General features: G+C 65.8%; 49 protein-coding genes (1 of these 49 running past the window's edge). 17 read left to right on the top strand and 32 right to left on the bottom strand.

Annotated features, from left to right (window positions below; translation table 11 throughout):
* The 4 genes from VFG40_RS01115 to VFG40_RS01100 all read left to right on the top strand — a co-directional run.
* Positions 1 to 455, top strand: partial view of a glycosyltransferase gene (locus VFG40_RS01115; RefSeq protein ID WP_324893988.1) — the end only. It extends 2,422 nt beyond the left edge of the window; the window shows 455 of its 2,877 coding nt (coding positions 2,423–2,877); its start codon lies beyond the left edge, outside the window; it ends in the stop codon at positions 453 to 455.
* 44 nt (positions 456 to 499) lie between these two features.
* Positions 500 to 1,780 carry a nucleotide sugar dehydrogenase gene (locus tag VFG40_RS01110; protein WP_324893987.1) on the top strand — a complete coding sequence of 427 codons (1,281 nt, stop codon included), beginning with the start codon at positions 500 to 502 and terminating at the stop codon, positions 1,778 to 1,780.
* A gap of 129 nt (positions 1,781 to 1,909) precedes the next feature.
* Positions 1,910 to 2,395 carry a hypothetical protein gene (locus VFG40_RS01105; protein WP_324893986.1) on the top strand — a complete coding sequence of 162 codons (486 nt, stop codon included), beginning with the start codon at positions 1,910 to 1,912 and terminating at the stop codon, positions 2,393 to 2,395.
* 95 nt (positions 2,396 to 2,490) lie between these two features.
* Positions 2,491 to 4,902, top strand: coding sequence for an acyltransferase family protein (locus VFG40_RS01100; RefSeq protein WP_324893984.1), 2,412 nt, complete (start codon positions 2,491 to 2,493; stop codon positions 4,900 to 4,902).
* Positions 4,903 to 5,023: 121 nt separating this feature from the next.
* Here VFG40_RS01100 and VFG40_RS01095 read toward each other — a convergent pair whose 3' ends face one another.
* The 14 genes from VFG40_RS01095 to VFG40_RS01030 form a co-directional block, all read right to left on the bottom strand.
* Positions 5,024 to 7,216, bottom strand: coding sequence for an ArnT family glycosyltransferase (locus VFG40_RS01095; RefSeq protein WP_324893982.1), 2,193 nt, complete (start codon positions 7,214 to 7,216; stop codon positions 5,024 to 5,026).
* 113 nt (positions 7,217 to 7,329) lie between these two features.
* Complete coding sequence (locus VFG40_RS01090) at positions 7,330 to 7,860, bottom strand: hypothetical protein (protein ID WP_324893980.1); 531 nt, start codon at positions 7,858 to 7,860, stop codon at positions 7,330 to 7,332.
* A 38-nt stretch (positions 7,861 to 7,898) separates the two neighbouring features.
* Positions 7,899 to 8,813: a lysylphosphatidylglycerol synthase transmembrane domain-containing protein gene (locus VFG40_RS01085; protein WP_324893978.1), complete on the bottom strand. Its 915-nt coding sequence runs from the start codon at positions 8,811 to 8,813 to the stop codon at positions 7,899 to 7,901.
* Between the two features lie 19 nt (positions 8,814 to 8,832).
* On the bottom strand, positions 8,833 to 9,969 hold the full coding sequence (gene rffA, locus VFG40_RS01080; RefSeq protein WP_324893976.1) for a dTDP-4-amino-4,6-dideoxygalactose transaminase: 1,137 nt from the start codon (positions 9,967 to 9,969) through the stop codon (positions 8,833 to 8,835).
* 45 nt (positions 9,970 to 10,014) lie between these two features.
* A complete protein-coding gene (locus VFG40_RS01075; RefSeq protein WP_324893974.1) occupies positions 10,015 to 10,989 on the bottom strand; it encodes a glycosyltransferase family 2 protein in 975 nt (324 codons plus the stop codon).
* Positions 10,986 to 11,627, bottom strand: a complete 642-nt coding sequence (locus VFG40_RS01070) for a NeuD/PglB/VioB family sugar acetyltransferase (protein WP_324893972.1) — start codon at positions 11,625 to 11,627, stop codon at positions 10,986 to 10,988. The genes VFG40_RS01075 and VFG40_RS01070 overlap by 4 nt, the downstream gene beginning before the upstream one ends.
* A complete protein-coding gene (locus tag VFG40_RS01065; protein ID WP_324893970.1) occupies positions 11,624 to 12,265 on the bottom strand; it encodes an HAD family hydrolase in 642 nt (213 codons plus the stop codon). Before VFG40_RS01065 ends, VFG40_RS01070 begins: the two co-directional genes overlap by 4 nt.
* On the bottom strand, positions 12,265 to 13,230 hold the full coding sequence (locus tag VFG40_RS01060; RefSeq protein WP_324893968.1) for an ATP-grasp domain-containing protein: 966 nt from the start codon (positions 13,228 to 13,230) through the stop codon (positions 12,265 to 12,267). Before VFG40_RS01060 ends, VFG40_RS01065 begins: the two co-directional genes overlap by 1 nt.
* A complete protein-coding gene (locus VFG40_RS01055; RefSeq protein WP_324893966.1) occupies positions 13,227 to 14,048 on the bottom strand; it encodes an NAD-dependent epimerase/dehydratase family protein in 822 nt (273 codons plus the stop codon). The genes VFG40_RS01060 and VFG40_RS01055 overlap by 4 nt, the downstream gene beginning before the upstream one ends.
* 198 nt (positions 14,049 to 14,246) lie before the next feature.
* Complete coding sequence (locus tag VFG40_RS01050) at positions 14,247 to 15,191, bottom strand: electron transfer flavoprotein subunit alpha/FixB family protein (protein ID WP_324893964.1); 945 nt, start codon at positions 15,189 to 15,191, stop codon at positions 14,247 to 14,249.
* An 86-nt stretch (positions 15,192 to 15,277) separates the two neighbouring features.
* Positions 15,278 to 16,024: an electron transfer flavoprotein subunit beta/FixA family protein gene (locus VFG40_RS01045; RefSeq protein ID WP_324893962.1), complete on the bottom strand. Its 747-nt coding sequence runs from the start codon at positions 16,022 to 16,024 to the stop codon at positions 15,278 to 15,280.
* A gap of 100 nt (positions 16,025 to 16,124) precedes the next feature.
* Positions 16,125 to 18,209 (bottom strand): glycosyltransferase, encoded by a 2,085-nt coding sequence (locus tag VFG40_RS01040; RefSeq protein ID WP_324893960.1) that lies wholly within the window; start codon positions 18,207 to 18,209, stop codon positions 16,125 to 16,127.
* Positions 18,209 to 19,057, bottom strand: coding sequence for a class I SAM-dependent methyltransferase (locus VFG40_RS01035; RefSeq protein ID WP_324893957.1), 849 nt, complete (start codon positions 19,055 to 19,057; stop codon positions 18,209 to 18,211). The genes VFG40_RS01040 and VFG40_RS01035 overlap by 1 nt, the downstream gene beginning before the upstream one ends.
* 28 nt (positions 19,058 to 19,085) lie before the next feature.
* Positions 19,086 to 20,717: an electron transfer flavoprotein-ubiquinone oxidoreductase gene (locus tag VFG40_RS01030; RefSeq protein WP_324894071.1), complete on the bottom strand. Its 1,632-nt coding sequence runs from the start codon at positions 20,715 to 20,717 to the stop codon at positions 19,086 to 19,088.
* 144 nt (positions 20,718 to 20,861) lie between these two features.
* Between VFG40_RS01030 and VFG40_RS01025 the strand changes: the two genes are divergently transcribed.
* From VFG40_RS01025 to VFG40_RS01000, 6 genes are all read left to right on the top strand, one after another.
* On the top strand, positions 20,862 to 22,259 hold the full coding sequence (locus VFG40_RS01025; protein ID WP_324893955.1) for an amidase: 1,398 nt from the start codon (positions 20,862 to 20,864) through the stop codon (positions 22,257 to 22,259).
* A 100-nt stretch (positions 22,260 to 22,359) separates the two neighbouring features.
* A complete protein-coding gene (locus VFG40_RS01020; protein ID WP_324894069.1) occupies positions 22,360 to 22,965 on the top strand; it encodes an alpha-ketoglutarate-dependent dioxygenase AlkB family protein in 606 nt (201 codons plus the stop codon).
* A 237-nt stretch (positions 22,966 to 23,202) separates the two neighbouring features.
* Positions 23,203 to 24,303 carry a glycine cleavage system aminomethyltransferase GcvT gene (gene gcvT, locus VFG40_RS01015; protein WP_324893953.1) on the top strand — a complete coding sequence of 367 codons (1,101 nt, stop codon included), beginning with the start codon at positions 23,203 to 23,205 and terminating at the stop codon, positions 24,301 to 24,303.
* A 96-nt stretch (positions 24,304 to 24,399) separates the two neighbouring features.
* A complete protein-coding gene (gene gcvH, locus VFG40_RS01010) occupies positions 24,400 to 24,795 on the top strand; it encodes a glycine cleavage system protein GcvH (RefSeq protein ID WP_324893951.1) in 396 nt (131 codons plus the stop codon).
* A 520-nt stretch (positions 24,796 to 25,315) separates the two neighbouring features.
* The gene (metJ, locus tag VFG40_RS01005; protein WP_324893949.1) at positions 25,316 to 25,879 is read left to right on the top strand and encodes a met regulon transcriptional regulator MetJ; all 564 of its coding nucleotides are present in this window, start codon (positions 25,316 to 25,318) and stop codon (positions 25,877 to 25,879) included.
* A 320-nt stretch (positions 25,880 to 26,199) separates the two neighbouring features.
* Complete coding sequence (locus tag VFG40_RS01000) at positions 26,200 to 27,216, top strand: energy transducer TonB (protein ID WP_324893947.1); 1,017 nt, start codon at positions 26,200 to 26,202, stop codon at positions 27,214 to 27,216.
* A 74-nt stretch (positions 27,217 to 27,290) separates the two neighbouring features.
* Here the strand turns inward: VFG40_RS01000 and VFG40_RS00995 are convergent, their stop codons facing one another.
* Together VFG40_RS00995 and VFG40_RS00990 are read right to left on the bottom strand one after the other, a co-directional pair.
* Positions 27,291 to 28,592, bottom strand: coding sequence for a serine hydrolase domain-containing protein (locus VFG40_RS00995; RefSeq protein WP_324893945.1), 1,302 nt, complete (start codon positions 28,590 to 28,592; stop codon positions 27,291 to 27,293).
* A 210-nt stretch (positions 28,593 to 28,802) separates the two neighbouring features.
* The gene (locus tag VFG40_RS00990) at positions 28,803 to 30,398 is read right to left on the bottom strand and encodes a GMC family oxidoreductase (protein WP_324893943.1); all 1,596 of its coding nucleotides are present in this window, start codon (positions 30,396 to 30,398) and stop codon (positions 28,803 to 28,805) included.
* A 72-nt stretch (positions 30,399 to 30,470) separates the two neighbouring features.
* Here VFG40_RS00990 and VFG40_RS00985 point away from each other — a divergent pair, with 72 nt between their 5' ends.
* Positions 30,471 to 31,787, top strand: coding sequence for an NTP/NDP exchange transporter (locus tag VFG40_RS00985; RefSeq protein WP_324893941.1), 1,317 nt, complete (start codon positions 30,471 to 30,473; stop codon positions 31,785 to 31,787).
* A gap of 4 nt (positions 31,788 to 31,791) precedes the next feature.
* Here the strand turns inward: VFG40_RS00985 and VFG40_RS00980 are convergent, their stop codons facing one another.
* The 3 genes from VFG40_RS00980 to mtgA all read right to left on the bottom strand — a co-directional run bounded on the left by VFG40_RS00980 (position 31,792) and on the right by mtgA (position 34,043).
* Positions 31,792 to 32,220: a CBS domain-containing protein gene (locus tag VFG40_RS00980; protein WP_324893939.1), complete on the bottom strand. Its 429-nt coding sequence runs from the start codon at positions 32,218 to 32,220 to the stop codon at positions 31,792 to 31,794.
* A 79-nt stretch (positions 32,221 to 32,299) separates the two neighbouring features.
* Positions 32,300 to 33,232, bottom strand: coding sequence for a glycosyltransferase family 2 protein (locus tag VFG40_RS00975; protein ID WP_324893938.1), 933 nt, complete (start codon positions 33,230 to 33,232; stop codon positions 32,300 to 32,302).
* Between the two features lie 73 nt (positions 33,233 to 33,305).
* Complete coding sequence (mtgA, locus tag VFG40_RS00970) at positions 33,306 to 34,043, bottom strand: monofunctional biosynthetic peptidoglycan transglycosylase (RefSeq protein WP_324893937.1); 738 nt, start codon at positions 34,041 to 34,043, stop codon at positions 33,306 to 33,308.
* Between the two features lie 116 nt (positions 34,044 to 34,159).
* On the opposite strand from mtgA, the gene hslO reads away from it, so the two are divergent.
* Positions 34,160 to 35,059 (top strand): Hsp33 family molecular chaperone HslO, encoded by a 900-nt coding sequence (hslO, locus tag VFG40_RS00965; protein WP_324893936.1) that lies wholly within the window; start codon positions 34,160 to 34,162, stop codon positions 35,057 to 35,059.
* A 37-nt stretch (positions 35,060 to 35,096) separates the two neighbouring features.
* Here the strand turns inward: hslO and VFG40_RS00960 are convergent, their stop codons facing one another.
* Positions 35,097 to 38,024, bottom strand: a complete 2,928-nt coding sequence (locus VFG40_RS00960) for a bifunctional diguanylate cyclase/phosphodiesterase (RefSeq protein ID WP_324893935.1) — start codon at positions 38,022 to 38,024, stop codon at positions 35,097 to 35,099.
* Positions 38,025 to 38,264: 240 nt separating this feature from the next.
* Between VFG40_RS00960 and VFG40_RS00955 the strand changes: the two genes are divergently transcribed.
* On the top strand, positions 38,265 to 39,170 hold the full coding sequence (locus VFG40_RS00955) for a hypothetical protein (protein WP_324893934.1): 906 nt from the start codon (positions 38,265 to 38,267) through the stop codon (positions 39,168 to 39,170).
* Positions 39,171 to 39,285: 115 nt separating this feature from the next.
* Here the strand turns inward: VFG40_RS00955 and VFG40_RS00950 are convergent, their stop codons facing one another.
* The 5 genes from VFG40_RS00950 to VFG40_RS00930 form a co-directional block, all read right to left on the bottom strand.
* On the bottom strand, positions 39,286 to 40,191 hold the full coding sequence (locus VFG40_RS00950) for a DUF4097 family beta strand repeat-containing protein (protein ID WP_324893933.1): 906 nt from the start codon (positions 40,189 to 40,191) through the stop codon (positions 39,286 to 39,288).
* A 16-nt stretch (positions 40,192 to 40,207) separates the two neighbouring features.
* Positions 40,208 to 40,642, bottom strand: a complete 435-nt coding sequence (locus VFG40_RS00945; RefSeq protein ID WP_324893932.1) for a hypothetical protein — start codon at positions 40,640 to 40,642, stop codon at positions 40,208 to 40,210.
* Positions 40,639 to 41,187 (bottom strand): RNA polymerase sigma factor, encoded by a 549-nt coding sequence (locus VFG40_RS00940; RefSeq protein ID WP_324893931.1) that lies wholly within the window; start codon positions 41,185 to 41,187, stop codon positions 40,639 to 40,641. Before VFG40_RS00940 ends, VFG40_RS00945 begins: the two co-directional genes overlap by 4 nt.
* 107 nt (positions 41,188 to 41,294) lie before the next feature.
* Positions 41,295 to 43,118: a phosphoenolpyruvate carboxykinase (GTP) gene (locus VFG40_RS00935; protein WP_324893930.1), complete on the bottom strand. Its 1,824-nt coding sequence runs from the start codon at positions 43,116 to 43,118 to the stop codon at positions 41,295 to 41,297.
* Between the two features lie 85 nt (positions 43,119 to 43,203).
* Complete coding sequence (locus VFG40_RS00930; RefSeq protein ID WP_324893929.1) at positions 43,204 to 43,782, bottom strand: TetR/AcrR family transcriptional regulator; 579 nt, start codon at positions 43,780 to 43,782, stop codon at positions 43,204 to 43,206.
* A 153-nt stretch (positions 43,783 to 43,935) separates the two neighbouring features.
* On the opposite strand from VFG40_RS00930, the gene VFG40_RS00925 reads away from it, so the two are divergent.
* The 4 genes from VFG40_RS00925 (at position 43,936) to VFG40_RS00910 (ending at position 47,872) form a co-directional block, all read left to right on the top strand.
* A complete protein-coding gene (locus VFG40_RS00925; protein WP_324893928.1) occupies positions 43,936 to 44,853 on the top strand; it encodes an alpha/beta fold hydrolase in 918 nt (305 codons plus the stop codon).
* Positions 44,844 to 47,318 (top strand): acyl-CoA dehydrogenase, encoded by a 2,475-nt coding sequence (locus tag VFG40_RS00920; protein WP_324893927.1) that lies wholly within the window; start codon positions 44,844 to 44,846, stop codon positions 47,316 to 47,318. The genes VFG40_RS00925 and VFG40_RS00920 overlap by 10 nt, the downstream gene beginning before the upstream one ends.
* Before the next feature lie 156 nt (positions 47,319 to 47,474).
* Positions 47,475 to 47,639, top strand: coding sequence for a hotdog family protein (locus VFG40_RS00915; protein WP_324893925.1), 165 nt, complete (start codon positions 47,475 to 47,477; stop codon positions 47,637 to 47,639).
* Positions 47,639 to 47,872, top strand: a complete 234-nt coding sequence (locus VFG40_RS00910; RefSeq protein WP_324893923.1) for a DUF4442 domain-containing protein — start codon at positions 47,639 to 47,641, stop codon at positions 47,870 to 47,872. The genes VFG40_RS00915 and VFG40_RS00910 overlap by 1 nt, the downstream gene beginning before the upstream one ends.
* Before the next feature lie 11 nt (positions 47,873 to 47,883).
* Here VFG40_RS00910 and VFG40_RS00905 read toward each other — a convergent pair whose 3' ends face one another.
* The 7 genes from VFG40_RS00905 to VFG40_RS00875 all read right to left on the bottom strand — a co-directional run.
* Complete coding sequence (locus VFG40_RS00905; RefSeq protein ID WP_324893921.1) at positions 47,884 to 48,879, bottom strand: diguanylate cyclase domain-containing protein; 996 nt, start codon at positions 48,877 to 48,879, stop codon at positions 47,884 to 47,886.
* A 5-nt stretch (positions 48,880 to 48,884) separates the two neighbouring features.
* Positions 48,885 to 49,442, bottom strand: a complete 558-nt coding sequence (locus VFG40_RS00900) for a chemotaxis protein CheB (RefSeq protein WP_324893919.1) — start codon at positions 49,440 to 49,442, stop codon at positions 48,885 to 48,887.
* Positions 49,443 to 49,450: 8 nt separating this feature from the next.
* Complete coding sequence (locus tag VFG40_RS00895) at positions 49,451 to 50,302, bottom strand: CheR family methyltransferase (RefSeq protein ID WP_324893917.1); 852 nt, start codon at positions 50,300 to 50,302, stop codon at positions 49,451 to 49,453.
* Between the two features lie 5 nt (positions 50,303 to 50,307).
* Positions 50,308 to 53,952 (bottom strand): response regulator, encoded by a 3,645-nt coding sequence (locus VFG40_RS00890; protein ID WP_324893915.1) that lies wholly within the window; start codon positions 53,950 to 53,952, stop codon positions 50,308 to 50,310.
* An 88-nt stretch (positions 53,953 to 54,040) separates the two neighbouring features.
* A complete protein-coding gene (locus tag VFG40_RS00885; RefSeq protein ID WP_324894068.1) occupies positions 54,041 to 54,976 on the bottom strand; it encodes a CPBP family intramembrane glutamic endopeptidase in 936 nt (311 codons plus the stop codon).
* 32 nt (positions 54,977 to 55,008) lie between these two features.
* Entirely contained in the window at positions 55,009 to 56,610 is a 1,602-nt protein-coding gene (locus tag VFG40_RS00880; RefSeq protein ID WP_324893913.1) for a peptide chain release factor 3, read from the bottom strand.
* Between the two features lie 68 nt (positions 56,611 to 56,678).
* The coding region (locus VFG40_RS00875; protein ID WP_324893911.1) for a M20/M25/M40 family metallo-hydrolase at positions 56,679 to 57,671 on the bottom strand (993 nt) is incomplete at its 5' end.

Here is a 57,671-nt window from a genome sequence, read left to right as displayed (position 1 = left end):
TCGATCAACTCATGGCGGCTTATCCGGACGAGCCGGGCTTTCAGGTCCGCCTGATGGGCGGCCGGGCCGCCTGCGAGTCCGCGCTGGGTTCCACCGTGTTGCCGCAGAACTGGAGCTTCCATAGCGAGAGCGAGTTGTCGCACGAGGCGTTCCTGGCCTCGTGCGACTTTTTCGTGCTGTTTGATGACCCCTCGTCCCCACCGATGCCTTCGCGTGCGGTGTTGGAGGCGTTCGCGGCTGGCTGCGTTGTGCTGCTTCCCAGCCGTTACGCGGCGCTTTACGGGGACGCAGCGGTGTACTGCGAGCCTGCCCAGGTCAAGGCGACTGCACAAAAACTTGCAGCCGACACAGCTGCTCTGGAACGCCAGCGCGAACGCGCTGTGGAGTTCGTCCGCAGCCATGCCGACCCCGGCCAATACCTCAAGGCCCTGCGCGCAGCGCTGGCCCGCCGTTGATCGCTGGAGCGATCCCGGCTCCTACCCGCTTCAAGGAGACAACAATGAAAGAGCTTTCCAGTGCACGCGTTGCCATCATCGGCCTGGGCTACGTGGGCCTGCCGTTGGCGGTCGAGTTTGGTCACGGCCTCGACGTCGTGGGATTCGACATCAACCCGGACCGGATTCGCGAGCTCCGCGACGGGATCGATCGCACCCTGGAGGTGGAACCGGAGAAACTGCGGGCGACGAAGCGGCTCACCTACACCAGCAACCTCGACGACCTGCGTGACTGCAACGTCTTCATCATCACCGTGCCGACGCCGGTGGATACGGCCCGGCGGCCGGACTTCGATCCGTTGCTCAAATCCAGCGCGGCCATCGGCAGCGTGCTGAAGAAAGACGACATCGTGATCTACGAGTCCACCGTCTACCCGGGAGTGACCGAAGAGGTGTGCGTGCCGGTGCTCGAGAAGGCTTCCGGGCTTACGTTCAACCAGGACTTCTATTGCGGCTACAGCCCCGAGCGGATCAACCCGGGCGACAAGAAGCACCAGCTCACCACGATCATGAAAGTCGTCTCCGGCTCCACGCCCGAGGTGGCGGAGTTCGTCAAGAAGCTCTACGACAGCATCATCACCGCAGGTACCCACAAAGCCAGTTCGATCCGCGTGGCCGAAGCGGCGAAGGTCATCGAGAACACCCAGCGTGACGTGAACATCGCTCTCATGAACGAACTGGCGCGGATCTTCCACAAGGTCGGCATTGATACTCAGGAAGTGCTGGCCGCGGCTGGCACCAAGTGGAACTTCATGCCGTTCACGCCGGGCCTGGTGGGCGGTCACTGCATTGGCGTAGACCCTTACTATCTCGCCCACAAGGCGGCAATGCTTGGCTACAACCCGGAGCTGATCCTCGCCGCGCGCCGCATCAACGACGAGATGGGCCCGTACGTTGCCAGCCGCCTGATGCGCCTGATGGCGCAGAACCGCGTCAATATCGTCGACTCCCGGATTCTGGTGCTGGGCCTTGCGTTCAAGGAAAATTGCCCGGACCTGCGCAACACCAAAGTGGTCGATGTCGTCGCCGAGCTGAAGCTGACGCACGCCAGCGTGGAAATCTACGATCCCTGGGTCGATCCTGCCGAGGCCCGCCACGAGTACGACGTCGATCTGATCGAGGCGCCGGCGCCCGGGAGCTACGACGCCGTGGTCCTGGCCGTGTCCCACCGTGAGTTCGTGGGTGCTGACGCGAAGATCGACATCAACGCGATGCTCAAGCCCAACGGCGTCATCTTCGACGTCAAGGGTTGCCTGCCCCAGGCGGAAAACGTGGAGCGGCTGTAAGTGAGGCCGACTAATAGAGCGCACCGGGTAACCAATGCTGCCAAGTCGTCTGGCCATTGCTAGTGCAGTCGCATCAGAAAGTGCTAGTGCGTCCCTAATGATCCACTGACCAGGTCTCTTGTTATGAATATGAAATCGATTACCTTCATTGCTGCTTTTGCAGTTGCCGGCTGTAGTAACGATCATTCCTCGTCCCCTGCGGCACAGCGCGCTTCCCCGGTCGATCATGCTGCAACAACGAGCGGGGGAGCAGCGAAAAGACCGAACTCAACTCCTGGTATTGATTCACTTCTGAAGGTGCTTGGAAAAGAAGAAAAAATAAGCATCCGGTACGATCGCGTAGTCGAGGCCAAGACTGGCGACATGCAGCGGCAGGTATTCATAGAAATGCTAGGTGCTAGCGATCGCGAGGCCGACTCCGCGGTTACCAAGGCCTTTGCTGCTCAAGGATTGACACTGCATCGCGGGAAGGACGATGAGCACGGTGTTCGGCTGCGGTTCGTCAAGGCTCAAATGGAGCCGATCGAAGTGCTGATCCGCAGCAGGCAGGAAGGGCCAAAGCTCAAGGATCCCGCCGCGACATCGTCCGTTTACCTGCGGCAGACTGCCAAGTAAGCACGTCTATATCGTTCGGAGGCGTCACTTGACGTTCTTCGTCGCGCGTCTGTGACCGATGGAGCGGACGCCTGGTTACCTGGATCTCGGTACGTATGAAAGATAGCCAAGCATTTCGGCCCGAAATTCAGGGGTTGAGAGCGATCGCGGTGCTCGCAGTGCTCGCATTTCATCTTTGGCCGGCGGCGCTGCCGGGCGGGTATGTGGGTGTTGACGTTTTCTTCGTCATATCCGGCTATCTCATCACGGGACTGCTCCTGAAAGAGTACGAAGCAGCGGGAACGATCTCCGTAGCACGCTTCTATAGGCGGCGCATCCGCCGCCTTTTGCCGGCTGCTACGCTCGTGCTGATTGCTGTGACGGCTGGGGTGGCACTGCTCCCGGCGTCGCGATGGGAGGATGTTGCAAGGGACATCGCTGCCAGTGCGCTGTACGGGCAAAACTGGTGGCTGGCGCATCAGGCGGTGGATTATCTCGCATCCGAAAACGCACCGAGTCCCTTACAGCATTTCTGGTCACTGTCGGTAGAAGAGCAGTATTACATCGTCTGGCCGCTGCTGATCTTGGCGGCCACGCATCTCACCGGATGGACAGCGCGGCACCCGCGCAAAGCATTCGGCGTATTTGTCGCAATAATAGCCGCCAGCTCTCTGACCTACTCGGTTTACCTGACGCCGCGCAGCTCGGGAGTAGCTTATTTTGCAACTACGACGCGTGCATGGGAGCTGGCACTTGGTGGTGCCCTGACCGTCTGGCAAGGCTGGCAATCGTGGCCTCGGCGCGTATGCGTCGCCGCGGGCTACGTCGGCATTGCGATGATTGGGTGGTCCATCTGCGCTTACACGATTTCCACGCCTTTCCCCGGTTATGCGGCGGCGTTGCCGACCCTTGGCGCGGGTTTGGTGATCATTTCGGGGCAGGCGCCTGGCACCCTTGGCATCACGACAATCTTGGCCAGTCGTCCCGCGCAACTAATAGGCGACCTGTCTTATTCGCTCTACCTTTGGCATTGGCCAATTATCGTCTTCTATAAAGCACGATATGGCGACCAGATACCGCTGATGGGCGCGCTGTTGATTCTGGGGGCATCTTTTGGTCTCGCCTACGTCAGCAAGCGATGGGTGGAGGACCGTTTCAGGGCCGAGCCGAGGAAGCCTGGGCGTGTTTTCGGTCGCGCGTGGGCTTTGGCCACACTGTGCATTTCCCTATCCGTGCTCTTGGCGCTGAGCGTGTACGCGCTTGCACAGCAGCCGTCAGGCTCGGGTGACCTTGCGGCCACGCGCGACGAGGCGAATTACCCCGGCGCGAGAATGCTCACCGACCATGTCACACCGGCAGACCCCACCGCGCCATACCTTCCGAGGCCTACGGATGCGAAAAAGGATGAGCCTCTGGCCTATAAGGACCGGTGCATTACTTCTGTCACGAAGGACGATGTCATGGAGTGCCGGTACGGCAATCCTGATAAAAAAGCTTTCAGGATGCTGGTGGTCGGCGACTCGCATGCAGTGCATTGGTTGCCTCCGTTACGCGAGATAGCGAACCAGCAGCACTGGAATATGCGGGTGATCGTCAAATCCGCCTGCGCCTTCGCAGATGTTCACCCGGAGGACTTCGAAGACGATCAAACTCGTTTTTGTGCTTCGTGGAACCAGAAAGTGCTTAAAAGGATAGCCATCTACAAGCCGGACCTGATAGTCGTCTCTCAGTCAATCGGCTCTCTTTCACATCTGGTGAAAGGCTCTTCGGCGAAATCCAAGGAAGCACTTGTCTCCGCAATGCTCAGTGCGTGGGCCAAGGCCGCCGGCACTCATGGTTTTATAGCGGCTATCAAAGATACGCCCCGGCCTGGCCGCAATGTTCCAGATTGCTTATCCACTCCTGGCGCGACAATCAATGGTTGCGCGCAATCCAGAAAAAAAGCCCTGGACCATTGGGATCCGCTCGAGGTGGCTGCAGCTCGCATGGATAACGCCCAACTCATTAACCTGGACGACGCTATCTGCGGCGAGTTCACGTGTGAGCCGGTGGTCGGGAACATCCTGGTTTGGCGCGACTCACACCACATGACGGCTAGCTTTGCAAAGACCTTGGCGCCAGCGCTGGCAAAACGCTTGGTGCCCATGGTCGAGGCAAGAACTGGCGCCAAGGGTGAAGCATTCGCGGCACCAGCACAGGCCCCTGCATTCAATATCGAGGGAGTCGAAAAGCCTATCTACGACCGGGTCGTCAGATCAAAGTCCGGCCTCTACTTCAGGCGCCAAGTCTATGCGCTTAGAAGCACTTCAATCGAGCGAGCGGAGACGGCCGCCGAAGCCGGTCTCGGAAAAGGCGGCTACCAAAACGGTGAGTTCAGGTCAGTTCCCAGTGGCGCTGTAGCGCGCTTCTCGGGCGAAGGTCTCCCATTTGCCAACGTCAAGATCACCGCCTTGACGGCTCCCAGGAAGTCCATTCCCGCAGGAACACGGTTTCTTGTCTACGTGTCTTGGCGAGTGTCGCCGCGATAGGAAATGCGGGCGTTGTACCTCAGACCCCATCTGACGCACCGCGGCATCGCCTGCCGCGTCTTCCAGCGTGCGCTCTTTGATCAAAAAGGGGGCAATGCGAGGCCGCTGCGTCCGCGATGTGTCAACGAGCCGCATCCCCTTCGACTAGTCGAGGAATCCAGATTTCGACAAATGGGCTGTCCTTGGCGCTGGCGAAAGTTTTCTCCGCACGAAGTCTGAAACTAAGTTCCTGACATTTTCCCGGGACAAAAGCTTCGGGCATAAAGAACCTCCTGAAGTTCCTGCGAGAAAAGGGTATGCCGGTCTCGCCAAGCGTCTTTTCATTGACTGAAACGGTCAGCGTCATGGCATCAGAACCCGCGTTGCGCAAGGGTGCAAATGCGAAGAATTCCAAGTTGTTACGCTCCGGGTTCTTCAGGCAAACGCTTGTTTTCAGTGTGAGATGATCTCCTTTAGCCACCGGCGCTGGAAACTGCATTCTGGTTACTGTGCTTCCGGCGTGCCTTTGGATCCGGTCGCCATCTCCTCCGGCGTGTCTGATGTAGCTTTGAGAAAGTGTCTCCGGATCGTAAGAAGAGGGGTCAAAGGCCTCCGGTCTCGCATCTAGCAACTCCAACTCCCAGCGATCGTTGCTTTTTGGCAAGCGCTGGCTGGTTTCAAGCGACCAGTCCGACAAGATCTGACCAGAAGACGGGCTGTACGCCATGCTTGTCCCAAAAAGCAGGAGTGTCATGGCACCTGCCGCCAGCACGATGCCAGCTGCGGCGGTACCAATTCTCTGGCGAAAGGCCACATGCCAAGGAGTTCTCGCAGCGCGCGAGGCGGTTCCGTCAAACGTGCTGCCAATAACGAGGCAAATGGCCAGCCACACTGGGAAGATATTGAATGGCTTGTTTTCGAAAAGCAGCAGCAAGGTTGCCGCGAGCAACAGTATCGAAAGCGAGGCTGTCAGCACGGGAAGCGGCACCAGTCGTCGCGACGTCGCCAGCAAGCAGAGCGACCAGACAAACCAGATGCCAAGACCCATGGCGTATTCGCCAGCATAAACAAGCAGCAGGTGGCGCGATGTCTTCGGCAGACCGTCCGGATGGCGCAGCATCCAGTTCCAGTCAGCCGGATAGTGAAGCTCGAATAGGCGTTGCGCCTGACCAGCGAGGTGTGCTCCACGTTCGAGTGGTTCCAGCGTCCAGGCCGATAACGCCATGGTTTTGGCGAAATCGGTCGCCGTCTCGTCAGTCGCTTGCTCAACGCCAAACCGATCCCGGAACCGTGCATACCAGTCGCTCTTTCCATTCCCCATGCCACCGCTGTTGGCAGCAATCTTCATCATGAAAAGGGACGTCCGGGGGTTCGGATTCAGGCCGAGTCTGTCACCTACCTGCCCGGCCGCGACCATGCTGCCAAGGCACAGCGCCGCCACGAAAAGGCCTGTGCGTGCGCGGGATCGTTCGGGCGCGCTGCGCGGATCATCGTAAGAGCCAAGCCAGATGAGCACAGCTGCCCCGACCAATGCGACCGTAAAGATACTCCCGGTGCCACGCTGCAGCTCGGTCAGATAGGCGAGGAGCCCCGTCACTACAGCTAAGGTCGCGCATCGGGCGATAGAGGGAACGCTTTGGTCGCGGCGGAACACAGCCAGCGTGAGTGTCCATGCCGCCGCCGAAAAAAAGAACAGGCCCCAGAGGTCGTGGCTCGGTATTAGCGTTGCGAACGCTGGCATTGGCGCGGCGAGAAACAGCAAAGATGCAGCTTGTGCGGCCTGGTGGCTTTTCACGCGGCGCAGGATGTCGTATCCAAAAAGTTGGATTCCTGTCAAAAGCACGACATTTGCCAGCTTGAGCATCAAGATCGAATCGGGACCGAACAATCTGATGATTGCGTAAGGAATCAGCAGTGCGCGGGAGTAGTAGGGCCCGGAGAAGCCGCCGTACTTGTGCTCCCGCACCATCTCTTGAGCGTGTTGCCAATAGCGCAGATAGTCAGTGCCCCAAGACGGTCTCACGAAGGCGACGAGCAGCAGGTGCACGACGACCCCGGTGCCGATCAGTGCCGGGAGGAACAGGGCTGGTCGAAATGGTTGTGGTCTCCGGCTCGTGCGGTGCGAAGTGACTAGCACCGCAGCAACGACCAACGCCATCAGCACTGCAGCGAGCCAAAGTAGCGGGCTTGAGGCGAGTCCTTTTGCCAAGGGAGCCGTTGCAGCTGCCGTGGCGACAAGTCCCAATGCTTCACCGGCAGCCAGCAACAGCAGGGCCGCTGTGATGGACGAATTGGCAAGCCAACGAATGGTTCGTGCTGCGATCTTCTTGATCATGAGCGGTACCGGTTAATGCATCGAACGAGTGGCCTCGACAGATCGTTAGCGAGACCGTCGGAATTATGTTTGTGCCCCGCGTCGAGGGGGGGGCTGCGTTGATCGAACAGCCTTCAACTCTTGTTATAGGAAGTTGCCCATTCCGCCAGGGCCTTTGTTAGCTCTCCCTCGGCGTTGCTGAGCGCCCAGAATCTGGAGAAGTCCTGGTGGATGGCTTCCATCCGCACGTGGCAAGCTTTCGGCTTTCCCTTGAGGAATGCGCGGATGTTGCTGTTGACCGTCGACACATAGTCGCGGCACATCGCCAGCGGATCCTTTGGCGACGTCATGCAGATCTGCTCTGCGTACGCCCGCATGATCGAGCTTCGCAAATGCCAGCGCCGGTTGAAGCTCTGCGCGGTGGCTTCCGGGTCCCGCGTGAGATGCACATAGAAGGCGCTGTCGCCGTACTTCTCATCCAGCCTGCCGAGGAACCAGCTGAGGCGATTGTCCACTTCGATGTGCGCGTCGGGATAGGCAAGCCTTTCGTCACCCAGCCGGTTGACCCGACTTTCGTGCGCACTGGTGAAATTGGTGATGTGTGCGCACGCCTTGGCGAAGGTGACGGAGCCACAGCGTCCGGTGCAGAGCACGAATATGTTCACTACAGGTCTCCGGCGGGCAGCAGCCCGCGGTGATGCGGCTAATGCGGGGGCTTACGCAGCTGCCTTATCAGGGGCAACAGGCAGGCGACGCCTACCAGCACGATGATCGGAGTCAGCAGGCGCAGGGCAATGGCACCCGCTTCCGCCTGCGCCGGGGTCTGGCCAAGCCAGAGCAGCAACCCGCGGCTACTGAGCTCCGAAACGCCGAGCCCGCCCGGGGTCATGCTCACCACCACCGCGAGCATCACCGCACCCAGCAGGATAGCCACCTGGTGCCAGAGGATCGGTACGTTCATCGCCTGCAGCGCGATCCACCAGAGCACGCAGTAGAGCCCCCATATCGGGAGCGACAGCGCCGCCGCGGCTACCGTGCGAGGCAGGTGGAGCAGCACTTCGACGTATGGACGCAGCCTTGCGGGCAAGGGCAGCCGCCGCGCGACGTGGCTGCCTATGAACGCCCCGAGCAGGGGGATGCACAGCGCGGGCAGGGCAGCCCACGCAATGCCGAATCGTACCGACAGCCCCGCCAGGCACACGCAGCACATGGTGCCGAGATCGAGCATGCGCTCGACGAAAAATGCCGACACGCCCAGCCGCCAGGCCGAGCCGTGATGGTCGGGAATGAGCCGGATCTTCACGATCTCACCCACCTGGAACGGCGTGAGCGACGCGAGCCCGGCGGCCGCTCCATTGGCGCAGAACGATTGCCACAGCAGACGCGGCGTCGGCCTCATGCCGAGCACCACCAGCCAGCGCCAACCGCGCAACAGTGCGATGAGGAGCAGGAGCGGAGCGCCGGCCCCCACCAGCAGACCCGCGCGCAGATGCGCCAGCGCCGCCGCCACGCTGGACCAGTCGAACAGGCGCGTCGTCGCGGCGATGCACGCGACCACGATGAGCGTGACCACGCCGTTGCGAAGGGATCTGCGCAGTTTCGCCTGCCGCACGGTCATCCGGCGTATGCCGCCGAACTCATTGCTTCTGCGCCGCGAGCGCGGCGTGGGCGCGATCCATCACGCGGCTCTGATGTTCTTCCAGTCCCACCCACAGGGGCAGCCGGACAAGCCGCTCGCTCAGAGCGTCGGTGTAAGGCAGCGTGCCCGAGCACCTCCCGAAGGTCCTGCCGGCGGGCGAGCTGTGCAGCGGGATGTAGTGGAATACCGTCCCAATGCCCTCGGACTTCATGCTCTCGATGAAGGCAGTGCGTTCGTCCAGGCTGTTCAACACCAGGTAGTACATGTGTGCGTTGTGAGTGCAGTCCTTCGGAACCACCGGTCGCCTGAGCAGACCTTCTTCCTCCAGCGGCGCGGCCCACTCGTGATAGCGATCCCAGATCTGCAGGCGGCGGTCTGTAATGGCCTTGCCCTGTTCCAGCTGTGCCGCCAGAAACGCCGCGATCAGTTCGCTCGGAAGATAGGACGAGCCCACATCCACCCAGGTGTACTTGTCTACCTGACCACGGAAGAACTTGCTGCGGTTGGTGCCCTTCTCCCGAATGATTTCCGCCCGCTCTACGAGGGCGGCGTCGTTGACGAGCAGCGCGCCGCCTTCACCCGAAATAACGTTCTTCGTTTCGTGGAAGCTGAGCGCGGCCAGGTCTCCGATACTCCCGAGGGGTCGCCCTTTGTAGGTGGAAAAGATGGCCTGCGCAGCATCTTCCACGACCTTCAGCCCATGACGTCGGGCGATGGACATGATCGTGTCCATTTCGCACGCCACTCCCGCGTAGTGCACGACACAGATTGCCTTCGTGCGAGAGGTGATCGCCTGCTCGACGAGGGTCTCGTCGATGTTGAACGTATCGGGACGGATATCCACGAAAACCGGCACTGCGCCGCGGAGCACAAACGCGTTCGCTGTGGAGACGAAGGTATAGGAGGGCATGATCACCTCGTCTCCTTCCTTCAGGTCCAGCAGGATCGCCGCCATCTCCAGCGCGGCAGTGCACGAGTGAGTCAGCAGCGCCTTGCGTGACCCGATTTCCCGCTCGAGCCAGGCACTGCAGCGCCTGGTAAAGGGGCCATCACCCGAAAGATGGCCGTTCGCGTGCGCCTGCACGATGTAGTCGAGTTCCTGGCCGGTCATGAACGGCTTGTTGAAGGGGATCATCGAAGTGCTCGCATGGAGAGGGGATTCCGCAGCCGTCGCCGCAGGTCAGGGGAGCGGCGCTGGACCGGTCTTCGTCGCACTTGGCTGAAGGTTGGTGGTACGGCGGATCGAGTAGAGCGGGCGTTGCTTGGTCTCGCGATAAATCCGGCCGATGTAGAGGGCGGCAATGCCGATGAAGAACAACTGCGCGCCAAACCCGAGCATGAGCAGGCTCAACAGCGAGGGCCAACCTGCCTGGAAATCAACCATCGTCAGCTTGAGTGCGATCACCACCAGCACCGCGAGAACGCCGAGGCACGACGTCATGGCGCCCAGCTTTACTGCCACTTTCAGCGGCAGCTCTGAAAAGTCGAGTATTGCGTCGAGTGCGAGGCGCATCTTGCGCCTGAAGTTGAACTTCGACGTGCCCGCAAAGCGTTCACGCTGGTCGATGACCAGGGTCGAGGCGTGCATGCCGATGTGCAGGAAAATGCCCTCGATGAAGCGGTTCTGCTCGCGGTAGAGCAGGAACTGGTCGGCAAACCGCCGATTGAAAATGCGCATCACCGCCAGCCCTCGCGGTATCGCCAGGCCGGTGAACCGCTCCAGCACCCACCAGAACAGTCGGGAGAACAGGCGGTTGGCGAAACTGTCCATCTTGGCCCGCCGCACGCCCATGACCAGGTCGTAGCCTTTGGATATCTCCGCGATGAAACGCGGTATTTCCTCGGGCGGATCCTGCAGGTCGGGGTCCATGTAGAGGAGATAGTCGCCGGTCGCATGCTCGATCCCCGCAGTGACCGCCGCCTGCTTGCCGTGGTTGTAGGAAAACTCGATCAGCTTGATCCGATGATCGTCGTGGGCAAGCGAGCGGATCAGCTCGATCGTGCGGTCCTTGCTGCCGTCATCGACAAACACGTACTCGTAGTCCATGTCGATCGTCTGCAGCACCTCGCCCGTCTCCTTGAGGAACTGGACAATGCAGTCCTCCTCGAAGAAAACCGGCACAACGAGCGACAGCGTGGCGCGCGACCCGCTCATGCGGAGGCCCTCTTGTGTATGGCCGGAACACCGACGTAGAGCCCCGGATCGGCGATGGACGCAATGACAACGGCCCCTGCACCAGTGCGGATCCCACTGCCTACGGTCACGTTGTCGATCACGACTGTCCCGATGCCCAGCGTCGAGGCCGGCGCGATGCGCACGAACCCGGCGAGCCTGACGCCCGGTGAGAGAAAGCAGCCGCGACCCACGTGGCTGTCGTGCGCGATGACGCACCCCACATTCACCACCACGTTCGCGTCAATGGTGACGCCCATGTCCAGGACACAACCAGGGTAGATCACTGAGCCGGGACCAATACGGCAGGTCGGATCGACGATGGCAGAGGGGTGAATAACGGTCGCAAAGGGAATCCGGCCCTCGAACTGCTCGAAGATCCGGCTCCTTGCTGCAAGGTGCCGGTAACCGATCGCCACAATCAGTGCATCAAATGCACCGCCGGCATGGGCAGCGGCGACATCTTTGACGCCACCGAGCACCTGCGCGTCGGCGACCTGACTGCCTGGCTGCCTCGTGTCGTCGAAAAAGCCTGCCAGCTTCCATTGTCCAGTAGCGCAGGCATGGTGGGCGATCTGGATGCCCAGGTCGCCAGCACCGACGATGGCAAGTCGTTTCATAGCAGCGTCACGACCTGGCTGAGGGAAGTGATGCGGGGGACATTTGCATGAGGATAGAGATTGTCCCTGTCGATGAGCGCTGCACGGATGCCCATGCTCAGGGCCGGTTCGACGTCCAGCCGCATCGAATCGCCGATGTAGGCGATTTCGCTTGCTTCAAGCGCAGCGGCGTCCAGCATGCGCTCGAAGAACGCAGGCGCCGGCTTGCGCAGCCCGATCTGCTCCGAGCCAAGGACCCAGCTGAATTGGAGATCAGGAATCAAGGCCAGTGTGTCCGACAGCTGCGTGTTCCAGTTGGAAAGCACGCCCAGCGGGACATCGAGCACCGTGAGGTCCGCAACATCGTCGAACGGGCGCCACGGCAGGTAACTGCAGGCGCCGAAGAGTTCGTCCAGCAGCTCGCGCTTCGGCAGTACACCGAGTGACCGCAGCAGCTCGCTGTTGAACTCGTCGTAGAACTCGCGCGACGTCCGGTCGGGGAACGACTTCGCCTCGGACAGGAACCGGTGCTGCCGCAGCAGGACATCGAGGTCTACCTGCACACCGTGACGCTTGAGCACCTCGGCCATGCTTGGATAAAGCGCAGGCTTGTGCACGAGTGTGTTCGCCGCGTCCAGGAATAGCGCCTTGATGGCCATCAGCTGATCCTGAAGCTGTCGGAGCGGTCGCGGATGTCGGCCAGCGACAGGCCTGGGTAGATCACGTCCATCATGACGCGCAGGGCGCTGCCACGGGTAATCCGCGGCTCCGGCAATGGTTCACCCAAAAGGAGCTCCCTGACCGCGTAGGCGACATCCGGGAAACCGAACTGCGACCGGACGGAGTTTGTGCCCGAAATGCGGCAATTGATCTCGAAAGGCACGATCCCGCGCGGCGTCACGCGGCTCTGTATGTTGCACGATCCGCGGAACGGGAATGCGCGGAGCATCTTGTCCAGCAACAGCGCCAGCTCCTGATCGTGCTCGACGACGACTTCGCAGCGGCTTGTGTTCCCTTGTTCGAGATGGCGCTCCAGCGTGATGAAGCCGTGCAGCGAGCCATCCTGCTTCACATAAAAGGTCGTGGTGAGTTCGGGTCCGTCGAGGTACTCCTGCACGACGTAGGTGTCGTCGAATCCGGACGGTGCGGGAGGATCCACATAGATGTTCCGCGACCCTCGACCTTCGCGCGGCTTGACCACGGTCTTGGCGAACTGGCCCCGGTATTCCGACGGAAGGCAGGAGGCGGCAAAGGCGACGCCGGCCTCCTCGAAACGCTGAAAGTTGACGAACTTGTCCAGGCAGAAACCCACGGTCTGCGCTGGTGATACAGCCACTCTGCTCTGAAGCTCGTCGCGGTGCAGGGACAGGTAGTAAGCCTCGTAGTCGGTGCTCGGCAAGATCAGTCCGGCGTCATGATCGCGTTCCACCTGCTGGATTGCCTGGACGTAACCCGGGTCATAGGCGAACGGAACCTCATGGACGTGATCGCAAAGATGGTTCCCTGCGCTGATCCGCTCCACGTTCACGCCGATGATCTGGAGATCCAGCGCCATGTTGCGGATGTTGCGCAGGATGCCCTGGCCTACCACTCCGCCGATTCCGGTCACGATGATGGACTTCATGCGGCGATCATCCGGGCGAGGGTTTCCTTCAGGCTGACGCGCGTGGTCACGCTCCGGCTGAACGTGTCCTGCGCGTATTCAAAGGACGGGCTGTGATCGACACCTTCTTTCACCACCGATGCTCCGGTCAGATCGGCGAGCAGCTTCGCCACTTCCAGGTTGCTGTGCGAACGTTCACCAATACCGTGCCCGACAAACGATCCAGGCATCGACGCGGCAAGCAGGCACATGTGTGCAGCATCGCCGACGTCCACATAGTTCTGCAGCCGGGTTCCATCTCCCCGAAGCATGATCCGACCCGCCTTGGCGCCCGCGACGGCGGCAGGAATAAAGCTGCCGGGACGCATGCCGGTGCCGATGATCGACGCGAACCGGATCGCCGCATGGCTCGCCGCCTGCCGTGCCACGCATTCACCGGCCAGCTTCGCCAGCCCGTACCGACTCGCGCCGATGGGCGCCGCATCAAGCGCGACCGGCAGGCTCGCGGGAGTGCCATAGACAGCCACGGAGGAGGCATACACGTGCCTGGCCTCAGGATAGGCCTGGACCAGACGAGACACGAGGTCGACGTTGCTTCTCAACAACTCCGCGTTTGGCTTGTCATGGTCCGGCGGGATACAGGCGGCAAGGTGGAAAACCACGTCGACGGCGGGGGTCTCCCGGATCAACACGTCCAGCGAGTCGAACGTCCGTATTGCTCGCGTATGGGCCGCGGGTTGTGCTCGTACGAGGGCGAAGGCCTGGTAGTCCGCGGGTAGAGCCGCCAGGAGCGTTTGTGCAAGAAACCCGTTCGCACCGGTGATGAGCGCCCTCTGCATTGCTTGTCCTCCGGTGGCATGTCGCGTGGTTCCCTCATGCCCGGAAGTACCCGCGCGCTCTGATCGGGCACCCGTCAGCCCATTAGTTTAAGACAACCCGCCCCACCTGCCGTACGACGGACTCCCACCGGCTACCTTCGATCGGACCTGATCGGTCGGCAACGCGCCGCCGACCGCAGCTGGCGTGCCGTCTGGCCATCAGCCCAGGCTTGCTTCCAGCTCCGGCAGGATCTTGAAGAGGTCACCCACAAGGCCGATGTCCGCAATCTCGAAGATCGGCGCTTCCGCATCCTTGTTGATCGCCACGATGGTGCCGGCGTCCTTGATCCCGGTGAGGTGCTGGATGGCACCGGAAATGCCAATGGCCATGTACAGCTCCGGCGCGATGATCTTGCCGGTCTGGCCCACCTGCATTTCGTTAGGGCAGTAGCCGGCATCCACTGCGGCGCGGGACGCACCCACGGCGGCGCCGATCTTGTCGGCGAAGGTGTAGATGATGTCGAAGTTTTCCTTCGAGCCGACGCCGCGGCCGCCGGAGACTACCTTGCTGGCACTCTGCAGGTCCGGGCGGTCGCTACTGCCCTGCTGCAGGCCGACGAACCGGGTGTGCGAGGGCAGGGCGACATCGATGCTCAGCGGCTCGATCGGTGCGGGGCTGCTGCCGTTGCCGGCGGCCGACCACGAGGCGGTACGGATCGTCGCCACCACGGTGTGTGCCGCATCGGCCTCGACCGTGACGATGGCGTTGCCGGCGTAGATCGGGCGCTTGAAGGTATGTGCGCCCTCGACACTCATGACGTCGCTGACCTGGGCCACGCCCAGCAGTGCCGCCACGCGAGGCGCCAGATCCTTGCCGAAGGTGGTGGATGGGGCGAACACGTGGCTGTACCCCTGCGCAGCTTTGGCCACCTGCGGCGCCAATACGGCAGCCAGCGGGTGCGCGTTTTCAACACGGGCGACGGTCAGTACGCGCGTGACGCCGTCAACCTTGGCGGCCTCGGCGGCGACGGCATCGACCTGGTCGGCCAGCACGAGCACGTCGATGGCCTCGGGCTTGACGGCGGAGGCGGCGCTCACGGCGCGCGCGGTAGCGGGGTTGAGCTTGCCGTGCAGGTGCTCGGCGATGACGAGGATCTTGCTCATGAGGTTCTCTCCGGTGGATGCGGGGGCAATGTGGCGTGGCCACTCACCCCGACCCTCTCCCGACGGGGAAAGGGAGAATACGGGGGTTAAAGCAGACCTTTCTGCTTCAGCGCGGCGACCAGTTCGGCGGCGTCCTTCACCATCACTCCCTTGCTGCGCTTTTCCGGCGCCGCGTAATGGGTGGTGGTGAGGTGGTCATGCGACGCCACGCCAAGCGACTCGAAGTCGATCGTGTCGATCGGCTTGGATTTGGCCTTCATGATGTCCGGCAGCTTGATGAAGCGCGGTTCGTTGAGGCGCAGGTCCGTGGTGATCACGGCGGGCAGCTCGGCCTCGATCTGCTCCAGCCCCGCGTCGACCTCGCGCGTGACCATGGCCTTGCCATCGGCGATCTCGACCTTGCTGGCAAACGTGGCCTGTGGCCGCTCCCACAGAGCGGCCAGCATCTGGCCGGTCTGGTTGGCGTCGTCATCGATCGCCTGCTTGCCGAGGATCACCAGACCCGGCTGCTCCTTCTCGATCAGCTTCAGGAAGACCCGGGCGGCGGTCAGCGGCTGCACGGCGTCGGCGGTCTGTACGTGAATGGCGCGGTTCGCGCCCATGGCCAGGCCGTTGCGCAGGTGGGCAGTGAGGTCCGCCGGACCGATGCCAACCACCACCACCTCGTCGGCCACGCCCTTCTCGCGCAGGCGCAGCGCCTCTTCCAGCGCGATGTCGTCGAACGGATTGGCGGAGAGCTTCACGCCGTCGGTCACCACGCCGGTGCCGTCGGGTTTGACCTGGATGCGTACGTTGTAATCCACGACGCGCTTGTAGCCGACCAGAATCTTCATCTGCGGGTTCCTTGCCTTGGCGGTGCCCTGCGGGCCCGGGGAAAACCCTGATTCTACCTTGGCCGCAAACGCATGTATGAAGAACCGCCCCTACACCGGCTCACGCCAGCGTGCGGCGCAAGGTCTCGCGGGCGGCATCGAAGGAAAAGTGTGCCCTGACATTCGCCAGGCCGCCCTCGGAAAGGGTTTGCCAGAGGGCTTCGTCGTCGTGAAGGCGGATGATCGCCTCTGCGAACGCGCCAGCATCGTCCGCCAACAGCACGTCGCGGCCGTGGTTCAGGCGCATGCCTTCGGCGGCAATGGTCGTGGCGACTACGGGCAGGCCGTAACTCATCGCCATGTTCACCTTGCCCTTGACGCCTGCGCCGAAACGCAGAGGCGCCACTGCGATGCGGCAGTCGCGCATCCACGGCGACAGGTCCTCGACCCGGCCATGGATGCTCACCCCCGGGCGGCAGATCCTGGCGCGCTCCACCTCCGGCATGTCCCCGACGAGATGCAGCACGATGTCGGGTCGGACCGCCTGGATGAGGGGCATGATCTCGCCGACCAGCCAATGGACGGCGTCCACGTTCGGCGTGTGGCCGAACCCTCCGACGAAAACCAGTCCACTACGTCCCGCGAACGGGCCCAGCCGGCCATGTATTTCATGCACGTTGGAAAGCAGTTCCACCCGGGCGGCCGGGAGCCGTTGACGAAGCATGGCGTGCTCCACCGGGCTCACCACGAAGGTGGCATCGGCGGCCGCTATGAGGGCCAGCTCGCGCTGTTGTGAAACGTTCGCCTGTCGCGCCATGGCCGCACTGCCCTCGTGCTCCGCCGCACGCTGCTCGCGGAGGAAATGCAGATCCACCGTGTCGAACAGGATCCGCGCCTGCGGCGCGATGCGGCGGATCAGCGGGAGGTGCGGCTCGGCAATGTAGTGCCGGCAAAGCATCACTGCGTCCACCGTATGCCCGTTCTTTGCCAGCCACGGCGCCAGGGCGGGTGCCCATGGCACACACAACACATGGACGCCGAGCCGTCCGAGCTGGAGGATATTGGCGGCGCTCGCGCGGCGATTGTCCGCCATGAAGGTGATCCGCCAGCCTTGCTCGCGCAGCAGCCGCATGATGTTTACCAGACGCAGCGAGCCGGAGTCTCGGGTCGGCTCCGGGGTGAGCGCGTCCACGATCAGGATGTGGCGTCCGGATCGATGCTCGATCGCCTGCTCCACCCGGGCGCCTGGCTGGGGCTGTCGTGCCAGGGAGGTACCCCACTTGTCCTGGAATGCGGCGCGATTGATGGCCTGGTATTGCTTCACGCCAGCGAAAGGGTCCAGCCCGGAGCTGACCCCTTCGCAATGGATGACCAGGCTTTCCGGCTGGTAGAGCACCCGACGTCCCGCCTGCCATGCGGCAAAGCAGATATCCATGTCTTCGCAGTACGCAGGAGCGTAGCGCGCGTCGAAGCCGCCAAGCGTGTGGAACAGTGCCCCATCGATCATCAGCGCCGCACCAGAAACGTAATCCACGTCCCGACGACGCAGAAAGCGAGGATCGTCCCGTTTTTCGAAACGCCCGACGTTCCAGGCACTGCCGTCGGCGTAGATCAGTCCACCGGCTTCCTGCAGGCGACCGTCCGGATATACCAGGCGGCTGCCCGCTATGCCGCAGCAGGCCTCCTCCTCGAAACAGTCCAGCAGCCGGTCGAGCCAGCCTGCGGTGACCTGGGTGTCGTTGTTCAGGAACAGCAGGTGCGTGCCGCGCGCTTCCGCGGCTCCGGCGTTGCAGCTGCCGATGAAGCCGCGGTTGCTGGTCTGCACCAGCACACGCAAGCCGCTGACGTCGCGCAATGCGGCAACGGTGTCATCGGGCGATGCATCGTCGACCACGATGACTTCAAAGGGAGCGTCAGCGCCGTGCAGCGCGATCGAACGCAGGCACGCCAAGGTGTAGTCCACCTTGCCGTACACGGGAATGATCACCGAAACGCGCGGTGCGTCGGAGGTAGGCAAGCCGAAAGGATGTCTTGACGCATCGCGCGACAGCAGCGTAAGTGATTCATCGGCAGGCGCCCGCCGCTCGAACTCTTGCGAGATGCGCCTCCATGTGCCGCGCCACCCTCGCTGGGCGACGCTGGAGAGCACTCGGCGGACGAGGTAGAGAAGACGCCTGGCGCGCCATCGCAACTGCTGGGTGGGCATTAGGTACCGGAGGACTGGGAACGAGGCTTGAGGCGGGCTGCAACCAGCGCGCTGGCGCCGAAGCGGATGGTTTCGCCGCGCATGACCTTCTGCAACTCGGGCCTCAACAGCCTCTCGAGCACGCGCACCATGAGGCCCTCGCTCGTGCCGTGTTCGGCGGCCGTGGACAGAACGCTGTCACGCCCCCGGCCGAGGCGATAAGGGAGCGCGCGCAGCAGCCACTGCGGAAGCACCAGCGGTTGAAAGAAGTAGCTGATGTAGTCAATGACGAATCGCTCGGAGAGCAGCGCCTGCAGGCTGCGCCTGGTGTGTCGGCGAAAGTGCCCTGCCGACACATCGGCGCCGGACCACAACCACGTGTGACAGGGCACGGTCAGGTAAAGCCTGCCGTCAGCGGCAAGCAAAGGCGCTATCTGATCCAGGAATCCGCGATCGTCCTCGATGTGTTCAATGACGTCGAACATGCCTATGGCGCCAAACGTCCCCGGCTTGAATCCGGCGTCCTCGAGCAACGCGCACGCAACGTTGTCGATGCCGCGTTGCTTTCTTGCGTTGAGTGCCCCCATCGGGCCCGGCTCGATCAGAACCACGTCACCGCCCAGCGCGATCAGGCGCTGGGACACGTAGCCGTTCCCGCCTCCGATATCGAGCAATGTTCCGGTGTAGGGAAAGCGGGTAACCAACGCCGCGATGCAGTCGTTGCGATGCCTGAACCAGAATGACCGGTCCTCCACCTGAAAGCAGTCGGCATGGCCGGTCTGCGAGTACGACACATCACCCACCCGCGGGCCGACGTAGATCCCCTGGCTGTTCCGCACCAGGCGGTCACTTACATCCTCTATCCGCATGCCTTGCCCTCGTGGCGACCTCCGCCTCTTACATGTTCTGGTAGTTGGGCCCCGAGCCGCCTTCCGGCGTCACCCAGTTGATGATCTGGTAGGGGTCCTTGATGTCGCAGGTCTTGCAGTGCACGCAATTGGCGGCGTTGATCTGCAGGCGCTTGCCCGCTTCGTCGTCGACGATCTCGTACACGCTGGCGGGGCAGAAGCGGGTGCAGGGGTTGCCGTATTCCTCGGCGCACTTCGTCACGCAGATGGAGGTGTCGGCCACGTGCAGGTGGATCGGCTGGTCTTCCTCGTGCTCGGTGGCGGCGAAGTAGACGCCGGCTAGGCGGTCGCGCGGCGGCAACTCGCGCTGCACGTAGTCGCGGCGGGGTTCTTCGTGTTCTCCGATCTTGTGCAGTGACGACCAGTCCGGCTTGTTCTTCAGCGTCCACGGCGAGGCGCCACCGACGGCGGTCTCCCAGGCGGCATTGAGCATGCCGAACCACAGGCCCTTCTTGAAGCCGGGCTTGATGTTGCGGACCTTCTTCAGCTCGGTCATCACCTCCGAGCCGCGCAGGGTCGCGTCGAAGCCGGCGGGCTTGAGCTCATGGGCCGCCAGGTGCTCGGCGGCGAGCATGCCGCTCCTGATCGCCTGATGCGTGCCCTTGATCTTCGGCACGTTGAGCAGGCCGGCGGTATCACCGATCAGCAGCGCGCCGGGCATCTCCACCTTGGGCAGTGACTGGTAACCGCCGGTGACGATGGCGCGCGCGCCGGCGGAAAGGATGGTGCCGCCCTCGAGCAGCGGCTTCATCATCGGGTGGTTCTTCCACTGCTGGAACGCTTCCCACGGCTGGTAGTTTGGGTCGGTGTAGTCGAGGCCGCTGACATAGCCCAGCGCCACGCGGTCACCGTCCAGGTGATAGAGGAAGCTGCCGCCGTAGGTGCGCGTGTCGGCCGGCCAGCCGAAGCTGTGCACGATCTTGCCCGGCGTGACGCGTCCGGCCGGCAGCTGCCACAGCTCCTTGATGCCGATGGAGTAGCCCTGCGGGTCGCTGTCCTGGTCCAGCGCGAAACGCTTGATCAGCTGCTTGGTAAGGCTGCCGCGCGCGCCTTCGGCCAGCACGGTGACCTTGGCCTTGATGTCGATGCCCTGGGTGTAGCCGGCCTTGTGGGTGCCGTCCTTCGCCACGCCCATGTCGCCGATCTGCACGCCGGCCACTGAGCCGTCCTCGTTGTAGATGGTGTCGGCGGCGGCGAAGCCGGGGAACACGTCCACGCCCAGCGCTTCGGCCTGCGGCGCCAGCCAGGCGCACATGGCGCCCAGCGAGACGATCACGTTGCCGTGGTTGTTCATGCCCGGCGGCACCGGCAGCTTGCGCCCGCCGGTCTTGCTGAGCAGCCAGAACTCGTCTTCGGTCGCGTCGACGCAGATCGGCGGCGGGTTCTTCCGCCAGTCGGGCAGCAGCGCGTCGAGCGGGCCGGTTTCGATCACCGCGCCGGAGAGGATCTGCGCACCGATGGTCGAGGCCTTCTCGATCACACATATAGATGTGTCGGGCTGGAGCTGTTTCAGGCGGATCGCGAAAGACAGACCCGCGGGGCCGGCACCCACGACGATCACGTCGTATTCCATCGTCTCGCGTTCGCTCATCGCTGGCTCCGTTGTCGCCTGGCTGCACACAGGGGACACCGTGCGCAGCGGTATTGAACAAGACGCCCATTGTCGGTGGTCGCGCGTCGCGCGGCAACGCGTGCTGCGCCACCGCTTGCAATCGTTTCACGCAGCGCGGTGATAATCGTCGGACACTGAACACGGGGAGTCCGAATGAATGCATTGCCGCCGATCGCCGAACTGGACATGCGGCGCGCCACGCTGTGTCAGCTGCTGCACTGGCTGGCGGCCGAGCGCGTGCAGCCGCAGGTACTGGCCGACGTTTACCTGGAGGCGATCGAGCGGATCAATCCCCAGCTCAACAGCTACGTCGACGTGCGCGGCAGCCTGGTGCAGGAGCAGGCGCGCACGGCCGGCAAGCGCCGCCGCGATGGCGTGATGGGTCGCCTGGACGGCATCCCGATGGCCCTTAAGGACAACTTCGACGTGGCCGGATGGCCCACCCGTGCAGGCCTTCCAGGCCGGGTCGACGCGGTGGAGCACGACGCCCACGTGGTGGCGCGACTGCGTGCGTCCGGTGCGCTGCTGGTCGGCAAGACCAATATGGACGAGGGCGCGCTGGGCGCGTCGACCGACAATCCCCATTCCGGCCCCACCCACAATCCGTATCGCCACGGCTACAGCGCCGGCGGCTCGTCCGGCGGTGCGGCCGCGGCGGTGGCTGCCGGCCTGGCGGTGGCGGCGGTGGGCTCGGACAGCCTCGGCTCCATTCGCATCCCGGCCAGCTACTGCGGTATCTACGCGCTCAAGCCGACCCACGGCGAGATCTCCGCGCGCGGCATGGTGCCCGCCGCGCGACGGCTTGATGCGGTTGGCCTGCTGGCGCGTGGTGTCGATGACCTCACCGTGCTGCTGCAGGTGCTGGCCGGCTACGACGCCGACGACGCCCGCTCGCGCCGTCGCCGGGTGGCTTTCGACCTGCCGGACTGGGAGCCGGGCCGGCTGCGCGCGGGCTTCCTGGGAAACCTGGCCGAGGCGGGTGTCGCTGCCGAGGTGCAGGAGGTGTTCGATGCGGCCATGGACAAGCTTCCGCGAGAACTGGGCGAGCGCCGCACCGTCGACTTCAGCGACTGGGACTTTGCCCGCACCCGTCGCGCGGGGCTGCTGCTGATGGAGGCGGAGATGCTGGGCACGTTCGCCGCCGATCTGGCGGATACGTCCCACCCGGTATCGGACCGGTTCCGCCGGATGCTCCAGTATGCGGCGCAAAAATCTGCCGGCGACTACGCCAATGCCGACCGCGTGCTGGACGCTGCCACGCTGAAGATGCGCCGGCTGTTTGCCCAGGTCGACGTGCTGATTCTGCCGACCACGCCGCAGGGTGCGTTCCCGCTGGACGGGCCGACACCCGATTCGATTGCCGACCTCACCAGCTTCGCCAGCCTCGCCGGCTGTCCCGCCGTCAGCCTGCCGATGGGCACGCTGCCCAACGGGCTGCCGATCGGGCTGCAGCTGGTGGGCGCACGCGGTTCGGATCTGCGCCTGCTCGAGCTGGCCGGGGTCATCGCCGCCACGCTCGACGCCGAGCCGGTCTATCCGGCGATCGCCTGAGCCTCGTCGGCAGCCGGGGCGGAAACGACGGCGTGCATACAGGGGCTACATGCGGGTCTGCTCGCACCGCAAATGGACAGGTCCGCCGGTGGCCGCGCTGATGTGGCAGACGCTGCCCCTGCCCGGTGCCGAGCTGGCCCTGATCCCGCACTGGCTCGCGGCAGATGAGGCAGACGCCCTGCTTGCACAGCTGAGCGCCACGATCCGGTGGGAGCAGCACCGCATCCGCATGTTCGGGCGCGAGGTCGATTCGCCGCGGCTCAGTTGCTGGATCGGCGACCCCGGCACCAGCTACGTCTACTCGCGCACGCGGTTCGAGCCGCATCCGTGGCCCGATGCCCTGCGCGAGCTGCGCCGGCGCGTCGAGCACGCATGCGGCGCGCAATTCAACAGTGTGCTGGCCAATCTCTACCGCGACGGCAGCGATGCCATGGGGTGGCACAGCGATGACGAACCCGAGCTTGGCGTCGCACCGGTGATCGCGTCGGTCAGCCTGGGCGCGCAGCGGCGCTTCGTGCTTCGCCCACGCCAGCGCGACGAACGTGGCATGCGCGCCCGCTCCACGTTGCCGCTGCCGCATGGCAGCCTGCTGCGCATGGCCGGGGCCACGCAACAGCTCTACCAGCACGCCCTGCCGCGCACGACGCGGGTGACCCAGCCACGCCTCAATCTCACCTTTCGCCGGATCGTTCGCCCCGAGAGCTGATCGAGCGGAATGGTCGGGCGCGTGCCCTGCACCCGGGCGGTCAGGCTGGACCGCGCGGCGTCCGGTCTGCTGCGTGGCGTTTCGGGCCAAGGTCTTTGAACGCCATGCTGCCAGCAGCTCCAGATCACCTTCAGCCGCGACGCGGCGAACGCCTGCACCAGCCCCGCGGCGGGCGCCTCGCATTGCCCGGGGTGCTTGCCGGCGGCGATAATCATCGCTTTCCCCAGGCCACTGCCCATGACTGCCAAGACCGTTCTCAATGACACCCACCGCGCGCTTGGTGCACGCATGGTCGATTTCGGCGGCTGGGACATGCCGATCAGCTACGGCTCGCAGATCGAGGAGCATCATGCCGTGCGTCGGGACGCCGGCATGTTCGATGTCTCGCACATGACCGTGATCGACCTGCACGGCCCGCGCACGCGCGACTTCCTGCGCCACCTGCTGGCCAACAGCGTGGACAAGCTCAAGGTGAGCGGCAAGGCGCTTTACTCGTGCATGCTCAACGAGCGCGGCGGCGTGATCGACGATCTCATCGTCTATTTCTTCGATGACGCGCATTACCGCCTGGTGGTGAATGCCGCCACCCGCGAGAAGGACTTGGCCTGGATCCAGACGCAGGCGAAGCCCTTCGACGTGACGGTCAAGGAGCGCCCCGAGTTCGCGATGATCGCGGCGCAGGGGCCGAACGCGCGTGCCAAGGTCATTGCCCTGCTGCACGAAGGGGACCGGCCGCGCATCGAGAAGCTGGGCAAGTTCGCTGCTGCGGCGGCACAGGGTCCGCACGGCATGCCGCTGTTCGTCGCGCGCACCGGCTACACCGGCGAGGACGGCTTCGAGATCCTGGTGCCGCAGGAGCAGGCCGTCGCGCTGTGGGATGCGCTGGCCCATGCGGGCGTGAAGCCTTGCGGACTGGGCGCTCGCGACACGCTGCGGCTGGAGGCGGGCATGAATCTCTACGGCCAGGATATGGACGAGGACGTGTCGCCGTGGGAGGCCAATCTGGGCTGGACGATTGCGCTGGACGAAGGCCGCAACTTCATCGGCCGAGACGCGCTGGAAGCGCAGCGCGCCGAGGGCGTGAAGCGCGTCATGGTCGGCCTGGTGCTGGACGAGAAGGGCGTGCTGCGCCACGGCCAGAAAGTGCTTACCGCGAAGGGCGAGGGCGAGATCCTGTCGGGCAGCTTTTCACCGACGCTGGAGAAGGCCATCGCTTTCGCACGCATCCCGGCCGGCGAGGCAGGTGCAATCCGGGTGGACATCCGCGGCCGCGAGCTGCCGGTCCGGCAGGTGAAGTACCCGTTCGTGCGTGACGGCAAGCCCTGCGAAGGCATCTGACTTGAGCGCCCTGCCGGGGTGACTCGGCGGGCACGGACGGACGCGTTAGAATCGCGCCGCCCCTTCCTTTTCCTCTTCCAACCACTGGACCCGATCATGAGCGAGATTCCCGGCGATCTGAAATTCCTCAAGTCCCACGAGTGGGCACGTGTCGAAGACGACGGCCTGATCCGCGTCGGCATTTCCGAGCACGCCCAGGCGCAGCTCGGCGACCTGGTCTACGTAGAGCTGCCCGAAGTGGGCGCCAGCGTGCAGGCCGGCAACGGCGTGGCGGTGGTGGAGTCGGTGAAGGCCGCGTCTGACATCTACGCACCGGTCTCCGGCGAGATCGTCGCGGTGAATGAAGTGCTGGCCGACAAGCCGGAGCTCATCAACGAAGACGCATTCGGTGATGGCTGGATTTTCGTGGTGCGTGCCAGCGATCGCTCCGAGCTGGACGAACTGCTCGACGCCGATGCCTATGCCGAGCAGATCGAAAACGAAGACCACTGATCCGCTGCTCGCGACGGACATGAAAAGCGGCCGCCCATGCGGCCGTTTTTTTATGTCGACATGCCGCATCGAGATGCCGGCGAGGGGTTCGCTCGGCATCATGCGCGACCGCTTTGCGATGCTTCGCCCGACCAGATGAGTCGCCGGGCAGCGAAAAATGTTTGACGTGTTGTTGTCGCCCGGTGGCGTTTCGTTCATGCGCGCCGGACGCGATTCGATGCACGAACGGGGTGCGTGCGGGGCTCGACGAGCCATGCGTTCGCGCCGCCCGCTTTTTTGCCATTGGCCCGCAAACCTTTACGGGGCAACGGTTTCGGGGATCGAGTGCATTCTCGAATGATGGAAAATGGAAGTATAGACGTCTATTTGATTTTCCTTTGTTTCCGCGGCAGGCCTTGTATGGCGGGCCTTCCCGGCTCCCGGAAAGGCGCGAAAAGGGTGCGTCGGGAGTACGCAAAATCAATTGACAGGTGAAATCTTCAGGAATAGCTTTCGCAACAGATTCTGGGGAACGGGTGTCATGGCAACATCGAAATACGTAAAGCCTTATGTCGATCACGGTGAGAAGGCCGGAGCGGTACGCAAGATCACGGTCTCCATCCCGTTGCACGTTCTGCGGCTGCTTTCCGATTTGCGCACCCATCGCCAGGTCAACAATCTTCGGCACGCCACCAACAGCGATCTGCTGGTCGAGGCGTTCCTTCACGCTTTTACTGGGCAACCACTGCCAACTGATGAGGAGCTGAGACGAACCATGGCCACTGCCAAGAAACCCGCTGCAAAGAAACCGGCCGCCAAGAAGGCTGCCAAGAAAACCACCGTGAAGAAGGTCGCTGCCAAGAAGGTCGCCACCAAGAAGCCGGTAGCGAAGAAGCCGGCTGCCAAGAAGGCTGCTGTCAAGAAGGTCGCTGCCAAGAAGGCTGTCGCCAAGAAGCCGGCGGCTGCCAAGAAGGCTGCCGTGAAGAAGGTTGCTGTAAAGAAGGTTGCTGCAAAGAAGGCTGCGCCGAAAAAGGCTGCCGCCAAGAAGGCTGCACCGGCCAAGGTGGTCAAGGCCACCAAGGCTTCCAAGGTCTCCAAGAAGTAAGTTCTGCCATAACAAAAAGCGTTCCTGTTCGATCTTGTTTCCCCGCGGTGCCCAGCGCGGGGAGACCCTTCGAAAGCGACTCGTCCCGGCCCTCTGCCGGGACGCTTCGTTTGCGAGGGTGAAAAACGATGACTCGCTGTTCGGTGCGGTGCCGATGGCCGGCGGCCGGCTTGGCGTGATCCACTGCACAACCTGTTTGCCGTGGTCCTGCAATGCGGTTACCTTTTGCGCATCCGCGCCGCGGCGTCCCGGGGAGGGCGTCGCTCCTGGATTTACGGGGGGAAAAAGCGCGGGTATCTGATGCCACTCAGTGAGAGATCATGGATACCCGAAACACACTTCATGCGCGCCAGCGCGCGCGAGGGGCCGTGCGGCCCGTCACGCTGGTCGCGATCGCCGTCATTGTCCTGCTCGCGATCGCATCCTGGTTCCTGATCATCCAGCCGCATCAGGAGATCGTGCTCACCGACGCCGGTGGTCACCCTTCCACGCCGGTGATGCCTGGCACCGTGGCGGCAACTCCGCCGCCGGCCAACGTGGAGGCGATGGGCACTGACCAGTTGCTGTCCGAGGCGCGCAAGGCGATGAACGAGCAGCGCTACCTGGCGCCGGCCGGCAACAACGCCTACGAGTTCTACCTGAAGGCGCTGGAGCGCGAGCCGGGCAACGCGGTGGCGACCGACGCCTTGCGCGAGACGTTCCCGTTTGCGGCCAGCGCGGCCGAGCAGGCGATCAACGCGCGCAACTTCAACGAGGCGCAGCGCGAGATCGACCTGCTGGCCAAGGCGGATCCGGCCAACTTCACCTTGACCATCCTGCGCTCCAAGCTGGACGCCCAGCGCAAGCTGCTCGACAAGGAGCAGCAGCAGGCGCTCGACCAGGAACGCCAGCAGCAGCTGGCTGCGCAGAGGGCGGCTGAAGAGAAGGCGGCGGCGGAGAAAGCTGCCACGGAGGCGCAAGCCGCGGCCGCCGCGCCCAAGAAGCCGGACGACGCAGCAACCCGGGCCACCGCCGCCACGCAGCCGTCCGCGCAACCGTCGGCACCGGCAGCGGCCAAGGCCGAGCCGGCGACCACGCCGGCGGTGCTGGTGCGCAGTGTCAACCCGCGTTACCCGACCCAGGCGCAGCGCGCACGCACCGAGGGGTATGTGGTCGTGAGCTTCACCGTGACGGCGGAAGGCCGCACGTCCAACATCAAGGTGGTCGACGCGCAGCCCCGACGCGTGTTCGATCGCGCTGCCACCGATGCGGTGGAACGTTGGGAGTTCAAGCCGGCCACGCGCGATGGGCAGCCGGTGGACAGTGTGGTAACCAACCGGATCAACTTCCGGCTCTGACGCGCCAGCGTCGCCCGCAACGAAAAAGGCCAGCGCATGCGCTGGCCTTTTTTTGCGCTCGTGCCGCGCGTGCCTCAGTGACGTCGTGAGCGTGCCTTGTGCGCACGGTGCTTGCGACCGGCCGGCCGGGCCGCGGGCGGCGGACTCTCCAGGCCGGCCCAATCCACGTGCGGCAGGGCCAGCAGCCGATCGAACATCATCGGCATCAGTCCGGACGGCGTGGCGCCGGCGGAGTTCCACATGGTGACGATGCCGGTGTGGTAGCGCGGCAGGAAACCGATCATCGTGCGATAACCCTGCACCGCACCGGCATGGAAGATCATCGTTTCGCCCCCGTAGGTAAACACGCGCCAGCCCAGGCCGTAATGCGCCTCGGTGAGGCGGGCGCGCCGCCATGGCGTGGAGTGCAGCTCCACATTGGTCTGCACGCCGGGCGCATGCAGCACGGCAAGCAGTTCGGCGGGCAGCACGTCCGGACGGCCGCCCATCTGCGCGATAAGCCACTGCTCCATGTCGCGCAGGCTTGCGTTGACGCCAGCGGCGGGAGCGACGCGGTAATACGCCTCGTTCGGTTCGAACGGCCGCCACTGGCCGCGCCCGATGGCCACGTGCGGGTGCGCCCAGCTCGGGCTCGACTCCAGCGCGGCGCGGCCGTAGCTGGCGGTCTTCATGCCCAACGGATAGAAGATGCGCTTGTCCACCAGGCGATAGAAGAAGTCGCCGGTCTTGGCATAGACGATGTCGCCAATCAGGCTGAAGGCGACGTTCTGGTAGCCGTAGCACTGGCCCACGCCGCAGGTCATGTCGACCTCGTCGAGCTTGCGCACCAGCTCCTCGTACGGCACGTCGTCCTCGAGCATGTTGTCGTAGGTGTTGCGTGGCAGCCCCAGCCGCTGGCCCAGGATGTCGCCCACGGTCGCCTGCGCGGCGGCTTCCATGTTCTTGAGCTTGAAGAACGGCAGCACGTCGACCAGCCGCGTATCCCAGCTCAACTTGCCCTCGCGCACCAGGATCGAAGTCAGCCCGGTGGCGAATGCCTTGGACAGCGACGCAAGGCGGAACACCGTCTCGGGCTTGATCGGCTCCTTGGTGGCCGCGTCGGCGTAGCCCAGCGTGTATTCGAAAGCCACCTTGTCGTTGACCACCACGGCGGTGGCCAGGCCCGCCACCGAGCGTCGGCGCGCCAGCTCGTCGAGCCAGTGGCGGTAGTCGACCAGCGCCTCCTTGACCCGCGTCGGCGGCAACTGCGCGCTGGGCGTGTTGGATACGACCTGGGTGGCTCCCGCCGCCCCGCCTTGGCGGTGTGCGGACAGTGGCGCGGTCGCGCTGAGGGCGAGTGCACCGGCGAGGGCGATAACAAGTGGACGAAGCGGCATGCTGCTCTGGGGATGCTCTCGGCGTGACGCGGCCGACGAAGGGGGAATGCCGACACGCAGGCCGGTCTTCTGGGTCTCGTGATTGTGGGGTAGTTCGCCGTTGCGGACAACGCGTGCGCGGCGGCTGCAGCCTTCACTCGGGCCGCGTCGACCACGCGCTGAGACCGCGGCATTGTGCGGCGGTTCCCGCCAGCGCGCGGTACCGGATCGTCAGGCGGTGCCGCAGGCAACCCCCTGCAGCAGGTCGCTGGCGCGCTCGGCGATCATGATGGTGGGCGCGTTGGTATTGCCGCTGGGGAGTGTCGGCATCACCGAGGCATCGACCACCCGCAACCCGGCCACGCCGTGCACGCGCAGCTCGCTGTCCACCACGGCATCGGCGTCCCGGCCCATGAGGCAGCTGCCGACCGGGTGGTAGATCGACTCGGCCTTGCGCCGGATGAACGCCTCATACTCGGCGTCGGTGGCCAGCGGCCGCTCGGGGAACACCGGCGTGCCGCGGTAGGCGTCGAACGCCGGCTGCGCGAGGATCTCGCGCGACACCTTGGCGGCCTCGATCATCCGCGCCAGGTCGTGCCGCTCGTCATCGCCGAGATAGTTCGCGTGGATCGCGATCGGCGCCGACGGGTCGGCCGACCGCAGCCGCAGCCGACCGCGGCTGCGCGGGTGCAGGTAACACGCGTGCAGGGTGTAGCCGTCGCCCGGCAGGCGGTGCCTGCCGTGGTCGTCGAGCAGAGCGGGCACGAAGTGGAATTGCAGATCGCAGCGCTCGTCGGTCGCCAGCGCGCTGCGCACGAAGCCGCCGGCCTCGGCAATGTTCGACGTGCCGGGCCCCTGCCGGCGGGTGAGGTAGCGCCAGCCGGCGGTCAGCTCGTTGAGGTGGTCGTAGGTCACCGGGCGGGTGCTGTGGACGAGGGTGCAGATGTCCAGATGATCCTGCAGGTTGGCGCCGACGCCGGGGCGATCCAGCTGCACGGCGATCCCGTGTTCGCGCAAGTGATCGGCCGGGCCGATGCCCGAGAGCATCAGCAGCTGCGGCGTGTTGATCGCCCCGGCCGCCAGCAGCACCTGACCGGCATCGATCCGCTCGAAGCGCTGACGATCACGCAGCTGCACCCCCACTGCACGGCCGCCTTCGATCAGCACCCGCTCGACCTGCACACCGGTGCGCACCTGCAGATTGGTACGTTCGCGCGCCGGACGCAGATAGCCGGCGGCGGTGGAACATCGGGCACCGTCGCGCTGGGTGACCTGATACAGGCCAAAGCCCGCCTGCGCCGCGCCATTGAAATCGTCGTTGCGGGCGTGGCCGGCGAGGCTCGCGGCGTCCACCAACGCGGCGGAGAGTTCGTTGTGGTGGCGCAGGTCCGACACGCCCAGCGGACCGCCGGCGGCATGCCACGGGCCGGCGCCGCGGCTGTTGTCTTCGCTGCGCAGGAAGTACGGCAGCACGTGTCGCCAGGCCCAGCGTGCATCCCCGGTGGTTTCGGCCCAGCGGTCGTAGTCACCTGCGACGCCGCGGACGTAGCACATGGCGTTGATCGAGCTGGAGCCGCCAAGGGTCTTGCCACGCGGCCACCACAGGCGGCGGCCGAGGAGGTGGGGCTCCGGCTCGGTGTGGTAGTTCCAGTTGACGCTGCGCACCTTGACCAGCCGGGCCAGCCCGGCGGGCATGTGGATCAGCGGATTCCAGTCGCGCGGGCCCGCTTCCAGCAACAGCACGCGCGTGTTGGGATCGGCGCTCAGGCGGTGGGCCAGCACGCAGCCTGCCGAGCCGGCGCCGACGATGACGTAGTCGTAGTTCATCCCGTTCCCCCGGCGCCGCAGGGCGCCTGCACCTGCATGCTAGTCTCTGCGCGAACCACGCTGGAACCCTTTGTGAGCCCATCTCCCAATCACGCGGCCAGGACGGGCGCGGCCCCGGCGCTGTCGGCCTTGGCGTTCTTCCTCGTGATGGCGTCGTACTACGGCATCCGGCCCATCCGCGACCAGTTCAGCGGTGCCGTCGGCTCGGTATCGCTGCCGCTGTTCTACGGCGCCACGTTCGTGGTGATGCTGGTCCTGACTCCGGTATTCGGGGCGCTGGTGGCACGGGTATCGCGGCGCCGGCTGATCCTGTGGGGGTACAGCTTCTTCATCGCCTGCCTGTGTGCGTTCGCGCCGGCGTTCCTGGTGCAGGAGCAGTTGGGCGCGCGATTGCTGGGTACGGTGTTCTATGTCTGGGTCAGCGTGTTCAACCTGTTCGTGGTGTCGCTGTTCTGGAGCCTGATGGCGGACCTCTTCAGCAGCGAGGAGTCGCACCGTTATTTCCCGATGATCGCGCTGGGCGGAACGCTCGGCGCCCTGGCCGGCCCTACGCTGGCATCGCTGCTGGTGGTGGTGTTCGGCCTTGCGCCACTGTTGCTGGTGTCGGCCGGGCTGCTGATGGGCGCCATGGCGGTGCTGATGTGGCTGTCGGTATCGGCCGGCGCCGGGCGTGAGGCAGCACCGGCCATCGGCGGTTCGCTGCTCGCCGGGGCGCGGCAGGTGTTCACGGTGCCGTTTCTGCGCTACATGGCCCTGCTGATGTTGCTGTCCGATGGCGTGGGTACCGTCGCCTACGCCTTGCTGGCCGACTACGTGAAGGAGAATTTCCACGATGCAGCGTCGCGCACGGCGTTTTACGGACATGTCGACCTCGCCGCCAACCTGCTGGTGATCACGCTCCAGCTCGGGCCCACACGCTGGCTGCTCACGCGCTACGGGCCCGTGCCGTGCCTGGTCACGGCTTCGGCAGTCAACGTGTTGCTGCTGGGGAGCCTGGCGCTGCTGGGTGGCGGCGAGGTGCGCCTGCCATGGCTCGACGGCACGTTCGATCCAGTGCTGATGGCGGTGCCCCTGCTGGCTCTGGTGCTGGCCTGCAGCCGCGGGTTCGGCTACGGCATGACGGTTCCGGCCGCCAACGCGATGTACACCCGCGTATCGCGCGAGGCGAAATACAAGGGCAAGAACTTCATCGACACGGTGGTGTGGCGCTTCGGTGATGTGGTGATCACCAGCGCGCTGAGCGCGCTGCGCAGCCTGGGGATGGGCGTGCCGCTGTTTGCGGGCGTCAGCGCCGTGTGCGCGGCCCTGGCCGGCTGGGTAGGCGTTCGCGCCGGTCGCACCTGCGGCAGCTCTGCGGATGCGCTTGCCGCCAGCGAAACCGGCGCGTGAGTGCTCAGCTGGTGATGTAGCGCTGCAGCTGCTCGATCTGCTCGGCCTGCTCGTCGATCACCGCCTTCACCAGATCACCGATCGAGATCACGCCGATCACCCGGTCACCGTCGACCACCGGCAGGTGACGGATACGGCTGTGGGTGCAAAGGCGCATGCACTCGAGCACCTCGGTATCGGCGCCGACGGTGACCGGCGGTGCGCTCATGATTTCCGACACCGGCGTCTGGCCGGAGGAGCGACCCTGCAGGATCACCTTGCGGGCATAGTCGCGCTCGGACACGATGCCCACCAGCTGCTCGCCCTGCATTACCAGCAATGCGCCCACCCGACGCTCGGCCATGTGCCGGATCGCCTCCAGTACCGGTGCGTCCGGCGCCACGGCATGGATCGTGTGGCCCTTGATCTCCAGCAGATGCTTGACCTGGTTCATGCCCGTCGCTCCCCGCAGGTGAAGGTGGCGAAAGTCTAGCGCGGCGTCGGTGCGATGGCGTGGCGGGGGTGTGAAGCGCTCAGCGGCCGCGGGCCCCGCGCCGCTCCGCGATGAAGTACAGCGGCCGCTGCTTGCTCTCGGCGTAATTCCGTCCGAGGTATTCGCCGATGACTCCTAGCGCCAGCAACTGGACGCCGCCGAGGAACAGGATCACCACCATCAAGGTGGGATAGCCGCGTACCGGATCGCCCCACAGCAGCGCCTTGAGCATCACCCACAGGCCGTAGACGAAGGCGAACGCCGCCGCGCCCAGCCCGACCCATGTCGCCAGCCGCAGCGGTGCGGTGGAAAACGAAGTTATGCCCTCGATCGCCAGCTGGGTCAGGCGCCAGTAGTTCCACTTGCTGTGCCCGGCGCGCCGCGGCTCGCGCTGGTAGCTGACCGCGGTCTGCCGGAAACCGATCCAGGTGAACAGGCCTTTCATGAAGCGCTGGCGCTCGCGCAACTGGCCAAGCGCATCGAGCGCCCGCCGGGACAGCAGGCGAAAGTCGCCGGTGTCGCGCGGCAACGGGGTTTCGGACATCGCTTCCATCGAGCGGTAGAACGCCGCGGCCGTGAAGCGCTTGAGGCGCGTCTCGCCCGCGCGCGCGCTGCGCGTGGCGTACACCACGTCATAGCCGGCCTGCCATTGGGCAACCAGTTCGGCAATCAGCTCGGGTGGATCCTGCAGGTCGGCGTCGATGACCACGGCGGCACCTTCGGTCACCGCATCCAGGCCGGCGGTGAGCGCCGCCTCCTTGCCGAAATTGCGCGACAGGCGCAGCGCGCCCACGCGGGGGTCGGCGCACAGCGCCTCGATCTGCTCCCAGGTGTCGTCACTGCTGCCGTCGTCGACGTACAGCAGGCAGGCCTCCAGCGAGAGCGTGTCGAGGGTCGCCATCACGCGCTGATGGAACGCGGCGAGCACGCTCGACTCGTTGTACGCAGGCACCACGATGGTAAGCAGTGGCATGGGCAGCGCCGTGGGAGGTTGGCCGGCATGCTAGAAGCCCGCACGCCAGAAACCAAGCGTCGGCGGCCGGCGGTTATCGACTATCGCTGCTGGCCGGCGGCGCATCGCCACGCAGGTAGTCCGGGCCGCCCAGGTGGGCCATCTGACGCTGGATCCACGCCGCACGACGCTGCACGTATGCGCTGGGGCGGTCCGCGTGGAATCGGCGCGGACTCGGCAGCACCGCGGCCAGCCGGGCCGCCTGGGCCGGACCGAGGCGCGCCGGCGGCTGGTGGAAGAACGCATCGCTTGCTGCCCCGACGCCATAGATGCCATCGCCGAGCTCGGCGATGTTCATGTACACCTCGAGGATGCGCTGCTTCGGCCAGGTGATTTCCAGCAGCACCGTGAAATAAGCCTCCAGCCCCTTGCGCACGAAGCTGCGGCCGTTCCACAGGAACAGGTTCTTGGCCGTCTGCTGGCTGATGGTGCTGGCGCCGCGCAGACGTTTTCCCTGGTCTGCCGCGTCCAGCGCGTCCTGGATCGAGTCGAAGTCGAAACCGTGATGGAACGGAAACTTCTGATCTTCGCCGGCCACCATGGCCAGCGGCACCCAGGGCGATACCTGCGACCACGGCACCCAGCGGTGGTGCAGGGTGACGTCGTGCTCGCCATCGACCCACGCATCCAGCTGCCGCTCGAGCATCACCGCCGACGTCCACGGCGGCACGAAGCGCAGCACCAGCACGAACAGCCAGCTCAGCGCGATCCAGCTCAGCGCGAGCAGGCCAGTCCAGCGCAGCAGGCGCATGAGGCGGAGGCGTGGCGACATGGGCGGCCGACTCGCGAGCGAAAACCCGCAGTATAGGGGGACCCTGCCGGCGGGCCGTTGCAGTACCGGTGCGGCGCCCCCATCTCGCGGGGCTGGACGAACGTGTGAGGTTGCTTGTGGAAACCACCGTCATCAAAGATGTGTTGCATCGTTTCGTACTCGAACGCGCCGGCGTGCGGGGGGTGCTGGTGCGCCTGGGGCCCGCGTGGCGCGAGGTCGCCGGGCGGGCGGATTACCCGCCGGCGCTGCGGGCGCTGCTGGGACAGTCGCTGGCAGCGAGTGCCTTGCTGACCGGCAACATCAAGCTTGACGGTGCGCTGTCGATCGAGCTCAAGAGCAGCGGCGCGCTGCGGATGCTGTTCACCGAGTGCACCGACCGCGGCCGCCTTCGCGGACTGGCCCGGTGGAACGGGCCGCTGCCCGAGCCGCTGGTGCTCAGCGAGCTGGCCGGCGCGGTGATGGCCATCACCATCGGCCAGGCCGAACGCGGCCAGCGCTATCAGGGGCTGGTCGATCTGCAGCAGCCCGACCTCACGGCGGCGCTGGAGAACTATTTCAGGCAGTCGGAGCAGTTGCCGGCGCGCATCCTGCTGGCGGTCGATGGCGAACATGCGGTGGGCCTGATGCTGCAGCAGCTGCCGGGCGAGGGCGGGCACGACGCCGTCAACGACGACGATGCGTGGTCACGCGTCGAGCACCTCACGGCCACGCTCGGGGCCACGGAGATGCTCGCCACCGCGCCGGAGCAGTTGCTCTATCGGCTGTATCACGAGGAACAGGTGACGCTGTTCGAACCACGCCCGCTGGCCTTCGGTTGCAGCTGCACGCGCGAGCGGGTGTCGGCGATGCTGCGCGCGCTCGGGCGCGACGAGGTGGAGGCGGCGCTGGCGGCGCGCAATGGCGAGATCGAGGTGATCTGCGAATTCTGCGCCCAGCGCTACACGTTCGACGCGATCGATGCGGAGCACCTGCTGAGTGATTCGGGCGGTACCGAACCGCCTACCACGGCACAGTAAGGAGCCGTTCCGGCAGCGCGCCTGAACACCATGTGCTTCAGGCTGCGGCGAACGGCAGCCGGGTCGGTGCACCGGGCCCGAGCCAGCGCGACGCCGGCTGGGCCGTCGAGAACAGAAAGCCTTGCGCATAGCGGGTGCCGATGCGCAGCAGCGCTTCGCGCTGATACTCCTCCTCGATGCCTTCGGCGATCACCTGCATCTGCAGCGAATCGGCCAGCACCTGGATGCCGCGCACGACGGCAAACCCCTGGTTGCCGTCCAGGTGAGCGATGTCCGACGGCAGCTCGGTGATGAACGAGCGATCGATCTTCAACGTCTGGATGGGGTACTGGTGCAGGTAGCTCAGCGAGGAGTAGCCGGTACCGAAGTCGTCCAGTGAAATCATGATGCCGCGCTGGCGCAGGTTCTCCAGCATGCGCTTCACCTGGGGCGGGTTCTCCAGCAGCGCGCGCTCGGTTACCTCGATGCGGATGCAGCTGGCCGGCACGTTGTGCCGCTCCATGGCGGCGAGCAGGCGCTCGTCGAGGTCGGGCAGGCGGAAGTGCCGGCCAGACACGTTGATGCTGATGAAACCCTCGCCACGAGTCAGCGCCAGTGTCTGCGCGAACACCTGATCGAAGATCTGCCAGTCGATGCTCTCCGAGCAGCCGCTTTCCTCGGCCACGATCAGGAAATCGCCCGGCGAGAGCAGGCCCCGCTCCGGGTGGTTCCAGCGCAGCAGCGCCTCGTAGCCGACGATGCAGCCGTCGGCGATCGACACCACCGGCTGGTAGTACGGCACGAACTCGTTGCGCGAAAGTGCCCGGCGCAGGTCGCCCTCCATCTCCAGCAGCGACATTGCCTCATGGCGAAGGCGGTCGTCGAACAGCGCGGCGCGATGGCGGCCATCGTCCTTGGCGCTGTACATCGCCGCATCGGCGTCGCGCAGCAGCTCCTCCGGCTGCTGGTAGTGCGGCGAGGGCAGCGCGATGCCGATGGAGGCGGAGGTGAAGATCTCCTTGATGCCGAGCCGGAACGGCACCTGCAGCTCCGTGATGATGCGTTCGGCAATCTGCAGCGGCATCTCCTCGCCGGCGATGCCGTCCAGCAACACCGCAAACTCGTCGCCGCCCAGCCGGGCCACCAGATCGCGGGTCTTGAGGCAGGCGCGGATCCGTCCGCCGACCTGGAACAGCAGGTCGTCGCCCACCAGATGTCCGACGGAGTCGTTGATCACCTTGAAGCGGTCCAGGTCGATGAACAGCACCGCGAACAGGCGCTGCGGATCGGCCTTGTACTGGGTCAGTGCGTGGTCGAGTCGCTGCAGTAACAGGGTGCGGTTGGGCAGGCCGGTGAGCGAGTCGTGCAGCGTCTCGTACTTGAGCCGGCGCTCCACCCGCTCGCGCTCGGCGATCTGCTCGCGCAGGTCGCGGTTGGCCAGGGCCAGCGCCCGGGTGCGCTCGTCGACACGGCGCTCGAGGCTGGCGTAGGCCTGCTTGAGCGACTCGGTGGTGTGCTTGCGTTGCAGCGCATTGGCGATGTGGTAGCTGACAAAGGTGAGCAGTTCCTGGTCGCGTGCGCTGTAGGTGTGTTCGGGCGAGTAGCTCTGCACCGCCAGCACGCCCATCACGCGCTCGTTCCACACCAGCGGTACGCCAAGCCAGCAGACCGAGCGGGTGCCGAACTGGCGAATCTCCCCCAGTGCCACCAGCCGGTCGATCTCGGCCGGATCGGCGAGCAGCGGCTTGCCGTGCCGAAGCACGTATTCGGTTGCGCCGCGACCGTGCGAGCGCGGTGGCCGCACGCTGTCCACCTCGTCGACGGAGTAGGGGAAGGTCAGCAGCTGGTTGTCCTCGTCCACCAGCGCGATATAGAAATTGCGGGCATACAGCAGGCCGCTGATGATCCGGTGCACCGCCGCGTAGAAACCCTCCAGGCTTTCCGGCGCGCTGGCCATTTCCGCAATGCGGAACAGCGCGGCCTGCAGCCGCTCGCCACGCTGGCGCTGCAGTACTTGCTGGCGCAGCACGCGGTTGGCTTCGCGCAGCGCCGCGGTGCGGTCGGTGACGCGCCGCTCCAGTTCGGCGTGGGCGGCCCGCCGTTCCAGCGCTGTCTGCACGTGCTGGGCGACGTAGGTGAGCAGTTCCCGGTCGCTGGAGGTATAGCGGGTATCGGCGCGGTAGCTCTGCATCACGATGCCGCCGACTACGCGACCCTCGCGCAACAGGGGCACGCCCAGCCAGTGCTCGCAGTTCGGGCCGATCGGCACCAGCTGCCCCTGCAGCAGCTGGGCCACCTCGTCGATCGAGCCCATAATCGGCTGGCCGCTCTTGAGCAGGTTCCAAGTCAGGCTGTACTGGATCTCCCGCAGCAGCACGCTCTCGTCCGGCGAGGGCGGATCGCGGTCCATGGTGTCCACGTAGTACGGAAAGCGGACGCTGTCGTTCGCCTCGTCGTAGAGCACGATGTAGAAGTTTTCGGCATACATCAGACTGCCGACGATGCCGTGCAGGGCACGCATCATGTCCGGCATGTTCTGGTCGGTTCCGGCCTGCTCGGCGATCGCGTACAGCGCCCGCTGCAGGCGCTCTGCCAGAGCCAGGCGGGAGATCGCCTCGTACAGTCGCGCGGTCTCCGCCAGTTGCCGCAGGCGGGTCGACACGATCCGGCCGAGCCAGGCGATGTCGGCCTCCGCTCCGGAACCTACCGGTGCGCCAGCGTATTCGAGCACGACGGTCCGCAAGCCCTGCGGATCATCGGCGAGATCCACCTGGCGCACGCCGGGGTCGGGAATCCAGCTGTCGCCGTGCAGCCGCCAGCGCAGGCGCCCGGCAATACCGAACACGGCAAGCAGCCGCTCGCATACTTCGGTGACGGCCGCGGCATCAGCCGCGCCGAACAGCTGCTCGATGGCGCCATGCAGCGCAGCGGACCCGCCGCCGGTCCGGTTGGCACCGGACGCGCTTTGAATGGGCGCAAAGCTCATCGAATGGGGTGAACCCGGGGTGAAATGCGTCAGGCGCCCTTTATAGCTTGCCCGCTGGGCTTTGTCGCCGGCCGAAGCGGCATCGGGCGGGGGTTCCAGCCGCGGAACCCCGATCGACGACAGAGGTCCGAGGGAGCCGTAACGCATACGAATCTGTGCGCTGCACCGGCTTTCCCTGCTGTTAGTTAAATGTAAAGCCGGATATACTGAGCGCGTACCTGCACTGGATCCTGACTGCCCATGCGCCGCCTGCTTGCTCTTTCCGTGATGTCCCTGCTGCCGCTGGTTGCGGCACAGCCGTCATGGGCGGCGGACAGCCAGGACATGGCGCAGCAGCTGCTGGCCCCCCAGACACCGGCGTCGGCTCGCGATACGGATTTCAGCGCGCCCATGTGGCTCGGAGGCTCGAACCCGGGCTTGCTGGTGCGTGCGGACGATCGTCTGGTCGCCCCCGCGGCGGGCGACATGTCGCTTGCCTTTGGTGCTGCAGACACCTCCAGCCTGCTTGGCAGCACCACGCAATATCGCATCGCACCCTCGTTGCAGGCGCATGCCGGGTTGGTCGAGCATGCGTGGAACAACACGCCGTACCGGGTGCTTGGCAGTGAAGTGGGTGCCACCTACGTGGCGGGACGCTACAGCCTTGGTCTCAGTGTCGGTACCGACAAGGCCAACGGCGCCGCCCGGCTGCCGCGCGTGTTGCCGGGGGTTTCGCCAGGCGTCAACGGGCTCAATGCCTTCGACAGCAGTGCGCAGCTCAACGCGCGCGGCCGGCTGGCGCTGGACGGCAACAGCGGGATCGACCTGGGCGCCAGCGTCGGCAGGATCCATCTGTTGCCCGGTAATCTGCTTGGCGTGGACACGCTGGACCAGAAGGCGCTGAGCTTCGGTGTCGACCGTGGCCCCTTGAGCGGAAGCCTGGTCGGGCGCGTGATGCAGCCCGCAGCGGGACTACCCGGCGGTTACAGCGTGGACCGCCGCTGGAGCAGCATCGATTTCGGCGTGACCTGGAAGCTGCCCTGGCAGGGCCAGTTGAGCGTCGGCGCGCAGAACCTGTGGTCGTCGGGATCACCGGTGAATACGCCGGCGGGGCCTGAGCCGGATCAGTCGCGTACGCCTTACGTGCAGTACCACCAGGATCTTTGAGCCAGCGATGGCTGCACTTTCCGGAACCTGATCTTCACGATCTCCCCAACGAAAAAGCCGTCGCATGCGACGGCTTTTTCGTTGGGTGCTCCCGCCTGGTGAGCGGGCGGCACCGTTACTTGCCGCGACTGCGGATGCGTACGTCGCCACTGAAGCTTTCGATCGCGATTCGTGCGGCACCGTTTCCCTGGGTTGCGTTGAGCTCGCTGCCCGGGCCGTGCTCGTTGCGTTCGGGCTTGCCGAAGTCGCTGCGCAGGTCGCCGCTGAAGCTGCTGGCGTGGATGGTGCCGGAGAGCTCGCCGGGCAGCATCAACTGCACGTCACCGCTCATGCTGTCGATGGTCAGTTTGCCGCCGTCCGTGGGGCCGCCGCTGACGTCGATATCGCCGGACACCGTACTCAGCGTGAAGGTGCGCCACGGGCCACCGCGCACCTGGATCTGGCCGGAGACCGTTTCCAGCTCGGCCTCGTCGCCAAGGCCCGGCGCAAGGATGTCGCCGCTCACCGTCTGCAGGCTGGCGGTGCGCGCATGACCGGCTTGCTCGATGCTGCCGCTGACGCTGTCCACCTCGAGCGACGGCGTCTGCGCATTGATGCGTATCCTGCCACTGACCGAGTTCACGGAAACTGCGCCGCCGTCGAGTCCGTCGACCACCAGGGGCGCGCTCACGACATCCACATCAAGCGACGTGCCGCGGGGCACCTGCACGTTCAGCGTGGTGGGGCCCATCGCGTTGTCGCTGCCCCAATTGAAGAAACCGGACTTGCCCTGGGCCTGCACCTTGATCTCCAGCGCATCGTCCGGGCCGGTGATGTTCAGCGGCCGGGCGCCGTCACCGAGGCGGCCGCTCACGTGCACCTCGTTGCGGTCCCAGGCAGTTACGGTGACCTCGCCCTTGATGTTGCTGATGCTCACGTGGCCATGGGCAGTAGCCGGATGGGTGAGGTCCAGCGGGGTATCGGCGTTGGCGAGGCCGGCGTACAGCAGGGCGGCAAGCGGTAGAAAGCGTGCGGGTTTCATGGGCGATCTCCTGGCGTCAGCTGGCGCCGTGGCCGAGCTGGCGAAGTCGGGATTGTTGCTGTTCCGTGCGGTCGAGCAGGCGCTGCAGCGCGGACGAATCCGGTGCCTGCTGGATCGCCTGGCGAAGTTCATACTGGGCCGCGTTGAGTTCGATCGCCGCACCGGCGAGACGCGGATCGTCCGGTTTCCAGCGAGGCGCTTCGGCAAGTTGCGCCGACGTCAGTGCCGCGGTGTCGGCCTGGTGCATCAGCCCCACTGCCAATACGGTGACCGCCGCGAGGCTGGCGGCCAGCCACCACGGGGTGCGCGGGCCCGACCGCTCGGTGGATACGGTCGACACCAGACCGGGCGCCGCTTCCAGCGACTGCTCGATGGCGGCCCACAGGTCGCGCGAGGGTGGCTGTGGCTGGCGCAACTCGCGCATCTGGCGTCGCCATGCAAGATCGTTCATGCGGTTTCTCCCAACAGCTTGCGCAGCAGGGCCCGGGCGCGGTGCAGCTGCGCCTTGGAGGTCCCCACTGCCATGTCCAGTTCGCGGCTGATGTCTTCATGCTTCCAGCCTTCGATGTCGTGCAGGACCAGTACGGCGCGTGCCCGTGGTGGCAGTGCGCCGATGGCACGCTCGAGCTCTTCGCGCTCGGCTGCACAGAATGGCGTGTCGGCCTGCTCGGGCAGCGCGTTCTCGTCCATGTAGCCCACAGGCGCGGCCTTGCGTGCGCGGATGTCCATCAGCGCCACGTTCACCGCCAGCCGGTACAGCCACGTGCCGAAGGCGCTCTCGTGCCGGAACTCCGCCAGCTTCTGCCAGGCCCGCACGAACGCGTCCTGGGTCAGGTCCTCGGCGCGGGCGTGGTCATAGCCCGCCAGCCGCAACACGGCGCCATGGACCCGGTCCACGTGGCGCCGGTACAGACGCTGGAAAGCAGCACGATCACCCGCCACGGCATCGCGCACGTCCTCCACATCGGGAAGCGCTGCAGTGGATGCAGGCGTCATCGGGTATCCGGTGGCGAGACAGGCGGCGGTCATCTTGCCAGCTCAGATGCCTCGCCACCCGGAAAGGTTTGAACCGACCTGGTGTTCCGGTGCCCGTCTGGTCACGCTCAGCCGGTGCTGGCCTGCCTCACGCGCGGAGCCTGCTCGGCGAGCGCGGCGGCCATCCGCTGCTGTTCGTCGGCAAGCGCCTGCGGCAGGCGCGGGGAGAACTCCCCCAGGTAGCTACCGATGGCCGACAGCTCCTCACGCCAGCCGGCGTCATCCACCGCCAGCAACTGCGCCAGGTCCGCCGGCGGCAGCGACAAGCCATCAAGCCGCAGTTCGCCAGGGGCCGGCAGGACGCCAATGGCGCTCTCCGCGCCCTTTGCCTTGCCCTCGACGCGGGCGATCATCCACTCCAGCACGCGCAGGTTGTCGCCGAAGCCCGGCCAAAGAAAGCGACCGTCGGCACCCTTGCGGAACCAGTTGACGTGGAAGATCGCCGGCAGCTTGGCGTTCGGCTGATCGAACGACAGCCAATGGGCAAAATAGTCGCCATAGTGATAGCCGCAGAACGGCTTCATCGCCATGGGGTCACGGCGCAGCACGCCGACGGCACCGGTCGCGGCGGCGGTGGTTTCGGAACCCATGGCTGCACCCATGAGCACGCCGTGGGTCCAGTCGCGGGCCTGCATCACCAGCGGCAGTAGCGACGGACGACGGCCACCGAAAACAATGGCGCTGATCGGAACACCGCCCGCATCTTCGGCTTTCTCCGACCACGTCGGGCACTGCCGCGCGCTTACGGTGAAGCGCGCGTTGGGATGTGCAGCCGGACCGTTGGCCGGGTCGTACGGCCGGCCCTGCCAATCGAGCGACGGCTCGCCCGGCAGGCCCTCCCACCAGGGCTGGTTGTCAGCGGTCACCGCAACATTGGTGAAGATGGTGTCCCGTGCGACGCTGGCCAGTGCGTTGGGGTTGCTGTTGGCGCTGGTGCCGGGGGCGACACCGAAAAAGCCGGCCTCGGGATTGATCGCATAGAGCCTGCCATCCTCCCCCGGACGCATCCAGCAGATGTCGTCGCCAACCGTCCATACCTTCCACCCCTCGTGCCGGTAGCCCTCGGGCGGGATCAGCATGGCGAGGTTGGTCTTGCCGCAGGCGGACGGGAAGGCGGCGGCGATGTAATGCGTATCGCCCGCGGGGTTCTCGATGCCGACGATGAGCATGTGCTCGGCCAGCCAGCCTTCCTTGCGCGCCTGGTGGCTGGCGATGCGCAGCGCGTGGCACTTCTTGCCCAGCAGCGCGTTGCCGCCATAGCCAGAGCCGTAAGACTTGATCGTCAGCTCATCGGGGAAGTGCATGATGAAACGGCGCTCGGGGTCGAGCTCACCGGTGGAGTGCAAACCCCTGACGAAGCTCCCCTCCCGTTCGATCCGCGCCAGTGCCGGCGCACCCATCCGGGTCATGGTGCGCATGTTGGCGACGACGTAAGGGCTGTCGGTGATTTCCACGCCGCAGCGCGACAGCGGGGAGTCGATCGGCCCCATGCAATAGGGGATCACGTACATGGTGCGGCCCTGCATGCAGCCGTCGAATAGCGCGTCCATCTTCTGGTGCGCCTGCGCCGGATCCATCCAGTGGTTGTTGGGACCGGCGTCCTCGCGTGCGTCGGTGCAGACGAACGTCAGGTGTTCCACCCGCGCCACGTCCGAAGGGCTGGAGCGATGCAGGTAGCAGCCGGGGTGCGTCTCCTGGTTCAGTTCCACCAGGTCGCCGCTGGCAAGCATCTGCTGCACCAGGGTCGCGTACTCGGCATCGCTGCCGTCGCACCAGTGGATCTGCGCCGGACGCGTCAGCGCCGCCGTCTCGTTCACCCAGCGCTCCAGCGCCTGCAACCTGCTCGCCATGACATCCTCGCTCGTGGTCTTGCCATAAAATAGAGCGGGCACGGTAGTTTGCGTGCACTGGCATTGCAAGGATGCGTGCAACAAAAACGGCGCCCGGGGGCGCCGTCTGCACCGCCAGCACGCCGGATTAGGCCGGAATGAGCGTGGCGATCATGTGTTCGACGTAGGCGTCGAACTCGTCGTGGCTGATACGGGGTAGGCCGAGGGTGAAGTTCAGCTGCAGAAAGCCCACGTAGGCGGCGTAGGTAAGTCGGGCCCGGTTCAACGCCTCTGCGGCGGGCATGCCCGCTTCGCGATAGGCAGTATTGAGAAACTCCATCCGCCGCTGCGATACCCGCGCCATCACCGGCACCACCTGCGGGTGGTCCAGTGCCTTCAGCAGGGCCGCGTAGACGCGGTGCGGCTGCAGTTCGTGCGCCACGCGGCGGAACAGCTCGGGCAGGCGCACGCGCGGGTCGGGAATTGCCTCGATCTGGCTGATGATCTCGCGCTCGGCATACAGCTCCCAGCGCTCCAGCGCCGCCTGGACCAGCGCCTCGCGCGTGCGGAAATGCCAGTAGAAGCTGCCCTTGGTCACGCCTAGCTGGCGTGCCAGCGCCTCCACCGCCACGGCGTTGACGCCCTGTTCGGCGATCAGCAGAAGCGCCGCTTCTTCCCAGTCCTCGGCACAGAGGCGGGTGCGTTCCGGTTTGGCATTTGCATTCATCTGCGTATGGTAGCCGTCGCCCCTGCCTTTGCAATGTGCAGCGCGCCACCGCAATGCCGGGGCAATGGCTCGTTCGAGCTTCGGCCGCAGGGCACCAGTACATGTTGCGGCGCAGGTTGACGCCCGCCGCCAGCGCACCCCATACTCAAGCGTATGGTATCAGCCATCCCCGCCCAGTCACGCGTCCCTACCGCCGACGGCCTGCACCTGTCGGTGGAGACGCACCGTGCTGACGGGCATCCCGCGTTGTTGTTCGCACACGGCTTTGGCCAGACCCGCGGCGCGTGGAGCGCCAGCGCGCAGTCCCTGGCTGCCGAGGGATACCGCTGCGTCTGCTTTGATAGCCGGGGCCATGGCGAGAGCGATTGGCTGCCCGGTGGCGGTTACCAGATCGACCAGTTTGCCGATGATCTGACACGCGTGGCGCGCGCCCAGCCGACGCCGCCGGTGCTGGTTGGCGCCTCGATGGGCGGCCTGATCGGCTTGGTGGTCGCGGGGGAGTCGCTGCCGTCGCCGTTCGGGGCGCTGGTGCTGGTGGACATCACTCCGCGCTGGGAAACCGCGGGCGTCGAGCGAATCCTGGCGTTCATGCAGGCCCACCCGGAAGGTTTTGCCGATTACGCACATGCCGCGGAGGAGGTCGCCTCCTACTTGCCGCAGCGCGGGCGCAAGACTGAAGAGCAGCTTCGCCCTCTGTTGCGCGAAGGAGCCGACGGACGCCTGCGCTGGCACTGGGACCCCGCGATGCTCCAGGGCGTCGTCAGCGAGAGCGAGCGTTACCAGCCGCGCCTGATGGCGGCCGCGGGACGCGTGGATGTGCCCGTCCTGCTGATTTCCGGCGGCCGCAGCGATGTGGTCTCGCGGGAAACGATCGCCGAGTTCCGCCAGCTCGTGCCACACGCGCAGCATGTCGAAATGCCGGCCGCCACGCACATGCTGGCCGGCGACGCCAACGATGCGTTCACGCGAGAGATCGCCGCGTTTTTGCGCCAGCTCGATCCGTCGCTGGCGGCCAACCTGTCAAGCAACAACCTGCAACACCAACCAACGAGGGTGTCGAGATGTCCGTGATACTGACCCTGCTGGCGGCGCTGATCGCCTCCGGCGCCTGCGCCTACCATCGCACCGGCCTGCGCACCTGGGCCGTTGCTACCGCCGTCACCACCGTGGTCGTGGGCCTGCTGACCGGGGCATGGGTGACGATGGTGATCCTGCTGATCATCGAGGCGGTCATTGCCGTGCCCCTGCTGATGCCGGCATTCCGCCGCAGGCAGATCAGCGCGCCGCTGCTGAAGATCTTTACCAAGGTCACGCCCAAGTTGTCCGACACCGAGCAGACCGCACTGGAGGCGGGCACCGTCGGCTTCGAGGGCCAGCTGTTCTCCGGCAAGCCGGACTGGCACCAGTTGCTGAGCCAGCCGAAACCAGAGCTCAGCGTGGAGGAGCAGGCGTTCCTCGACGGTCCGGTCGAAGAGCTGTGCAGCATGATCGACGACTGGCAGATCACCCACGAGCTGGGCGATCTTCCGCCTGCGGTGTGGGATTACCTGAAGAAGCACAAGTTCTTCGGCATGATCATTCCCAAGCAGTACGGCGGCCTGCAATTTTCGGCGCTGGCCCACTCGGCAGTGCTGCAAAAGCTGTCGACGATGTCGGCCACCGTTTCCTCCACCGTCGCCGTGCCGAACTCGCTCGGGCCGGCCGAGCTGCTGCTCCATTACGGCAGCGAAGAGCAGAAGAATCACTACCTGCCGCGGCTGGCCGTGGGCGACGAGATCCCGTGCTTCGCACTCACCGGTCCCTATGCCGGCTCCGATGCGACCTCGATCCCGGATTACGGCATTGTCTGCAAGCAGGTGGTCGATGGCGTCGAAACGCTGGGCATGCGCCTGACCTTCAGCAAGCACTACATCACCCTGGCGCCGGTCGCCACCGTGGTCGGCCTGGCCTTCCGCCTGTATGACCCGGACCACCTGCTGGGCGACAAGGAAGATCTCGGCATCACGCTGGCGCTGCTGCCGCGCGAGACCAAGGGCCTGGAGATCGGCCGTCGCCACTTCCCGCTCAACATTCCGTTCCAGAACGGCCCGGTGCGCGGCAAGGACGTGTTTGCGCCCATCACCACGCTGATCGGCGGCCCGCACATGGCAGGGCATGGCTGGCGCATGCTGGTCGAATGCCTGTCCGTGGGCCGCGCCATCTCGCTGCCGTCCAATGCCACCGGTGGTGTGCGGATGGCGGTCGCATCCACCGGCGCTTACGCCCGCATGCGCAAGCAGTTCGGCCTTTCGATCGCCCGCTTCGAGGGCGTGGAAGAGGCGCTCGCGCGCATCGGCGGGCTGACTTACGCCACGGCAGCGTTGTCGCGCGCCACGGCGGCGGCGGTGGATCGCGGTGAAAAGCCGGCCGTGCCGTCGGCCATCGCCAAGTACCACGCCACCGAGTGGGGCCGCGTGGTGGCGGGCGATTCGATGGACGTGCATGGTGGCAAGGGCGTGCAGCTTGGGCCGAAGAACTACGCCGGCCGCGCCTGGCAGGGCGTGCCGATCGCGATCACGGTGGAGGGCGCGAACATCATGACGCGCAGCCTGATGATCTTCGGTCAGGGCGCGATCCGCTGCCATCCGTATGTGCTCAAGGAGATGCAGGCGCTGTCGATCGCCGACTACGGCGACCGTCTGCGGACGTTCGACCGCGCGTTGTTCGGCCACATCGGCTTCGGCCTGTCCAACGCGGTGCGCAGCTTCACGTTGGGCATCACCGGCTCGGCCATCGGTGAGACGGCAGGCGATGCGTACACCCGCCGCTACTACCGCAAGCTCAACCGCTACTCGGCCGCACTGGCGCTGTGCGCGGACGTTTTCATGGGAGTGCTCGGCGGCAAGCTGAAGTTCAAAGAAAAGCTTTCCGCGCGGCTGGGCGACGTGCTGAGCTACCTGTACATCGCCAGCGCCATGCTCAAGCGCTACGAGGACACCGGCCGGCCCGAGGCGGATCGCCCGTTGCTGGCGTGGGCCTTCCACGAGTGCGTGTGGCGGATGCAGATGGCGCTCGATGGTGCCATCCGCAACTTCCCGGTGCGCCCGGTGGGCTGGCTGCTGCGCGTGCTGGTGTTCCCGTTCGGTCGCCGCGAAGTGCCGCCGTCGGATCGGCTGGGTCGGCGCGTGGCCGCGCTGATTACCGCACCGGGCGAGGCGCGCGACCGCCTGACGCAGTGGGCGTATCTCACGCCGACCGCCAACAACACCGTCGGCCGTCTGTGCGCGCTGTTGCCGGACGTGATCGCGGCCGAGCCGGTGGAGCGCAAGTTCCAGAAGGCGCAGAAGGCCGGCCAGTTTGTTTCGCACGAGTACGACGCGCAGCTGCTCGAGGCGGTTAAGGCCGGCGCCATCACCGATAGCGAGGCGGCGCTGCTCAAGCGCGTGCGGGACGCCAGCTACGAGTTCATTTCGGTTGACGACTTCGACCCGAAGGAGCTCGGTGCGGCGGTGGTGCGTGGCGAGTCGTCGGCCAAGGGCCTGGCCGACGCGGCCTGAGCTTCACCCACACGGCAGGGATCGAACAGCGGCTTCGGCCGCTGTTCTTTTGTCCGCCATTCGCCCTGTCCGCCAACGTGCTCGCGCTGAACCGCCAGATGATCCGCCGGCCGCTCGGCCGCTCGGCCGCTCGGCCGCTGGCTGTTTTTGCAGGCGGTGTGTCTGAAGGCCCCGTACTTCGCGACCATCACGTCGCGCTTCGTGCTGCTCGGGCCGGCTCACGGTGAACGGAGCACGCGCGACCGCCGGCGCGTGCAATCCTCTCGGCGCGATACGGGGCGATCGCCCTGCGCAACATGGCCGAGCTCCGAGCCGGAGTGATGAGCGATGCCGCGAACCCACCGGTCATGCGCTGGATCCCGAAAGGCATGACCGTGGCCTGTCTCGGGCGGGCCGGTGGCGCCATGCACGCCGCGGCCACCGGCGCCGTGCCGAGCGCCACATCGCCGCACGGCGACGAATGGCCAGTATCCGTACGCATCAGCGACAGCGCGGGCGAGGCGGTATTCGAAACGACCGTGACGATATGGGTGTCACTGCGCGCCGTGCGCTGACCGAGCGAGGTTCAGGCAGCGCGGCCGCCCAGCACGCACCGGTTCTTGCCCGCTGCCTTGGCCCGATACAGCGCGCGGTCCGCGGCCTGGATCAGCTGCTCGTCGCTCTGCCGGAGGCCTTCCCACAGCGCAATGCCGAGGCTGGCGCTCACGCGCGCGACGAAATCGCCGTCATGCCCGTGCAGCGGGTATGGCTCGGCCAGCGCGGCGCCAATCTGCCCGCAGCGATCCATCAGCAGCGCCAGCTCGGCGGCGTCCTCAAGGATCAGCGCGAACTCGTCGCCGCCCAGCCGCGACACGGTGTCGTTGCTGCGCACCTGCGCACTCAGGCGTTGCGCGATGGCTTGCAGTAGCGCATCCCCGGCGGGGTGTCCGTAGGTATCGTTGACGGCCTTGAAGCCGTCGATGTCCAGCAGCACCAGGGCGAAACCGGCATCCGCACGGGGTGCGCGCCGCATCGCATGCTGCAGGCGGTCGTGGAACAGCGCCCGGTTCGGCAGGCCGGTGAGCATGTCGTGGGTCGCCTGATGGCGCATCTGCGCCTCCATCCGTTGCCGCTCTGCGATCTCTGCCTGCAGCTGGCGATTGCGCTCGGACAGTGCCGCGAGCGTGCTCTCCAGCTCGATGCGCGCGTTGTACAGGTCGAGGAAGACGCGCACCTTCGACTGCATGATCACGTCGTTGATCGGCTTGGCGATGTAATCCACCGCGCCGGAGCGATAACCCTTGAGTTTGTTCAGGTCGTCGGCGTACGCCGCGGTCACGAAGATGATCGGCGTGTCGCGGGTCTCCTCGGTTTCACCCAGCAGGGCCGCCACCTCGAATCCGTCCATCTCGGGCATGTTGACGTCGAGCAGGATCAGCGCGAACTGGTGATCCAGGCACAGCGCCAGCGCGTCGTTGCCACTGCGCGCTTCATGCAGTTCCGCACCGCAGTGCGCCAGCAGCCGGCGCATGGCGACCAGGTTGGCATGGGTATCGTCGACGACAAGGATCTTGGGCAGCATGGCACTCACGCGAGGCAAAGGCGGTTGAGCAGGCCGGGTATCGCATGCAGCGCGAGGCAATGATCGGCGCCTGCGCGATCAAGTGCCGCCTGCGGCATCCGCGCCGCCTCGGCCGTGGCCGGGTCCTGTATCACTGCCAGCGCACCGCGCCCGCGCATCCGCTGCAGGCCCTCCGCACCGTCGGCGTTCGCGCCGGTGAGCACCACGCCCACTGCGTCCTTGCCATAGCTGTCCGCGATGCTGGCGAACAGCACGTCGATCGATGGTCGCGCGTAGCTCACCGGGGCATCCACGCTCAGGGAGAAGCGGCGTGCGAGCTCGACCAGCAGATGATAACCGCCCGGTGCCACCTGCACCGTCGCGGGGCGCACCGGTTCACGTTCGCGTGCCTCGACCACCGGCAGCGCGCAGGTTGTACCGAGCAGCTCGCACAGTACCTCCACATCCGAGCCGGGCCCCGCGTGGCAGCACACGATGACGGCCGCAGGCAGGCTCCGGTCGAGCCCGCCAAGCACGGTGCGCAGGGCGTTGAAGCCACCCATGGAACAGCCGATGACGATCACCTGCGGTTTCATGCATCGCGTGCCGCGCCGTCGCGGTTGCGGCGGTACAGGCGCAGCGCCGGGTCGAGTGCGGTGAAGTCGCTCGCGACCGGAGCGAAGTCGAGATTCTCGCGCATGCCCAGGCACAGGAAACCACCGCGCACCAGGCTGTCGCGGAACAGTGCCAAGGTGCGGTTCTGCAGCGCGTTGGTGAAATAGATCAACACGTTGCGGCACAGCACCAGGTGCGCCTCGCAGAACACTTCGTCGGCGACCAGGTTGTGGTTGGCGAAGCTGATGTTGCGTCGCAGCCGCGCGTCGAGCTTGAGGAACTGATAGCGCGCGCTGGAATAGTCCGACAACGAATGCGCGCCGCCGGCTGCCTGGTAGTTGCGCGACCACTGCTGTGCCTCGGTGGCCGGGTAGATGCCCTCGCGGGCCTGCTCCAGCGCCTGCTCGTTGAAGTCGGTGGCGTAGATCTGGCAACGGTCGTAGAGCCCCGCCTCTTCCAGCAGGATCGCCAGCGAATACACCTCCTGGCCGTAGGCGCAGCCGGCCTGCCAGATGTTGATGCGCGGGTAGGACGCCAGCAGCGGCAGCACGCGGTCGCGCAGCGCCCGGAACACCGGCGGGTCGCGGAACATTTCCGACACCGGCACCGACAGCCCCTGCAGCACCAGCGGCAGGAACGCCGGCTCGTGCAGCAGCCGCCCGGTAAGCGAAGTCACCGTGCCGCAATGGTGGTCGCGCACCAGCTGGCGCACGCGCCGCGTCAGCGACGCGGGGGCGTACTGCGCAAAGTCGTAACCATAGCGCTCGCGCAGCGCCTGCACGAACAGCGACAACTCGATCTGTTCCAGGTCGGTCGGGCTCGTGTCCATCGGCTTTACCGCTGTAGCCAGACGCGGATCATCGACGACAGCCGGTCGATGTCGATCGGCTTGGACAGGTAGTCGTTGGCACCGGCCTCCAGGCATTTCTCGCGGTCGCCGCGCATCGCCTTGGCGGTCAGCGCGATGATCGGCAAATTAGCCAGCGCGGGCTGGGCGCGGATCGCGCGCATGGTGTCGTAGCCGTCCATGCCGGGCATCATGATGTCCATCAGCACCAGTTCCATGCTCGGATCGTCCTGCAACGCGCGCAACGCCTTGTAGCCGTCCTGCGCCATCGCCACGGTCAGGCCCCAGCCGCGCAGCACCTTGGACAGCGCGAACAGGTTGCGCATGTCGTCGTCCACCAGCAGCACCTTGCGGCCGGTCAGTTCGGCGGCGTCGCTGGTTTCGTTGAGCGCGCGCCGCGGTGCGTGGCGGATCGAATGCAGGAACAGGCTGACCTCGTCCAGCAGCCGCTCCGGCGAACGCGCGCCCTTCACCACGATCGCATCGGTGTACTGGCGCAGCACCAGGTTCTCTTCCCGGCTCAGGTCACGCCCGGAATAGATGACCACCGGCGGCACGCCGGCCTCGGATTGGGCCAGGCGCTCGAGCAGTTCCAGTCCGGACATGCCCGGCAGGCCGAGATCGAGCACGACGCAGTCGAAGCGCCCCTGGGCGATCTTGGCCACTGCCTCCTCGCCGCTGGCGGCCTCCTCGATGGCGACGGCGTCGTTGCGCAGCATGCTGCGCACGGCGGCGCGCGAGGCATCGTCGTCGTCGACGATCAGCAGGCGCCGGGTGCTGCCCTCGGCGAAGTGCAGCAGCTTCTCGAACGCGCCGGTGATCGCCTCGCGGCTGACCGGCTTGGTCAGGAAACCTACTGCGCCCAGCTCGCGTCCGCGCGAGGCTTCGTCGGTGGCGGAGATGAAGTGCACCGGGATCTGCCGCGTGTCCGGGTCGGCCTTGAGCCGCTCGATCACCGTCCAGCCGTCCATGCCCGGCAGCATCACGTCGAGCAGGATGCCGGTAGGCAGGTACTGCCGCGCCAGCTGCAGGCCCGATTCGCCATCGCTGGCGGCCAGCACGCGGTGGTTCTTGCGCCGGATCATCTCGGCCAGGATGCGCGCGAACGACGGATCGTCCTCGATCACCAGGATCACCGTGTCGCCGGAGGCGATCTGCTCGCGGTCGTCGGGGATGCCCTGCGGCAGCACCGCGGCGCTGCCGTGCGGCGCCGGCGCGCGTGGCGGCTCCGCTGCCCCGGTCGGCGCCTCGGTCGCGGCGGCGCTGGCGTCGACGTGCTCCGGCAGCAGCAGGGTAAACGTGCTGCCCTCTCCGTGCTGGCTCTGCAGGGTGATGTCGCCGCCAAGCAACTCGGCCATGCGCCGCGAGATCGCCAGCCCGAGCCCGGTACCGCCGTACTGCCGGCTGGTGCCTGCGTCCACCTGCTCGAAGGCGCCGAACACCCGCTGCAGCTTGTCCGCGGCGATGCCGATGCCGGTGTCTCGCACCGCCATGGCAATCAGCGGTTGGCCGCGCAGCGCCTCCGGCACGATCTGCCCGGGCTCGGGCCGGCTCACGTGTAGGCTCACGCTGCCGCTGGCAGTGAACTTGAACGCGTTGCTCAGCAGGTTGTTGATGATCTGTTCCAGCCGCGCCCCGTCCGTGCTGATGATCGCCGGCAGGTCCGGGGCGAGTGTGATGTGGAAGTCCAGCTTGCGCTGCTGGGCGACGTGGTTGAAGGTGCGCCGCAGCGTCTGTTCCAGCTGCGCCAGCGGCAGTTCGTCCACCACCAGTTCCATCTTGCCCGCCTCGATCTTGGACAGGTCGAGGATGTCGTTGATCAGGCGCAGCAGGTTCGAGCCGGCATCGTGGATGATCCGCGCCGACTCGATCTGCTCGTCGTCCAGGTTGCCGGTGTCGTTGTCGGCCAGGCTGCGCGAGAGGATCAGCAGGCTGTTGAGCGGCGTGCGCAGCTCGTGCGACATGTTGGCGAGGAAATCGGACTTGTACTGGCTCGCCCGGGCCAGTTCGGCGGCCTTCTGCTCGGTGTCTTCCTGCAGGTCTTCGAGCACCTCGCGCTGGCGGTTGAGGCGCTCGGTCTTCTCGCGCAGCTCCTCGTTGGAGGCCTGGAGTTCCTCGGTCTGTACGCGCAGTTCTTCTTCGGACTCGATCAGCCGTTGCGACTGCTCTTCCAGCTCCGCCGTTTTCGTCTGCAGTGCCTCGTTGATGTCGCGCAACGCCTGCTGCTGGCGGCGCATCGCGTCTTCGGACGCACGCAGTTCGTCGGCCTGCTCCTGCGTCTGCTCCAGCAGCTCGCGCGTGCTCACGGAGCGGTTGAGGTTTTCCAGCGTGAGCGCGATCAGCGGCAGCAGTTCGTCCATCAGCTGCTGCTGCAAAGGGTCCAGCGGCTCGAAGGTGGCAAGCTCCAGGACCCCGACCAGCGCATCGTGCGTCAGCACGGGCTGGATCACCACGTGCCGCGGCCGCGCCGCACCGGTGGCAGAGTCGATCTGCACGTAGTCGTCCGGCACGTTGTCGACCACGATCGGCCGGCGCTCCAGCGCGCATTGCCCGGCCAGGCCCTCGCCCGGCACGAACCGGTCGCTGGGACGCGCGCCCAGGCGCAGGCCATAGCTACCCAGCAGATCCAGCCGCTGGCGGCCTTCGTCATAGGCGTAGAACATCGCCACGCCGGCCTTCATCAGCGGTGCCAGCAATCCGGTGAGGCAACCGGCGAAGGTGCGGTGGTCGGCCGCTTCCTGCAGCTGCCGCGAGATGTCCGCCAGCTGGCCTTTCAAGCGAGTCTGCGCCGCGGTGTCGATGGCCATCTGCTTGAACACGTGCAGGGCATTGGCGATCTGCCCGATCTCGTCGCGGCGTTCCACCCGGCGGATCTGGATGGTGTGGTCGTGGTTCGCCAGCCTCGTCATCAGCTCGGTCATGCGCCGCAGCGGCTGGGTGACGAGGCGTGCGGTCAGCCGCAGCACGGCCAGGCCGAGCAACAGGCACAGCACGGCCGAACCGACGTCGATGCTGCGGGTGGTACGCAGCAGCGAGATCAGCGCCTGTTCGCGCTCGGCAAGCAGGCCACGTTCCGTCTGGGCCATCTGGTCGAGGATCGCGGTGAGCTCCGGGACCCGCACCGCGCGGTGGTCCATGTAGTCGTCCTGCGCCTGCGTCCTGGCCAGGGCGCGGCTGGCCGGGTCGCCGCCCTGCAGTCGCCGCACCGGATGCAACACCCAGGTGTCCACCTGCGCCTGCCAGGCCTGCACCAGCGCGCTCAGCCGGTCCAGCCGGCCCTGCTGCAGCGGGTTGTCACCGGTCAGCGTGCGCAGCCTGTCGATGCTGGCGACTACCGACTTGTTCGCATCGACGTAGCTGGCCAGCTCGGCCTCGCTCGCGTTGATCAGGAATCCGCGCGCACCGACCTGGCTGTCCAGCACCGACCGGCGGGTGTGGTCGAGCTCCAGCAGCACCTGGTAGGTGTGCGACGCCCAGCGGCGGGTCGTGTCCTGCTGCTGCAGCGAATAGATCGCGGCGGCGTTGGCGACGAGGAACAGTGCCAGCAGCAGCGAGATCGCCAGCAGCATCTTGTTCTGGATTGGCTGGTGCGCCAGCCAGGAGTAGCGACGTCGTGGCGGTGGGGTGGACATGCAGGTTCCGTCGATGGGATCGGCAGGCCGGCGTCGGCCCTCGCCACCGCCGCCCGGGATCCCCGGACAGTCGGCTGTGAGGACCAGATTACCGGTGTGCTGCCGTCGACGGTAGGCGCCGAGCGCGGTTCCGCGCGAGCAGGGGCACCAGCGAGCCGCGCCGGCGCGCCACCCGCACCAGGGCAACCGTGACCAGCGAGCAGACGGCCAGCGCCACGACCGAGGCCTCCGCGCCGAAACTGCCGCCGCTGAGCCAGTCCGGGCCGGTGCGGTGCGACTGCAGCCAGCCGGCGCCCGCCATCCCCGACACCGGGATGCCGTAGATCGTGCCCTGGGCAAAGTTCCACGCCGCATGCACGCCCATGCACAGCGGCAGCGAGCGGGTCACGTGATAGAGCATGCCGAACAGCAGCCCGGCCTCGATCGCAATGGCCGCCGAACTCCACACCGTGGCGCCGGGATTGGCGATATGGGCGGCACCGAAGAAGGCAGCCGATACGGCCAGCGCCGGCCAGGTGCCAAGGCCTTCCTCGGTGATCCGGAACAGCACGCCGCGGCTGATGATTTCCTCACCGATGCCGGCGCCCAGGCCGACCACCAGCAGAGCCGGCAGCCACGGGGCGTCCGGCTGCAGGCCGGTGACGTGGTACACGCCCAGCAGCCACAGCACCGCCACCACCGTGCTGAACAGCACCAGCCCGCCCAGCAGGCCGAGTGCGGCTTTCGGCAACAGCGTGCGCAGCGAAAGTTCGGCCGGCGCGCGGCGCTCGATGGCCAGCACCAGCACCAGGTAGGCCAGCAGGGCCGGCAGGGCGTTGACCAGCAGCTGTCCCCCCGCGCGCTGCAACGGCGGGGCACCCTTGGCGGTCCAGCCGATGGCCCCGACTGCGGCACCGGCAATGATGCTAAGCAGCAGGAAGATCAGCGCGAAGATGACGATCCGCGCCAGCGGCGAATACACCAGCCAGCGTTTCCAGCGCGGCGCATCTGCCGGCGTGACGAAGGCCATGGCGGTATCGTCGATGGCCACTCCAGCCGGCGCGCGCGGCGCGGCGCTCACATCTCCACCGCGGCCGCGTGCTCGCGCGTGTTGGAGAACCGCACCTGCGGCCAGCGCTCCTGTGCCAGCTGCAGGTTCACCCGCGTGGGCGCGATGTAGACCAGCTCGCCGGCGCCGTCGATGGCCAGGTTCATCGCGTTCTTCTCGCGGAACTCGGCCAGCTTTTTCTCGTCGTCGCAGTGCACCCAGCGCGCCGTGCTCACGCTCACCGGCTCGAAGCTGGCGTCCACGTTGTATTCGTCCTTCAGCCGATACGCGACCACGTCGAACTGCAGCACGCCCACCGCGCCCAGGATCAGGTCGTTGGACATCAGCGGACGGAAGAACTGCGTGGCCCCCTCCTCGGACAGCTGCGCCAGGCCTTTCTGCAGCGCCTTCATCTTCAGCGGATCGCGCAGCCGCGCGCGGCGGAACAGCTCCGGCGCGAAGTTGGGAATGCCGGTGAAGCTGACGGGCTCGCCCTCGGTGAATGTGTCGCCGATGGTGATGGTGCCGTGGTTGTGCAGGCCGATCACGTCGCCGGGATAGGCGGTTTCGACGATCTCGCGGTCGCTGGCCATGAAGGTCAGCGCGTTGGCAATGCGCACCTCCTTGCCGGTGCGCGTCTGCAGCATCTTCATGCCGGCGGTATAGGTGCCCGAGCACACGCGCATGAAGGCCACACGGTCGCGGTGGGCCGGATCCATGTTCGCCTGGATCTTGAACACGAAGCCGGAGAGCTTTTCCTCTTCCGGCGCGATGGTGCGGGTGAGCGTGCCGCGCGGGCGCGGCGAGGGCGCGTGCTCGACGAAGAAATCGAGCAGCAGCTGCACGCCGAAGTTGTTTACTGCCGAGCCGAAGAACACCGGCGTCTGTCGTCCTGCGAGATATTCCTCCGGATCGAACGAGGGCGCCGCGCCTTGCACCAGCTCCAGTTCCTCGCGCAGCTCGCGCATGGCCTCCTCGCCGACGCGCTCCAGCACGCCGGGCGCGTCGAGACCCTTGAAGATGGTCGAGTCCTGGCGGGTGAAGTTCTTGCCCGGCTCGAACACGTGCACCTCGTCCAGCAACAGGTGGTACACGCCCTTGAGCCGCTTGCCCATGCCGATCGGCCAGGTCACCGGGGCGCAGGCGATGCCCAGCACCGACTCCACTTCGTCCATCAGCTCGATCGGCGAGCGGCCCTCGCGGTCGAGCTTGTTGATGAAGGTCATGATCGGCGTGGTGCGCAGCCGGCACACCTCCATCAGCTTGATGGTGCGTTCCTCCACGCCCTTGGCGCAGTCGATCACCATCAGCGCGGAGTCGACCGCGGTCAGCACGCGGTAGGTGTCTTCGGAAAAGTCGGCATGGCCCGGTGTGTCCAGGAGGTTGACGATGCGCCCCTCGTACGGAAACTGCATCACCGAGCTGGTCACCGAAATGCCGCGCTCCTTCTCCATCGCCATCCAGTCGGACGTCGCATGGCGCGCGGACTTGCGCGACTTCACCGCACCGGCCATCTGGATCGCACCGCCGAACAGCAGCAGCTTTTCGGTCAACGTGGTCTTGCCGGCGTCCGGGTGCGAGATGATCGCGAAGGTGCGGCGGCGTCGGGTTTCGGTGGCGTGGTCGGACATGGAAAGCGGGTTCGCGAAAAGCGCAAACCCGCCATTCTAGCGGGTCCCGAAGGTCCGCCCAAGGCGCGTCACCGGCTGAGTTTCGTCAACAGCGTGTGCCAGAACTCCAGCGCCCACGGCACATTCGACGCCAGCAGCTTTTCATTCAGCCCGTGTGCGAAGGTGTCGTTGGGCTTGGAAAAGCTCGGATCGACGCCGTAGCTCGGCACGCCGGCATTGCGGAAATACATGCTGTCCGACGCGCCGGCCGACATGCCCGGAACGATGTCGAGGCCGGGATAGCGCTGATGCACGACGGCGCTGACGGCATCCACTACGTCCTTGCGCAACGGCGATGCCGGGCTTTCCACAGGCGGTGGCGGGCGCACCGTGATCTTGACGCTCGGGTCGTCGATCACCTTCGCGAGCGTTGCCTGCACCGACGCAATGTGCGTGCCGGGAAAGATGCGGCAGTTGATGTTGGCATCGGCACGCTGCGGCAGCGCGTTCAACGCATGTCCGCCATCCAGCATCGTGGCCACGCAGGTGGTGCGGATCTGGCCGACGTAGGCCGGATCGGCCGAAAGCACCGCGGCGGCCTTGGCGTCCTCCGGATTCGCGGCGAACGCGCGCATCGCCTCGGCAATCGGGCCGGTGTTGTGCTCGCCCGTCGCCTTCAACGAAGCCAGCGTGATCTCGCTGTGCTGCACCGGGAACTGGTACGCGGCCACGCGCTCGAGCGCCTTGGCCAGTCGATAGATCGCGTTCTTCGGCACATCGGGTTCGCTGGAATGGCCGCCGGCCGAAGTGACGGTCAACTTGAAATCGGCATAGGTCTTTTCGGCGGCCTGGATTTCGTACACCACCGGCTTGCCTTGCGCGTTCAGGGTGCCGCCGCCGGCATCGGCGTTGAGCAGGAATTCGGCATCGTGGTAACGCCTGGCGAGTTCGCGGGTCGAGGCCATGTCGGTCTCCTCGTCGCCCGAGAACACCATGATCATGCTGCGCTTCGGCACATAGTGTTCGCGCTTGAAGCGCATGAAGGTTTCGATCAGCGCGATCACGTTGGTCTTCATGTCGGC

It is taken from the genome of Dyella sp., from assembly GCF_035685805.1.
Taxonomy (GTDB): domain Bacteria; phylum Pseudomonadota; class Gammaproteobacteria; order Xanthomonadales; family Rhodanobacteraceae; genus Dyella_A.
Note: the sequence above shows the minus strand (reverse complement) of the source record. Positions and strands in the feature narration are given on the sequence as shown.

Bases quoted from the DNA above. Each gene is read 5' to 3' on its own strand.
- VFG40_RS01060 (WP_324893968.1), bottom strand. From the start codon at position 13,230: ATGAAGTCCATCATCGTGACCGGAATCGGCGGAGTGGTAGGCCAGGGC.
- VFG40_RS01045 (WP_324893962.1), bottom strand. From the start codon at position 16,024: ATGAAGATTCTGGTCGGCTACAAGCGCGTCGTGGATTACAACGTACGC.
- VFG40_RS01065 (WP_324893970.1), bottom strand. From the start codon at position 12,265: ATGGCCATCAAGGCGCTATTCCTGGACGCGGCGAACACACTCGTGCAC.
- VFG40_RS00895 (WP_324893917.1), bottom strand. From the start codon at position 50,302: ATGGACACGAGCCCGACCGACCTGGAACAGATCGAGTTGTCGCTGTTC.
- metJ (WP_324893949.1), top strand. From the start codon at position 25,316: ATGGCAACATCGAAATACGTAAAGCCTTATGTCGATCACGGTGAGAAG.
- VFG40_RS00930 (WP_324893929.1), bottom strand. From the start codon at position 43,782: ATGAATGCAAATGCCAAACCGGAACGCACCCGCCTCTGTGCCGAGGAC.
- VFG40_RS01025 (WP_324893955.1), top strand. From the start codon at position 20,862: ATGAATGCATTGCCGCCGATCGCCGAACTGGACATGCGGCGCGCCACG.
- VFG40_RS01085 (WP_324893978.1), bottom strand. From the start codon at position 8,813: ATGACCGTGCGGCAGGCGAAACTGCGCAGATCCCTTCGCAACGGCGTG.
- VFG40_RS01105 (WP_324893986.1), top strand. From the start codon at position 1,910: ATGAAATCGATTACCTTCATTGCTGCTTTTGCAGTTGCCGGCTGTAGT.
- VFG40_RS01070 (WP_324893972.1), bottom strand. From the start codon at position 11,627: ATGAAACGACTTGCCATCGTCGGTGCTGGCGACCTGGGCATCCAGATC.
- mtgA (WP_324893937.1), bottom strand. From the start codon at position 34,043: ATGTCGCCACGCCTCCGCCTCATGCGCCTGCTGCGCTGGACTGGCCTG.
- gcvT (WP_324893953.1), top strand. From the start codon at position 23,203: ATGACTGCCAAGACCGTTCTCAATGACACCCACCGCGCGCTTGGTGCA.
- VFG40_RS00990 (WP_324893943.1), bottom strand. From the start codon at position 30,398: ATGAACTACGACTACGTCATCGTCGGCGCCGGCTCGGCAGGCTGCGTG.
- VFG40_RS01095 (WP_324893982.1), bottom strand. From the start codon at position 7,216: ATGATCAAGAAGATCGCAGCACGAACCATTCGTTGGCTTGCCAATTCG.
- VFG40_RS01035 (WP_324893957.1), bottom strand. From the start codon at position 19,057: ATGCGGATAGAGGATGTAAGTGACCGCCTGGTGCGGAACAGCCAGGGG.
- VFG40_RS01000 (WP_324893947.1), top strand. From the start codon at position 26,200: ATGGATACCCGAAACACACTTCATGCGCGCCAGCGCGCGCGAGGGGCC.
- VFG40_RS00880 (WP_324893913.1), bottom strand. From the start codon at position 56,610: ATGTCCGACCACGCCACCGAAACCCGACGCCGCCGCACCTTCGCGATC.
- VFG40_RS00940 (WP_324893931.1), bottom strand. From the start codon at position 41,187: ATGACGCCTGCATCCACTGCAGCGCTTCCCGATGTGGAGGACGTGCGC.
- VFG40_RS01075 (WP_324893974.1), bottom strand. From the start codon at position 10,989: ATGAGCGGGTCGCGCGCCACGCTGTCGCTCGTTGTGCCGGTTTTCTTC.
- VFG40_RS01020 (WP_324894069.1), top strand. From the start codon at position 22,360: ATGTGGCAGACGCTGCCCCTGCCCGGTGCCGAGCTGGCCCTGATCCCG.
- VFG40_RS01110 (WP_324893987.1), top strand. From the start codon at position 500: ATGAAAGAGCTTTCCAGTGCACGCGTTGCCATCATCGGCCTGGGCTAC.
- VFG40_RS00890 (WP_324893915.1), bottom strand. From the start codon at position 53,952: ATGTCCACCCCACCGCCACGACGTCGCTACTCCTGGCTGGCGCACCAG.
- VFG40_RS00945 (WP_324893932.1), bottom strand. From the start codon at position 40,642: ATGAACGATCTTGCATGGCGACGCCAGATGCGCGAGTTGCGCCAGCCA.
- rffA (WP_324893976.1), bottom strand. From the start codon at position 9,969: ATGATCCCCTTCAACAAGCCGTTCATGACCGGCCAGGAACTCGACTAC.
- VFG40_RS00920 (WP_324893927.1), top strand. From the start codon at position 44,844: ATGTCCGTGATACTGACCCTGCTGGCGGCGCTGATCGCCTCCGGCGCC.
- gcvH (WP_324893951.1), top strand. From the start codon at position 24,400: ATGAGCGAGATTCCCGGCGATCTGAAATTCCTCAAGTCCCACGAGTGG.
- VFG40_RS00910 (WP_324893923.1), top strand. From the start codon at position 47,639: ATGAGCGATGCCGCGAACCCACCGGTCATGCGCTGGATCCCGAAAGGC.
- VFG40_RS00905 (WP_324893921.1), bottom strand. From the start codon at position 48,879: ATGCTGCCCAAGATCCTTGTCGTCGACGATACCCATGCCAACCTGGTC.
- VFG40_RS01050 (WP_324893964.1), bottom strand. From the start codon at position 15,191: ATGAGCAAGATCCTCGTCATCGCCGAGCACCTGCACGGCAAGCTCAAC.
- VFG40_RS00980 (WP_324893939.1), bottom strand. From the start codon at position 32,220: ATGAACCAGGTCAAGCATCTGCTGGAGATCAAGGGCCACACGATCCAT.
- VFG40_RS00960 (WP_324893935.1), bottom strand. From the start codon at position 38,024: ATGAGCTTTGCGCCCATTCAAAGCGCGTCCGGTGCCAACCGGACCGGC.
- VFG40_RS01100 (WP_324893984.1), top strand. From the start codon at position 2,491: ATGAAAGATAGCCAAGCATTTCGGCCCGAAATTCAGGGGTTGAGAGCG.
- VFG40_RS00975 (WP_324893938.1), bottom strand. From the start codon at position 33,232: ATGCCACTGCTTACCATCGTGGTGCCTGCGTACAACGAGTCGAGCGTG.
- VFG40_RS00950 (WP_324893933.1), bottom strand. From the start codon at position 40,191: ATGAAACCCGCACGCTTTCTACCGCTTGCCGCCCTGCTGTACGCCGGC.
- VFG40_RS00955 (WP_324893934.1), top strand. From the start codon at position 38,265: ATGCGCCGCCTGCTTGCTCTTTCCGTGATGTCCCTGCTGCCGCTGGTT.
- VFG40_RS00995 (WP_324893945.1), bottom strand. From the start codon at position 28,592: ATGCCGCTTCGTCCACTTGTTATCGCCCTCGCCGGTGCACTCGCCCTC.
- VFG40_RS00925 (WP_324893928.1), top strand. From the start codon at position 43,936: ATGGTATCAGCCATCCCCGCCCAGTCACGCGTCCCTACCGCCGACGGC.
- VFG40_RS01040 (WP_324893960.1), bottom strand. From the start codon at position 18,209: ATGCCCACCCAGCAGTTGCGATGGCGCGCCAGGCGTCTTCTCTACCTC.
- VFG40_RS01055 (WP_324893966.1), bottom strand. From the start codon at position 14,048: ATGCAGAGGGCGCTCATCACCGGTGCGAACGGGTTTCTTGCACAAACG.